This window comes from Bradyrhizobium sp. Ses1 (assembly GCF_059512365.1).
This window is the reverse complement of sequence record NZ_JCAMOQ010000013.1, coordinates 113023-169623: the sequence shown is the minus strand read 5'-3', so window position 1 is coordinate 169623 and position 56601 is coordinate 113023. Positions and strand designations below refer to the sequence as shown.

52 protein-coding genes (1 of these 52 only partly in view) are annotated in these 56601 nt (G+C 62.3%); 32 read left to right on the top strand and 20 right to left on the bottom strand.

Annotated elements, in window-relative coordinates:
* Window positions 1-131 precede the first annotated feature (131 nt).
* From AC5ZG5_RS17935 to AC5ZG5_RS17885, 11 genes are all read left to right on the top strand, one after another.
* On the top strand, window positions 132-269 hold the full coding sequence (locus tag AC5ZG5_RS17935) for a hypothetical protein (RefSeq protein ID WP_225708511.1): 138 nt from the start codon (window positions 132-134) through the stop codon (window positions 267-269).
* Window positions 270-754: 485 nt separating this feature from the next.
* Window positions 755-1762, top strand: coding sequence for a Bug family tripartite tricarboxylate transporter substrate binding protein (locus tag AC5ZG5_RS17930; protein WP_456645032.1), 1008 nt, complete (start codon window positions 755-757; stop codon window positions 1760-1762).
* 178 nt (window positions 1763-1940) lie between these two features.
* Window positions 1941-2438, top strand: coding sequence for a tripartite tricarboxylate transporter TctB family protein (locus AC5ZG5_RS17925; protein ID WP_130227140.1), 498 nt, complete (start codon window positions 1941-1943; stop codon window positions 2436-2438).
* A gap of 30 nt (window positions 2439-2468) precedes the next feature.
* A complete protein-coding gene (locus AC5ZG5_RS17920) occupies window positions 2469-3968 on the top strand; it encodes a tripartite tricarboxylate transporter permease (protein WP_456645033.1) in 1500 nt (499 codons plus the stop codon).
* A gap of 414 nt (window positions 3969-4382) precedes the next feature.
* Entirely contained in the window at window positions 4383-5672 is a 1290-nt protein-coding gene (gene oxlT, locus AC5ZG5_RS17915; RefSeq protein WP_130227138.1) for an oxalate/formate MFS antiporter, read from the top strand.
* A gap of 238 nt (window positions 5673-5910) precedes the next feature.
* Window positions 5911-7227 carry an oxalate/formate MFS antiporter gene (oxlT, locus tag AC5ZG5_RS17910; protein ID WP_456645034.1) on the top strand — a complete coding sequence of 439 codons (1317 nt, stop codon included), beginning with the start codon at window positions 5911-5913 and terminating at the stop codon, window positions 7225-7227.
* 239 nt (window positions 7228-7466) lie between these two features.
* A complete protein-coding gene (locus tag AC5ZG5_RS17905; protein WP_028167399.1) occupies window positions 7467-7898 on the top strand; it encodes a CBS domain-containing protein in 432 nt (143 codons plus the stop codon).
* 97 nt (window positions 7899-7995) lie between these two features.
* Window positions 7996-9018, top strand: a complete 1023-nt coding sequence (locus tag AC5ZG5_RS17900; RefSeq protein WP_028167398.1) for a 2-dehydropantoate 2-reductase — start codon at window positions 7996-7998, stop codon at window positions 9016-9018.
* On the top strand, window positions 9018-9806 hold the full coding sequence (locus AC5ZG5_RS17895; RefSeq protein WP_456645035.1) for a fumarylacetoacetate hydrolase family protein: 789 nt from the start codon (window positions 9018-9020) through the stop codon (window positions 9804-9806). Before AC5ZG5_RS17900 ends, AC5ZG5_RS17895 begins: the two co-directional genes overlap by 1 nt.
* A 336-nt stretch (window positions 9807-10142) precedes the next feature.
* Window positions 10143-11138: an NAD(P)H-dependent flavin oxidoreductase gene (locus tag AC5ZG5_RS17890; RefSeq protein ID WP_028167396.1), complete on the top strand. Its 996-nt coding sequence runs from the start codon at window positions 10143-10145 to the stop codon at window positions 11136-11138.
* Between the two features lie 122 nt (window positions 11139-11260).
* A complete protein-coding gene (locus AC5ZG5_RS17885) occupies window positions 11261-12229 on the top strand; it encodes a zinc-binding dehydrogenase (protein ID WP_456645036.1) in 969 nt (322 codons plus the stop codon).
* A 208-nt stretch (window positions 12230-12437) separates the two neighbouring features.
* On the opposite strand, the gene AC5ZG5_RS17880 is transcribed toward AC5ZG5_RS17885, so the two are convergent.
* Complete coding sequence (locus AC5ZG5_RS17880) at window positions 12438-12563, bottom strand: hypothetical protein (protein ID WP_283807056.1); 126 nt, start codon at window positions 12561-12563, stop codon at window positions 12438-12440.
* A 1011-nt stretch (window positions 12564-13574) separates the two neighbouring features.
* Here AC5ZG5_RS17880 and AC5ZG5_RS17875 point away from each other — a divergent pair.
* Window positions 13575-13769, top strand: coding sequence for a hypothetical protein (locus AC5ZG5_RS17875; protein ID WP_456645037.1), 195 nt, complete (start codon window positions 13575-13577; stop codon window positions 13767-13769).
* A 159-nt stretch (window positions 13770-13928) separates the two neighbouring features.
* Here AC5ZG5_RS17875 and AC5ZG5_RS17870 read toward each other — a convergent pair whose 3' ends face one another.
* The gene (locus tag AC5ZG5_RS17870) at window positions 13929-14924 is read right to left on the bottom strand and encodes an aldo/keto reductase (protein WP_456645038.1); all 996 of its coding nucleotides are present in this window, start codon (window positions 14922-14924) and stop codon (window positions 13929-13931) included.
* A gap of 331 nt (window positions 14925-15255) precedes the next feature.
* On the opposite strand from AC5ZG5_RS17870, the gene AC5ZG5_RS17865 reads away from it, so the two are divergent.
* On the top strand, window positions 15256-16293 hold the full coding sequence (locus tag AC5ZG5_RS17865; protein WP_456645039.1) for a helix-turn-helix transcriptional regulator: 1038 nt from the start codon (window positions 15256-15258) through the stop codon (window positions 16291-16293).
* 62 nt (window positions 16294-16355) lie between these two features.
* On the opposite strand, the gene AC5ZG5_RS17860 is transcribed toward AC5ZG5_RS17865, so the two are convergent.
* Window positions 16356-16673: a hypothetical protein gene (locus AC5ZG5_RS17860; RefSeq protein ID WP_456645040.1), complete on the bottom strand. Its 318-nt coding sequence runs from the start codon at window positions 16671-16673 to the stop codon at window positions 16356-16358.
* Between the two features lie 185 nt (window positions 16674-16858).
* The gene (locus tag AC5ZG5_RS17855) at window positions 16859-17641 is read right to left on the bottom strand and encodes an SGNH/GDSL hydrolase family protein (RefSeq protein WP_456645041.1); all 783 of its coding nucleotides are present in this window, start codon (window positions 17639-17641) and stop codon (window positions 16859-16861) included.
* A gap of 150 nt (window positions 17642-17791) precedes the next feature.
* Here AC5ZG5_RS17855 and AC5ZG5_RS17850 point away from each other — a divergent pair, with 150 nt between their 5' ends.
* From AC5ZG5_RS17850 to AC5ZG5_RS17830, 5 genes are all read left to right on the top strand, one after another.
* Entirely contained in the window at window positions 17792-19024 is a 1233-nt protein-coding gene (locus tag AC5ZG5_RS17850) for a hypothetical protein (protein WP_456645042.1), read from the top strand.
* A gap of 5 nt (window positions 19025-19029) precedes the next feature.
* On the top strand, window positions 19030-19626 hold the full coding sequence (locus tag AC5ZG5_RS17845; RefSeq protein WP_130227127.1) for a protein-S-isoprenylcysteine O-methyltransferase: 597 nt from the start codon (window positions 19030-19032) through the stop codon (window positions 19624-19626).
* 194 nt (window positions 19627-19820) lie between these two features.
* A complete protein-coding gene (locus AC5ZG5_RS17840; protein ID WP_027577737.1) occupies window positions 19821-20012 on the top strand; it encodes a hypothetical protein in 192 nt (63 codons plus the stop codon).
* Window positions 20013-20103: 91 nt separating this feature from the next.
* Entirely contained in the window at window positions 20104-20802 is a 699-nt protein-coding gene (locus AC5ZG5_RS17835) for a hypothetical protein (RefSeq protein WP_433994576.1), read from the top strand.
* A 376-nt stretch (window positions 20803-21178) separates the two neighbouring features.
* Window positions 21179-21601 (top strand): Rap1a/Tai family immunity protein, encoded by a 423-nt coding sequence (locus tag AC5ZG5_RS17830; RefSeq protein WP_456645043.1) that lies wholly within the window; start codon window positions 21179-21181, stop codon window positions 21599-21601.
* Window positions 21602-21628: 27 nt separating this feature from the next.
* Here the strand turns inward: AC5ZG5_RS17830 and AC5ZG5_RS17825 are convergent, their stop codons facing one another.
* Window positions 21629-22444, bottom strand: coding sequence for a hypothetical protein (locus AC5ZG5_RS17825; RefSeq protein WP_456645044.1), 816 nt, complete (start codon window positions 22442-22444; stop codon window positions 21629-21631).
* A gap of 363 nt (window positions 22445-22807) precedes the next feature.
* Here AC5ZG5_RS17825 and AC5ZG5_RS17820 point away from each other — a divergent pair, with 363 nt between their 5' ends.
* Window positions 22808-23146, top strand: a complete 339-nt coding sequence (locus AC5ZG5_RS17820) for a hypothetical protein (protein ID WP_456645045.1) — start codon at window positions 22808-22810, stop codon at window positions 23144-23146.
* A gap of 126 nt (window positions 23147-23272) precedes the next feature.
* Here the strand turns inward: AC5ZG5_RS17820 and AC5ZG5_RS17815 are convergent, their stop codons facing one another.
* Entirely contained in the window at window positions 23273-23473 is a 201-nt protein-coding gene (locus AC5ZG5_RS17815) for a hypothetical protein (RefSeq protein WP_456645046.1), read from the bottom strand.
* A 456-nt stretch (window positions 23474-23929) separates the two neighbouring features.
* On the opposite strand from AC5ZG5_RS17815, the gene AC5ZG5_RS17810 reads away from it, so the two are divergent.
* Window positions 23930-24079: a hypothetical protein gene (locus AC5ZG5_RS17810; RefSeq protein WP_456645047.1), complete on the top strand. Its 150-nt coding sequence runs from the start codon at window positions 23930-23932 to the stop codon at window positions 24077-24079.
* A gap of 60 nt (window positions 24080-24139) precedes the next feature.
* On the opposite strand, the gene AC5ZG5_RS17805 is transcribed toward AC5ZG5_RS17810, so the two are convergent.
* Entirely contained in the window at window positions 24140-24808 is a 669-nt protein-coding gene (locus AC5ZG5_RS17805; protein WP_456645048.1) for a CBS domain-containing protein, read from the bottom strand.
* Window positions 24809-25022: 214 nt separating this feature from the next.
* Here AC5ZG5_RS17805 and AC5ZG5_RS17800 point away from each other — a divergent pair, with 214 nt between their 5' ends.
* From AC5ZG5_RS17800 to AC5ZG5_RS17785, 4 genes are all read left to right on the top strand, one after another.
* Window positions 25023-25253 carry an MGMT family protein gene (locus tag AC5ZG5_RS17800; protein WP_456645049.1) on the top strand — a complete coding sequence of 77 codons (231 nt, stop codon included), beginning with the start codon at window positions 25023-25025 and terminating at the stop codon, window positions 25251-25253.
* 568 nt (window positions 25254-25821) lie between these two features.
* Window positions 25822-26091 carry a hypothetical protein gene (locus AC5ZG5_RS17795; RefSeq protein ID WP_130230395.1) on the top strand — a complete coding sequence of 90 codons (270 nt, stop codon included), beginning with the start codon at window positions 25822-25824 and terminating at the stop codon, window positions 26089-26091.
* A gap of 243 nt (window positions 26092-26334) precedes the next feature.
* On the top strand, window positions 26335-27012 hold the full coding sequence (locus AC5ZG5_RS17790; protein WP_456645050.1) for a YkgB family protein: 678 nt from the start codon (window positions 26335-26337) through the stop codon (window positions 27010-27012).
* Window positions 27013-27182: 170 nt separating this feature from the next.
* Complete coding sequence (locus AC5ZG5_RS17785) at window positions 27183-27671, top strand: GDCCVxC domain-containing (seleno)protein (RefSeq protein WP_456645072.1); 489 nt, start codon at window positions 27183-27185, stop codon at window positions 27669-27671.
* A 57-nt stretch (window positions 27672-27728) separates the two neighbouring features.
* Here AC5ZG5_RS17785 and AC5ZG5_RS17780 read toward each other — a convergent pair whose 3' ends face one another.
* The 6 genes from AC5ZG5_RS17780 to AC5ZG5_RS17755 all read right to left on the bottom strand — a co-directional run bounded on the left by AC5ZG5_RS17780 (window position 27729) and on the right by AC5ZG5_RS17755 (window position 33340).
* Window positions 27729-28313: a TetR/AcrR family transcriptional regulator gene (locus AC5ZG5_RS17780; protein ID WP_028169234.1), complete on the bottom strand. Its 585-nt coding sequence runs from the start codon at window positions 28311-28313 to the stop codon at window positions 27729-27731.
* A 16-nt stretch (window positions 28314-28329) separates the two neighbouring features.
* Window positions 28330-29784, bottom strand: coding sequence for an amidase family protein (locus AC5ZG5_RS17775; protein ID WP_456645051.1), 1455 nt, complete (start codon window positions 29782-29784; stop codon window positions 28330-28332).
* Between the two features lie 512 nt (window positions 29785-30296).
* Complete coding sequence (locus AC5ZG5_RS17770; RefSeq protein ID WP_456645052.1) at window positions 30297-31094, bottom strand: transglycosylase SLT domain-containing protein; 798 nt, start codon at window positions 31092-31094, stop codon at window positions 30297-30299.
* Between the two features lie 420 nt (window positions 31095-31514).
* Entirely contained in the window at window positions 31515-31796 is a 282-nt protein-coding gene (locus tag AC5ZG5_RS17765; RefSeq protein WP_496165457.1) for an amidase family protein, read from the bottom strand.
* Between the two features lie 100 nt (window positions 31797-31896).
* Window positions 31897-32589, bottom strand: coding sequence for a glutathione S-transferase C-terminal domain-containing protein (locus AC5ZG5_RS17760; protein WP_456645053.1), 693 nt, complete (start codon window positions 32587-32589; stop codon window positions 31897-31899).
* A gap of 163 nt (window positions 32590-32752) precedes the next feature.
* Window positions 32753-33340, bottom strand: a complete 588-nt coding sequence (locus AC5ZG5_RS17755) for a TetR/AcrR family transcriptional regulator (protein ID WP_456645054.1) — start codon at window positions 33338-33340, stop codon at window positions 32753-32755.
* Between the two features lie 101 nt (window positions 33341-33441).
* Here AC5ZG5_RS17755 and AC5ZG5_RS17750 point away from each other — a divergent pair, with 101 nt between their 5' ends.
* From AC5ZG5_RS17750 to AC5ZG5_RS17740, 3 genes are all read left to right on the top strand, one after another.
* Window positions 33442-34851, top strand: a complete 1410-nt coding sequence (locus tag AC5ZG5_RS17750) for an amidase (RefSeq protein WP_456645055.1) — start codon at window positions 33442-33444, stop codon at window positions 34849-34851.
* 758 nt (window positions 34852-35609) lie between these two features.
* Window positions 35610-36983: a cation-efflux pump gene (locus AC5ZG5_RS17745; protein ID WP_456645056.1), complete on the top strand. Its 1374-nt coding sequence runs from the start codon at window positions 35610-35612 to the stop codon at window positions 36981-36983.
* Window positions 36984-37180: 197 nt separating this feature from the next.
* Window positions 37181-39496, top strand: coding sequence for a sensor histidine kinase (locus AC5ZG5_RS17740; RefSeq protein ID WP_456645057.1), 2316 nt, complete (start codon window positions 37181-37183; stop codon window positions 39494-39496).
* A gap of 124 nt (window positions 39497-39620) precedes the next feature.
* On the opposite strand, the gene mdoH is transcribed toward AC5ZG5_RS17740, so the two are convergent.
* The 3 genes from mdoH to AC5ZG5_RS17725 form a co-directional block, all read right to left on the bottom strand.
* Window positions 39621-41750, bottom strand: coding sequence for a glucans biosynthesis glucosyltransferase MdoH (gene mdoH, locus AC5ZG5_RS17735; RefSeq protein WP_456645058.1), 2130 nt, complete (start codon window positions 41748-41750; stop codon window positions 39621-39623).
* Entirely contained in the window at window positions 41738-43192 is a 1455-nt protein-coding gene (locus tag AC5ZG5_RS17730) for a glucan biosynthesis protein G (RefSeq protein ID WP_130227484.1), read from the bottom strand. The genes mdoH and AC5ZG5_RS17730 overlap by 13 nt, the downstream gene beginning before the upstream one ends.
* Window positions 43193-43499: 307 nt before the next feature.
* Window positions 43500-44414, bottom strand: a complete 915-nt coding sequence (locus tag AC5ZG5_RS17725) for a LysR family transcriptional regulator (protein ID WP_028167966.1) — start codon at window positions 44412-44414, stop codon at window positions 43500-43502.
* A 237-nt stretch (window positions 44415-44651) separates the two neighbouring features.
* On the opposite strand from AC5ZG5_RS17725, the gene AC5ZG5_RS17720 reads away from it, so the two are divergent.
* From AC5ZG5_RS17720 to AC5ZG5_RS17700, 5 genes are read left to right on the top strand one after another with little or no spacing between them, the layout of a single operon-like run.
* Window positions 44652-45128 (top strand): formate dehydrogenase subunit gamma, encoded by a 477-nt coding sequence (locus AC5ZG5_RS17720; RefSeq protein ID WP_028167967.1) that lies wholly within the window; start codon window positions 44652-44654, stop codon window positions 45126-45128.
* The gene (locus AC5ZG5_RS17715) at window positions 45125-46681 is read left to right on the top strand and encodes a formate dehydrogenase beta subunit (RefSeq protein ID WP_456645059.1); all 1557 of its coding nucleotides are present in this window, start codon (window positions 45125-45127) and stop codon (window positions 46679-46681) included. Before AC5ZG5_RS17720 ends, AC5ZG5_RS17715 begins: the two co-directional genes overlap by 4 nt.
* A gap of 10 nt (window positions 46682-46691) precedes the next feature.
* Complete coding sequence (gene fdhF, locus AC5ZG5_RS17710; RefSeq protein WP_456645060.1) at window positions 46692-49568, top strand: formate dehydrogenase subunit alpha; 2877 nt, start codon at window positions 46692-46694, stop codon at window positions 49566-49568.
* Window positions 49569-49570: 2 nt separating this feature from the next.
* Complete coding sequence (fdhD, locus tag AC5ZG5_RS17705) at window positions 49571-50401, top strand: formate dehydrogenase accessory sulfurtransferase FdhD (RefSeq protein ID WP_028167970.1); 831 nt, start codon at window positions 49571-49573, stop codon at window positions 50399-50401.
* Window positions 50391-50603, top strand: a complete 213-nt coding sequence (locus AC5ZG5_RS17700; protein ID WP_028167971.1) for a formate dehydrogenase subunit delta — start codon at window positions 50391-50393, stop codon at window positions 50601-50603. The genes fdhD and AC5ZG5_RS17700 overlap by 11 nt, the downstream gene beginning before the upstream one ends.
* Window positions 50604-50803: 200 nt before the next feature.
* Here AC5ZG5_RS17700 and AC5ZG5_RS17695 read toward each other — a convergent pair whose 3' ends face one another.
* From AC5ZG5_RS17695 to AC5ZG5_RS17680, 4 genes are all read right to left on the bottom strand, one after another.
* Complete coding sequence (locus tag AC5ZG5_RS17695; RefSeq protein WP_456645061.1) at window positions 50804-53764, bottom strand: bifunctional [glutamine synthetase] adenylyltransferase/[glutamine synthetase]-adenylyl-L-tyrosine phosphorylase; 2961 nt, start codon at window positions 53762-53764, stop codon at window positions 50804-50806.
* Complete coding sequence (locus AC5ZG5_RS17690; protein ID WP_130227473.1) at window positions 53761-55221, bottom strand: ATP-binding protein; 1461 nt, start codon at window positions 55219-55221, stop codon at window positions 53761-53763. The genes AC5ZG5_RS17695 and AC5ZG5_RS17690 overlap by 4 nt, the downstream gene beginning before the upstream one ends.
* A gap of 84 nt (window positions 55222-55305) precedes the next feature.
* Entirely contained in the window at window positions 55306-55986 is a 681-nt protein-coding gene (locus AC5ZG5_RS17685) for a response regulator transcription factor (RefSeq protein ID WP_130227483.1), read from the bottom strand.
* A 324-nt stretch (window positions 55987-56310) separates the two neighbouring features.
* A protein-coding gene (locus AC5ZG5_RS17680; protein ID WP_456645062.1) for a Do family serine endopeptidase crosses the window boundary here: on the bottom strand, window positions 56311-56601 show its end. The gene runs 1293 nt beyond the window's last position; the window shows 291 of its 1584 coding nt (coding positions 1294-1584); the start codon falls outside the window, past its right edge; it ends in the stop codon at window positions 56311-56313.

Below are 56601 nucleotides of genomic sequence, written 5' to 3'. Positions count from 1 at the left end.
CTGATCTATGCTGCATTGCAAAAGACGGATGCTGCTATGCAAACAAATGCGTTGTTGCTGGCATCTGGTATACATAGATTGTCCCCAGATCACGAAGCGGTAGTTCCGCTGCAACTTCAGAAGGGGACATCATGTCCAAGACTGCTTCCATCGCGATTTCGGCCCCGACCTCGCTGTGGGGACGTTTGCTGGCCACGATCGATCGGCTGCTGATGAAGAGCGCCGAGATCTCGATCCGCAACGGCGACTTGCCGCGCTTCGGCCTCTAAGGCTTCGCAGCGATGCCAATTCCGGCGCCAACGCCGTCGAGGTAGCGCCGCCGAGAACCACATTTTCTTTGAACGAATGGCCCCTGCTCCGGGGCCATTTCTTTTTCTTCCGGAATGACCGGTGACGGCCCAACTGCGACAAAGTAGCTCGGAAAGTGGTCCACCGCGCCGATTGTTTGCAAGCTGGTATGTCGCATACCTTAGAGTAGTACGCTAGCCGACAACAACCAGCCTGAGGGCGTCAGTCCGGCGCAAGAGGCCAAGGGCGATCTAACCTTCCCGGCTCCTCCAGGGGATCGAGCATTATTCGAAAGAAGCGGATGCCGCGCCTGAACAGCCCTCATACAGTTCCAATCGGCAGCACGATCGTAACAGGTGATCGATCACCGGAAAGACGCCGTATGACCCGAAGCACGTGATCGAGACGGGTTGCTCGCAAGCCGACAAAGAGCGGCGCGTTCAAAGTTCGACAGGGAGGACACCAGATGAAGCATTCCATTCTGCATGTTGCATTGGCAGCCGTCGCAGCGTTGTGCGCGAGCGGTACCGCGGCCTCCGCCGCCTGGGAGCCGGTTCGTCCGGTCGAGTTCATCGTACCCGCCGGCACAGGCGGCGGTGCCGATCAGATGGCGCGCACGATCCAGGGCATCGTCACCAAGCACAACCTGATGAAGCAGCCGATGGTCGTCATCAACAAGGCGGGTGGCGCCGGCGGTGAAGGCTTTCTCGATGTGAAGAGCTCATCGGGCAATCCCCACAAGATCATCATTACATTGTCGAACCTTTTCACGACGCCACTGGCAACCGGGATTCCCTTCAACTGGAAGGATATGACCCCCGTCGCAATGCTGGCGCTCGACGAATTCGTGCTCTGGGTGAATGCCGAGAAATCCTACAACAAGGTCGGCGAATATGTTGACGCCGTAAAGAAAGCGCCGGCCGGCACGTTCAAAATGGGAGGCACCGGCTCGAAGCAGGAGGACCAGATCATCACGGTCGCCGTCGAGAAGGCGATCGACACCAAGTTCACCTACATCCCCTACAAGGGCGGCGGCGAAGTCGCCGTTCAGCTCGTCGGCAACCACGTCGATTCGACCGTCAACAATCCGATCGAAGCGGTCGCGCAATGGCGCGGCGGCAAGCTCCGTCCGCTCTGCGTCTTCGACGCCCAGCCGATGGCCTATGACGAGCCGATCGCCGACGGCAAGAGCTGGAAGGATATTCCGACCTGCAAATCGCAGGGTCTCGAGATGGAGTATCTGATGTTGCGCGGCATCTTCATGCCGCCGAAGGCGACCAAGGATCACATCGAATATTACGTCGAACTGTTCAAGAAGGTGCGCGCCACGCCTGAATGGCAGGATTTCATGAAGAGCGGCGCATTCAACACCACTTTCCTGACCGGGGCCGACTACGCCAAGTGGGTCGAGGCGGAGCAAAAGCGCCACGAGGTATTGATGAAAGAGGCTGGCTTCCTCGCCTCGGCGAATTGATCCGGCGATATCAACCACGCTCGCACGAGCGTGCCCCTCGATTTCTAGAGCGTTTTCGAGCGAAGTGGAGACCGGTTCGCGTGAAGAAAACGCGTCAAAACAAGAATCTAGAGCTTCGGTTCTGATTCCATCAGAACCGAAGCTCTGTCCCGAGATCACGGTTCAGCCTGGAGGCTCTATGACTGCGCGTAGATCAGACGCTGCCGGCCCGACACACAAGACGATGGAAACCGGTATGACGCTGCTGATTGCAGCCTTCGGCATCATCGTGATCATCGGCAGCGTGAAGGCGGGCATCAGTTGGGGCGCGGAAGGCCCGCGCGCGGGTTTCTTTCCCTTCTACATTGGAATCTCCATCGTCGCAGCGAGCGCCATCAATCTCTGGAGCGCGCTGCGCGACCATGACGACCGATTGTTCGCGGAGTGGGGACAACTTCGCCAGGTGATGAGCGTGGTCGTGCCCACCGCGATCTATGTCGGTTCGATGCCCTTTGTCGGGCTCTATGTCGCCTCGATCATTTTCATCGGCTGGTTCATGCGGTGGCTTGGCGGCTACCGATGGCTCCCGACGGCTGCGGTGGCGTTCGGCATGCCCATCATCACCTATCTTGTCTTCGAACGCTGGTTCCTCGTTCCCCTTCCCAAAGGCCCTATCGAGGAATGGCTCGGCCTATAGAAGCCGTTCGCTATTGCAGGACGTATCGAAATGGAAGAACTCGCCAATCTTTTTCACGGCTTCGCCGTAGCCCTGCAGCCCTACAACATGATGCTGATGGTCGTGGGCATCATGCTCGGGGTGATCATTGGCGTGCTTCCCGGGCTCGGCGGCGCAAACGGCGTTGCGATCCTCTTGCCGCTGACCTTCAGCATGCCGCCGACATCGGCGATCATCATGCTATCCTGCATCTACTGGGGCGCATTGTTCGGTGGGGCCATCACCTCGATCCTGTTCAACATACCCGGTGAACCCTGGTCGGTGGCAACGACGTTCGATGGCTATCCGATGGCACAGCAGGGCAAGCCTGGCGAAGCGTTGACGGCAGCCTTCACCTCCTCGTTCGTGGGCGCACTGTTCGCTGTCGCCATGATCACGCTGGTTGCGCCGCTGGTCGCAAGCTTCGCGCTGCGATTTGGTCCTGCGGAAAAATTCGCTGTGTACTTCCTCGCGTTTTGCAGCTTTGTCGGGCTGAGCAAGGAGCCGCCTTTCAAGACCATCGCCGCGATGATGATCGGTTTCGCGCTTGCGGCCGTCGGCCTCGATTCGATCACAGGGCAGTTGCGATTGACGTTCGGGATCACCGAATTGCTCAACGGGTTCGATTTTCTGATCGCCGTCATCGGCCTCTTCGGTATCGGCGAGATCCTTCTGACAATGGAGGAAGGATTGAGCTTCCGCGGCGGCAACGCGAAAATCAATCTGCGCGTGGTGCTGCAAACCTGGAAAGAGCTGCCCGCATATTGGGTGACGTCATTGCGCTCGTGCCTGATCGGGTGCTGGATGGGTGTCACGCCGGCCGGAGCAACGCCGGCATCCTTCATGAGCTACGGCATCGCCAAGCGGCTGGCGAGGAACGGCAAGAATTTCGGCAAGGGAGAAATCGAGGGCGTGATCGCGCCGGAGACGGCAGCTCACGCCGCCGGCACCTCGGCATTGCTGCCAATGCTATCGCTCGGAGTGCCGGGATCTCCGACGGCGGCTGTTCTTCTCGGCGGCCTGTTGATCTGGGGCCTGCAGCCCGGCCCCATGCTATTTGTCGAGCAGAAGGAATTCGTCTGGGGTCTGATCGCCTCGATGTATCTCGGCAATCTCGCAGGCCTGCTCGTCGTGCTCACCTGCGTGCCGATATTCGCCGCGATCCTTCGCGTGCCGTTCAGCATCATTGCGCCCCTTATTCTGGTGCTCTGCGCAATCGGCGCCTATTCGGTTCACAACAGCACATTCGACGTGATGCTGATGCTGGTCTTCGGCGTGCTCGGCTATCTGCTCAAGAAGTGCAACTATCCTCTCGCCCCCTTGGTGCTGGCCATTGTGCTCGGCGACAAGGCGGAGGAGGCATTCCGGCAATCGCTGCTCGGATCGCAAGGCTCGCTCGCGGTATTTTTCTCAAATGGGCTGGTCAGCACCATCATGATCCTCGGGCTCGTTGCCCTTTTCTGGTCCGCGATTCAGGAAGGCTACAGCCGGCTGCGAACAGCGGCAGCCTGAGACGCAGCTTCTTCGAATCTGGGATATAAAATACCAACGATCGGAACGGCTAGGCGAGCGGTGTTGTCGCACTCCTCGCGCGTCCCACCTACCCGCTCATACCTCCTGATCCGCCAGTCTAAAGCGGGCGCGCCGAACTCGCTTTCCAAAGCTGACCTTCAGATCACCCGCGATGATTGCTGCGTGAATCCAGTCGCTTCACAGCGTCGATAGAAATTGCGCTGTGGACCAGCGTCTTGCGTTTGACGTGAACCCGTTCGGTTGAGCCAAGTTGTTGAGTCCGAGTATACCAACGCACGCCTGCGACATTTGCGCGCGCCTCACACCGATGCTTGAATGTTGGCATATTAAATACCAAGATAGCCGCCGCGCGTTCGGGACATAAGATAACAGAGGCGCGCCTTGGGAGGACCTATGACAGAGATGGTGCAGGCCGCGGCTCCGCCAACCGCCCGTGTCAGCGATACCTTTCGCTGGACACAACTTGCGATCGGCGTCGCAGCGATGGTGATGATCGCCAACTATCAATACGGGTGGACATTCTTCGTCCCCGACATTCAGAAAAAATTCGGTTGGGATCGCGCCTCGATCCAGTGGGCATTCACCCTGTTCGTATTGTTCGAGACGTGGCTGGTGCCGGTCGAAGGCTGGTTCGTCGACAAATACGGCCCGCGCATCGTGGTTCTCGTCGGCGGCATCCTCTGCGCCATCGGTTGGGCCATCAATGCCCAGGCGACCTCGCTCAACGGCTACTATCTCGGCATGATCATCGCTGGCATCGGCGCCGGCGGCGTGTACGGCACCTGCGTCGGCAACGCGCTGAAATGGTTTCCCGACAAGCGCGGTCTGGCGGCCGGCATCACCGCAGCCGGCTTCGGTGCAGGCTCGGCGCTGACGGTCGCGCCGATCCAGGCGATGATCAAGGACTCCGGCTTCCAGACCACCTTCCTCTATTTCGGTCTCGGCCAGGGCATCATCATCGTGCTGCTCTCCTTTTTCCTGCTCGCGCCGAAGTCCGGACAGGTTCCGATGGTCGCGCAGAACGCCAATCTGGTTCAGAGCCGGCGCAACTATCAGCCGACGGAAGTGCTACGCCAGCCGATCTTCTGGCTGATGTACTTCATGTTCGTGATCGTCGGCGCCGGCGGCCTGATGGTGACGGCGAACCTGAAGCCGATCGCTGTGGACTGGAAGATCGACAGTGTCCCGGTGACCCTGATCGGCATGACGATGACCGCCGTGACCTTCGCCGCGACCATCGATCGCGTCCTCAACGGCCTGACACGTCCGTTCTTCGGCTGGATCTCCGACATGATCGGCCGCGAGAACACGATGTTCATCGCCTTCGGCATGGAGGGCATCGGCATCTGGGCGCTCTACATGTGGGGTCATGATCCGATCTGGTTCGTGATCCTGTCGGGCTTCGTGTTCTTCGCCTGGGGTGAGATCTACTCGCTGTTCCCCTCCACCTGCACCGACACCTTCGGCTCGAAATTCGCGACCACCAATGCCGGCCTGCTCTACACCGCCAAGGGCACGGCCGCGCTGCTGGTGCCGCTTGCGAACTACGTGCAGCAGTCCGCTGGCAATTGGGACAATGTCTTTCTCATCGCCGCCGGCGCCAACATCCTGGCATCGCTGCTCGCCATCCTCGTGCTGAAGCCATGGCGCAAGGTCGTGGTGGAAAAATCGGGCGCATCGTAGATCGCGCAACAGAGTTGGTATGAAGCGCCCGGCCCACAGCCGGGCGCTTTTTTGCTGCGCTTCCGATTTCGAATTCGCCGTGACCGCCGAGCTGCGGCATGCCCTATACCGCACTGCAGCACAAGTTCGGCTTGCATTGTGGGATATAGTATACCAACATCCGCCCAGTGCTTGCGACGATAAGTCACAAACTCGCGACAGAAGGCCGCAACCGCAGGCACGCGCTCGGGAGGACTTGATGGTTTTAAGCAACGCCGCCGCCGCACCCTCGACACCTTCGTCCAGCGGCTTCCGCTGGTTTCAGCTCGCCATGGGCATCGTCTGCATGGCGATGATCGCCAACCTGCAATACGGCTGGACGCTGTTCGTCGATCCGATCGACGCGAAGCATCATTGGGGCCGTGCGGGCATCCAGCTCGCCTTCACGATCTTCGTGGTGACCGAGACCTGGCTCGTCCCCGTCGAAGCCTGGTTCGTCGACAAATACGGGCCGAGCATGGTGATCATGTTCGGCGGCGTGATGATCGCGCTGTCCTGGGTCCTCAATTCCTACGCGGATTCGCTGGCGCTGCTTTATACCGCCGCCGTGATCGGCGGCATGGGCGCCGGTGCCGTCTACGGCACCTGCGTCGGCAATGCGCTGAAATGGTTTCCGGACCGTCGGGGCCTCGCTGCCGGTGCAACCGCCGCCGGCTTCGGCGCGGGCGCCGCGCTCACCGTGGTGCCGATCGCAAGCATGATCGCCGCCAGCGGCTACCAGACCGCCTTCTTCGACTTCGGCATCGGGCAAGGCCTGATCGTGTGCGTGCTCGCCTTCTTCATTCGGCCGCCATCTGTCGCGATCCCTCCGAAAAAGAAGCAGCTCAACCTGCCGCAGACCAAGATTGATTTTACCCCGCCGCAGGTGCTGCGCAGCCCGATCTTCTGGGTGATGTACCTGGTGTTCGTGATGGTCGCCTCTGGCGGCCTGATGACCGCCGCACAGATCGCGCCGATCGCCGACGACTTCCAGATTGCCAAGACGCCGGTCTCGCTCGCCGGCATCCAGATGGCGGCACTGACGTTTGCGATCTCGCTCGATCGCGTCTTCGACGGATTCGGCCGGCCGCTGTTCGGCTGGATCTCCGACAATATCGGCCGCGAGTACACGATGTTCATCGCGTTCGGCACCGGCGCGCTGATGCTGCTGACGCTCTCGACCTATGGCGCCCATCCGATCGTGTTCGTGCTCGCGACCGCGGTCTATTTCGGCGTGTTCGGCGAGATCTACAGCCTGTTTCCGGCCACCAGCGGCGACACCTTCGGTGTGAAGTACGCCGCCACCAACAACGGCATGCTGTACACGGCGAAAGGCACCGCCTCGCTGCTGGTGCCGCTCGCCAGCATCGTTGCCAAGAATTTTGGCTGGCACGCCGTGTTCGTGATGGGCGTAGCGCTCAACGCGACGGCGGCGCTGATGGCGCTGTTCGTGATCAGGCCGATGCGACGCGCCTTCATCCTGGGCAACGAGACAGCGGCGGCAGAGGCGACCGCGCGCAGTGTCACGACAGCATGATCGCAGCCGCTGCGACCAGCGAAGGCGCACTCCGGTGCGCCTTTTCTTTTGCCAAAATTCAAAGGAATACAAAATACAACGATATTGATCAGCGAGACGCCGTTGTCCATCGGATGGAAAGCGTCAGTGTTACTTACTGTTTTTGCTATATTTTTCTGAAGGCATCTACTCCAGGTGCGTTGACAATTGGCATTTTGTATACCAGACTTGCGAGCGTTAACGAACCCAAGGAGGTTGCCATGCAAGTCGGAGATATTCTGCGCAAGAAAGCCGCCCGTGTCGCAACGGTTCGCATGAACGAGACGGTGGCGATCGCCGCGCAACTGATGCGTTCGGGCAATATCAGCGCGCTGGTGGTCAAGGATGTCGTCCGCACCGAGGGCAACACGGCAGTGGGCATGTTCACCGAGCACGACGTGGTGCGCGCCATCGCCGAGCATGGCGCGGCCGGCGCCAACATGCGCGTGTCGCACTTCATCTCGGTGCAGCAGCTCGTGTCCTGCACCTCGCGCGACTCGCTCGAGCATATCCGTCACCTCATGAACAGGCACAACATCCGCCACGTGCCGGTGATCGACGATTACAGCCTGATCGGCGTCATCAGCATCCGCGACATCGCAGCCGCATTCGACGAGCAGGCGATCGCCGCGCGGGAAGCCATTCCGGCTTGAAAGCACCCCAGCGTCAGCGCGCCGGTCTGAGACGTCCTCGCCACCGGCGCACGACCAGCGCTGAAACATCAACCCCGCCTCTTTTGCGAAACATCCCATGAAGATTTGCATTTACGGCGCCGGCGCGATCGGCGGCTATCTCGGCGTGCAGCTTGCGCGCGCGGGCGTGGAGGTGAGCCTGGTCGCACGCGGCGCCCATCTCGCGGCCATGAAGGCGAACGGGCTGAAGCTCCTGATCGGCGATGAAGAGCGCATCGTGCATCCCCGCTGCACCGACGATCCGGCCGAACTCGGCACGCAGGATTTCGTCATCATCTGCCTGAAGGCGCATTCGATCACCGGCGTGCTCGAACGGATGCAGCCGCTGCTCGGGCCGCACACGCGCGTCGTTACCGCAGTCAACGGCATCCCCTATTGGTACTTCCACAAGCACGGCGGCGATCATCAGGGCTCGACGCTGGAGAGCATCGATCCCGGCGGCCGGCAGTGGCGCGAGCTTGGCCCCGAGCGCGCGATCGGCTGCATCGTCTATCCCGCCACCGAGATCGAGGCGCCCGGTGTCATCCGCCACGTCTATGGCGACCGCTTTCCGCTCGGCGAGCCCTCCGGCGAAATCACCGAGGACGTGCAGCGTCTGTCTGATGTCTTCACCAAGGCGGGCATGCAGGCGCCCGTGCTCGAGCGCATCCGCGACGAGATCTGGCTCAAGCTGTGGGGCAATGTCTGCTTCAACCCGATCAGCGCCCTCACCCACGCGACCCTGGACGTGATCTGCTCCGATCCGCCGACGCGCGCGCTGTCGAAAGCGATCATGCTGGAGACGCAGGCGATCGCCGAAACCTTCGGCGTCAAGTTCCGTGTCGACGTCGAACGCCGCATCGAAGGCGCGCGCAAGGTCGGCGCCCACAAGACCTCGATGCTGCAGGACCTCGAGCGCAGCCGCCCGATGGAGATCGATCCGCTGGTCACCGTGGTTCAGGAAATGGGACGCCTGACCGGGATCCCGACGCCGTCGCTGGATGCGATGCTGGCGCTCGCTGCCCAGCGCGCCCGGATCGCCGGGCTCTACGACGGAAGGGTGCTTCCGTCGCCGGAAGCAAAAGTTGCGGCGGTCACGTGATGTTGCAGCGTAACGTGACCCATTGGCTTCGCTTCCGCCGCCAGGGCGAGACCGGCTTCGGCGTGCTGACGCCATCCGGCATCGCTGTGCATGACGGCGAGATGTTCGGCACCTCCAAGCCGAACGGACGAATACTCGCGCTGGAGGACGTCGAGCTGCTCGCCCCCTCCGAGCCAAGCAAGATCGTCGCGCTCTGGAATAATTTCCACGCGCTCGCCGCCAAGCTGCAGCAACCTGAGCCGGCCGAGCCGCTCTATCTGCTGAAAGCAACCACCAGCGTCACCGCACCGGGTGCCGTGATCGAGCGCCCCCTTTCCTATGACGGCAAGACTACCTATGAGGGCGAGCTCGGCATCGTGATCGGAAAGCCCTGCACCAACGTCTCTCCTGATGAGGCCGACGACTTCATCTTCGGCTACACCTGCGTCAACGACGTCACCGCCAACGACATCCTCAACCGCGACAAAACGTTTGCGCAATGGGCCCGCGCCAAGGGCTTTGACGGCTACGGCCCGTTTGGCCCCGTCATCACCGCAGGGATCGATCCGGCAAGCCTCGTCGTGCGCACCATCCTCAACGGCGCCGAGCGCCAGAACTACCCGATATCAGACATGATCTTCAGCGCGCAGGAGCTCGTCAGCAAGATCTCGCACGACATGACGCTCTTGCCCGGCGATCTCATCGCCTGCGGCACATCGGTCGGCGTCGGCGTCATGAAGGAGCCGGTCAACACCGTAACGGTGGCAATCGACGGCATCGGCGAGCTCACGAACGAATTCAGGCAGTAGCCGACGCCAATGGAGTGCCCCCTTCATTCGGGGGCTTTGGGTCGATCCGGCTAGAGCGTTTTCGAGCGAAGCATGCCCTCGGACTTGATCCGAGGGTGGATACCGGTTCGCGTGAAGAAAACGCGTCAAACAAGAATCTAGAGCTTCGGTTCTGATTCAATCAGAACCGAAGCTCTTGTTCCGCCTTGCGGAAACAACGCGGCGCTTTTGCATGATGGCGTTGCCCTGACCATCACCCGCCCCCGTGGACTTTTGCAGGGGGCGACGGCATCCTGCTGTCCGAAATTCTCGATAAACAGCGCGCGGTGGTCCGCGCCGGGGAAACAGAGGGCAGTAATGATCAAGACACGCTTCACCGAGCTTTTCGGCGTCGAGCACCCGATCGTGCAGGGCGGCATGCAATGGGTCGGACGCGCGGAACTCGTCGCTGCCGTCGCCAATGCCGGCGCGCTCGGCATGATCACGGCGCTGACCCAGCCGACGCCCGATGATCTCCGCAAGGAAATCGCGCGCTGCCGCGAGATGACCGACAAGCCGTTTGGCGTGAACCTGACCATCCTGCCTGCGATCAAGCCGCCGCCTTACGCGGAATACCGCCAGGTCATCATCGAGAGCGGCATCAAGATCGTCGAGACCGCGGGCAACAAGCCGCAGGAACATGTCGACGAGTTCAGGAAGCACGGCGTCAAGGTCGTGCACAAATGCACCAGCGTCCGCCACGCGCTATCGGCGGAGCGCATGGGCGTGGACGCGATCTCGATCGACGGCTTCGAATGCGCCGGTCATCCCGGCGAGGACGACACCCCCGGCCTGATCCTGATCCCCTGCGCGGCCGACAAGGTGAAGATCCCGATGATCGCCTCCGGCGGCTTCGGCGACGGCCGCGGCTTGGCGGCTGCGCTGGCGCTCGGCGCCGACGGCATCAACATGGGCACACGCTTCATGTGCACCAAGGAGAGCCCGATCCATCAGCTCGTCAAGGAGCGCATCGTCGCCAATGACGAGCGCGAGACCGAGCTGATCTTCCGCACCATGCGCAACACCTCCCGCGTCGCCAGGAACGCGATCTCGACCAAGGTGGTCGCGATGGAGAAGGAAGGCGCGAAATTCGAGGACGTGCGCGAACTCGTCGCCGGCGCCCGCGGCAAGATGGTCTACGCTAGCGGCGATGCCGACGAAGGCATCTGGTCGGCCGGCCAGGTGCAGGGCCTGATCCACGACATCCCGAGCTGCGCCGAACTGGTATCGCGCATCGTACGCGATGCGGAGGCGATCATCCGCGGCCGTCTCGAGAGCATGATTTCGGGGGCGCAGCGCCAGGCCGCCGAATAGAGCATTTTCGAGCGAAGCATGCCCTCGGACTTGATCCGAGGGTGGAGACCGGTTCGCGTGAAGAAAACGCGTCAAAACAAGAATCTAGAGCGGTCTTGCTGCCCAACCAAAGAGAAGAGCCGATGAAAGCCTATGTCTATGGCGCCAATGGCGCTGAGATCACCGACGTCGCCAAGCCAACGCCGAAGGGTACGCAGGTGCTGGTCAAGGTTCACGCCTGCGGCCTCAACCGCGCCGATCTCGGTATGACCAAGGGCCATGCCCATGGCAGTGCGGGCGGCGTCGGCACCGTGCTCGGCATGGAGTGGGCCGGCGAGGTTGCCGAGCTCGGACCTGACGCCAAGGGGGTCAAGGTCGGGGACAAGATCATGGGTTCCGGCAGCGCCGCCTTTGCTGAATACACGCTTGCCGATCACGGCCGGCTGTTCCGCGCGCCCTCGAACATGAATTTCGAGGACGCCGCCACCCTCCCCGTCGCACTCGCGACCATGCACAACGCCGTCGTCACCAATGGCGCGCTCCAGGGGGGACAGATTGTGCTGATCCAGGGTGCCAGTTCCGGCGTCGGGTTGATGGCGATGCAGATCGCCAAGCTCAAGGGCGCGAAGCTCGTGATCGGCTCCTCGACCGACGCGATGCGGCGCGGCCGGCTGAAGGATTTCGGCGCCGATCTCGCGATCGATTCCAGCGACCCCACCTGGGTCGAGCAGGTGCTGAAGGCAACCGGCGGCGAAGGCGTCGACCTCATCGTCGACCAGGTCTCCGGCAAGGTCGCCAACCAGAACCTCGCTGCGACCAAGATCAAGGGCCGCATCGTCAATGTCGGCCGGCTCGGCGGCACCCATGCCGATTTCAACTTCGACCTGCACGCGGCGCGCCGCATCCACTATATCGGCGTCACCTTCCGCACCCGCACTATCGAGGAGATCCGCGAGATCTTCGACGAGGTCCGCAAGGACATCTGGGGCGCGGTGGAATCGCGCAAGCTGCAACTGCCGATCGACCGCGTCTACAAGTTCGACGAAATCGGCAAGGCGTTCGAGCACATGGAAGCCAACAAGCACCTCGGCAAGATCGTGGTGACGCTGTAAGCGTCGATCGTGGGGTGGGCAAGGCGCAGCGTGCCCACCGTCCACGTTCGGTGCAAGAGAGGTGGGCACGCTGCGCTTTGCCCACCCTACCCGCCACGAATCTCCGGCAACTCCGCCACCGCGCCGTGCAGCTCGACCGGGGCTACGATGGCAGGTAGCACTCCACGTGATTGCGGAGTCAGTATCAGTCGAGTCCCTACCATGCGGCTCAGATTGCCCGTCCCGCTATGGTGGCCTGATAGCTATGGATCTGCTTGGCAGTCGTAATCGCCGCAAAAATCGCTGCCAAAGCGAATGCTATGGAAAAGGCGAAGAAAACAAAACGTGGCGTCATTGAGTGGGCTCCCTTTCAGGACCCCCCGGGCCATATCTAACGTGAATTCCGAGGCCTTCAAGGCGCGCACGGGCGGTCCACTTAGAATCCCGCAGACTGAAGGGCCACGCCTGTCGCGAAAGGCACAGCATCGGCTTTTCTCAAACGGCGTGGGATGGTCCCGCCATGTGCTCGGCCGTTTGCCCTCAGGTGAGGGAGTTGTCAGTGCGATTTGTGACGACGCCTTACGAGACGATAGACGCCATACCCGACTGCAACAAGAGCAAGAGGAAGTCCAGCGCCAGCGACAGGTCCAGGAGCGCCATGGACGCTACCAGGAGCGCCATGGACGCCACCATCGGTCCAATTGCCAGGACTGCCATCTCCGTTGAGGACGTAACCGGTGGTCGCGATCCCTACCACAGCCAGTCCGCCAAGAACGCTTTTGAGAGACAACAAACGTGCGAATTTCGTCCAAGACATCCAAAGCATGATATTTAATCTCCTCGCCGCCCCTATTTAATTAAATATTAACATTCGCGATAATAATAGCAATATTAAATAAGCGGACGCAGTCGCGATGTTGCAAAGCAACACAGTCTCTGATTGAAGCGGCTGAGCCCTCGACCCCCTCAGCCCAACGGTTGGGGCGACGCCCAGGCGTAAATCTCCGATTTTGCGCCGGAGCTAGAGCGTTTTCGAGCGAAGCATGCCCTCGGACTTGCTCCGAGGGTGGACACCGGTTCGCGTGAAGAAAACGCGTCAAAACAAGAATCTAGAGCTTCGGTTCTGATTCAATCAGAACCGAAAATGCTCCAGCCGATATCACTTGATGCGCCGCTTCAGTGCGGTGTCTACGCTCGGGCGAAATGTTGCGAGGAAATCGGCTGCGCTCGCGAAATCGCGTTCGTCCGCTCTCCGACGGCGGGAAATCGCTTCTGACGTCTCGATTACTGGCAGCGTGCTTGACCGAGACAGTCGGTCTAGTTCCGCCCTGAGACGAACGACCTGCCCGTGACGAGTTGCCAAGTCATGGCTTATGCGGAGCAGCGCAATGAGAAGATCGCATTCTTCCATAGCGTCGAATTGAACCCTGGCTATCAGTCGTTAAGCGGCCGCTGCCGCAATCTCTGGTCCATTGTCAGCGTTCAAGAACAGGACGTCCTCGAGTCCCTCACGGTTGTTCAGCCGCACGGAGACGTCGACGATATGCTGCACGGCGATTGACATCGCACTCGCTCAAGAAATTCGATTGGACCTTGAAAATGACGGGAAATCCTGTCGGTCCTGTAATTAAATAGCGGTGGCGCCGAGCGCACTTGCCTCGACCCACTGCCCTGATAATCGGACTTCGGACGGTAGGCAAGGAGTGTGGCCCGGCAACGATCATCGTGGTTCGCCGGAAAATGCCTGTTGCAGTGCGGTCAGCCTGTCGAGCGCAGCTTGCGGCAGTGGCCCTTTCTCGACCGCTGCGAGTGCGTCCTCGAACTGCCGCGGCGTCGCCATGCCGACCAGGATCGTGCCCATCGCGGGGGATATTGCAAATCGCGTGGCGGCTTCGGTCAGGCTCGCCGCGAACCCCTCCGTGACCAGCGCGATGAGACGGCGTGCGCGATCGATATCGGCATCGTAGCTCATCGCCGAACCGATCGGCTCGGGCGCGGGACCCGCAATCGGATGACGCTCGGCTGAGCTCGACAGCGCACCGCCGGCCAGTACGCGGATGCCCACGACGCCAACGCCGGCGGCCTTGGTGTGATCGAACAATCGTCCGTAATCCTGCGCCGGATAGCTCGGCGGCAAATCCTCGGCGGCAGATGGATTGAGCATGTTGTAGACGATTTGAGCGCTGTCGAAGACACCGGCATCGATCACTTGCTGCAGCGCCGCCGTGTCGCCGACGGCCGTCATCCCGAGGAAACGGATCTTCCCCTGCTGACGCAGCCGCTCGAACGCCGGCACCACGTCGTCGAGCACCTGCCGGACGCTCAGCGCCGATCCGCCTCCGCTCCCGGTAATCGCATTGTGCAGATGAAAGACGTCGACCCGGTCAAGACGCAGTCGCGCCAGGCTGCCTTCGAGCGATATCCTGACGGCGTCCGCAATCCGGCCAAACTCGCTGGGCGGCAACCGGACCTTGGTGCCGACGGCCACATTGGCCGGTTTCAGCCTTTGCAGGAAGCGGCCAAGGTTCTTTTCCGATTCACCATCGCCGTACTGCACGGCTGTGTCGAAGTAGTTGACGCCGGCGGCGATCGCCCGCGCGACGGTGCGCTCCTGGTCGACGGGATCGCCGCGCACCATGAACCCGCCCACCGCGCCGCAGCCGAAACCCAGCACCGAGAGCTGCATTCCCGTGCGCCCAAAGACCCGCAATTGCATCGCTGTTCCTCCGGCCGGTTGAAGATTACGGCTACTCTACCGCAACATTTGCCGCGTGGTGATTGGCCCTCACTTTTCGATTGCCGGCTCTCTGACTGCGGCCAGCACGTAGCGCCATTAAAGGCTGGTTGTTCTCGCAAGCGAAGAAAGCTGCGGTCTCGTTGGCCGCCGCAATCTGCGCGGGGCGCGCGCCAACTCATCCCGTGCAGCGAGCAGCGCGTCGCGCTCGGTCATGTCGCGCAGCCTACCTCCCCTTTGTAATCCATTTCACACATGCAGCGAGCGCGGTCCGATATGATTTCTTGAGGGGGCCTCGAAACGAGAGGCCGAGATGCCAACCTCATCTCACCTTTTGCGATGGTCGACCGAGATGCTGCCGGAGCGCGCGCGGCTCTCCACGTTCCGTGAGGAGTTTGCGCGGCAGAACCTCGCCTTGGACGTGATAGATCACAGCGGCGGGCGCCCGCGTATCGACGTCACCTACTTGCCGCTCGGCGCGGTCGGCCTTTGTGGCGTCGCCGCGACGCCCGTGGAGTTTGTCCGTCACAAACACCACCTCAAGGATAGCCGTGACCAATTCGGACTGAACATCGTCGAGACCGGACCGGTCCAATTCGCAAATGCAGGCCAGGAGCATGTCTATGATGCCGGCTCAGCTTGCTTGATTGACCGGGGAAGGCCGCTGCGCGTATTTGGGCCGCGTGGCGCCAGCGTCAGATTCGTGGTCGTGCAGGCTGCCGCTCTTAGGTCTCTGGTTGCGCAGCCGGAAGATCTATCGGGTCGGCCGGTGCCTCCCGGACCTGCGCTTAGACTCCTCGACCGCTACCTGCGCTCGCTCGCATACCTCAAAGAATCTCCGTCGTCCGAGCTCGCCTCCACCATCGGCATACATCTGCTCGATCTCGTGGCCGCGACGCTCGGGCCGACCGCCGAAGCTGCAAACATCGTGACGGACCGTGGTGTGAAGGAAGCCAGGCTGCAGGCGATCCTGGCTGAGATCGCGCAACGCTTCAGCGATCCCAATTTCGATCTGGACAATGTCGCCGGGGCGCTCGGCATGTCGCGGCGATACGTGCAAAAATTGCTCGAGGGGACCGGAAAGTCGTTCACCGAGCATCTTGCGGGACGCCGGCTTGAGCGTGCCTTCGCGATGTTGACCGACCCGCACCATCTGCATTTGGCCATCATCGATATCGCGTTTGCAGTCGGCTTTGGTGACGTTTCTCATTTCAATCGCATGTTCCGCCGGAACTTCGGCGAGACGCCATCAGGAGTGCGGGCAGCATCGACCCATGCGGGAGCAGAAGTGATCCTGCGCCCCCACACAGTGCGCCGGCGAGGCCGCCGAGAACGCGGGCTTGGCGTGTAAGCCTGTCGGCATCGCCTTCTGGCCGATTCCAATTGCGGTGACGGTGCATTTTAAACGGGGCGTCATGACCCCAGCCGATCAGCACCATCTGTGCTGCAGGATCGGTGTCGGCTGGCGCCGTCGACACGTGGCCTTGTCTTGAATCGAGACCACAAATGACCGACCAGCGACAGGGCTAGCGCGCCCACAATAATAGGGAGCCAAATCGACGTGGTTATGATGAAGAAGGAAATAACGACCACACGTCCAAAGACCGATTCGCTCACCGGGTACTTAAGACGTGCGAAATATGCGTAGATAACAAAGGGGACGGCCAGCACCATCCACGCAGCGACAAGCACTAGTAATACGTCAATAAGTTCGCCGAGATAATGGTGCATGAGCGCACCTCCTGACAGCGTCAGCGCGAATTGCTGTCATCCACTGTGAGCGGCCGTCGCGGTGATCGTCGAGGAGAATTTGGTCTTTTTGGCGTTCTCGGGCATCTGCACGCTTGGCGCCGCGGTCCCCGCCAGCGCCCAGCTCATGCGGAGGCACAGCGTTCGATTCGGCCGAGCCAGGCCTGTCAACGCGCGCTCGTCGAGATGGCTCGGGCAAGGGCTCGTCCAATGCAGTCGTAACCGTCGGCGGTGTTGTGCAATCCGTCAAACGTCACCAGCTCGCTCTGCGCAACCCCGGCAGTGATCGAGTTTCGCATTAGCGCAAAACGAGAGAATAGCCCGACCTTTTCCTGTTTTGCGACATCGACGATGATGCCCTCCATCGTTGAGTAGCTGGCGGAAGCGAGCACCTGTGGCGCATATTGCATGTCCATCAACACGACGTCCGAGGACCCTGCCTTAAGTGCCCTAACCCCTTCAAGAACGCTTCTCTTGAGCCCTTCGCCCGGCCGGCCCCCCCAGGCGACATCATTAGTACCTAACTGCCAGATAACGAGATCGGGCGTGTACGCGAAAACGTCCCGCTGGAAGCGTGCGATGTTGTTTGGAATCGTATCGCCGACTCGACCGCTGTTGATAACCTCGATCGTGGCGTTGGATCTAAGTCTCGAGAGCTCTCGACGCATCACCTCCGGATATGTGGCGGCGGACCTAAGCACCCAGAGTCCCACTGTTGACGATGATCCAATCGCCACAATCTTCAGCGGCTCACCGGATTTCAAACGCGCCGCCGTGCGGGGCAATTGTGCACCCAGCGAGGCGTTGAAATTTGCCGAAAGGCATCTCTCCGCAGATGATAACTCGTCCTGTGCCTGAGAGGGCGCACTGCCGGACAATCCGATAAGCAAGGCCGCGACGATCGACGCTATTGTTCGAGCGGTTCCGGTACGGAGGGCAAAACAGGTCAACATCTTCCCCCAATAATTGGTCGATTCTCTCTTGACAACCCTTGGTATCAGACGCTTCGCTATGCGGCGCAATTACAATTGACGCGTGGACAGCGAGCAACACGATGAATCCGCGGATAGTCGAAACCGCGGATAGTCGCAGGCGAGACGATGATCGGAAAGCCTGTAGCGAAGCGGCTGGTATTTCATATTGGCGGCTATGATCCAATCACGTCGCATCTCAGCGCGCAACGACGCTTTGTGCGCGAAATTGCCAGGTTCCAACGTACCTGGTCAGTGAAAGCGACCGTCGACGGTTTGCGCGATACCGCCGATCAGATTGGATGGAATGTGACGACAACCGGCCCCGATTGGCTGGTCGAAACCGATTACCGTCTGGTCCGGTGGGACGACGTCATCGAGGCCTACGGGCGTCGAAGCATTGGCTCACGCATTTCCATCGGCATTCTCACGTTTCTGGATTTCGTTTTTTCCGGCACTCTTTGGCGTTACTCGGTGACCAACTGGCGATACGCAGGTTTCTTTCTCTATCCATTCGTCATGTTCGGACTGCTCGTCGCGGCCGCCTTCTTGATTGGCGCGTTTGCATTCAAAATCACCGGATCGATTGCCATTGCTGCTGGTGGCGGTCTTTTCGGGTTCGCTGCCGCCTTGGCGGGTCCGTGGCGCTGGCTGCACCTGGGCGACCTGTTCGATGATTGGATTTTTTCTCGCGAGTACATTCGATACGGCAATCTAGAAATCGAGCAAAGACTGGACAGGTTGGCCGGCGAGCTCGTGGCTGCGGCGAGCAACGTTGCCGCAGACGAAATTTTGGTCTTGGGGCACAGCCTTGGCGCCGTGCTTGCCGTTGGTCTGCTTGATCGCGCTTTGAAGCTGGAGCCGGCGCTCGGTGGGAACAAAACGCCGGTCACGTTCTTGAGCGTTGGATCCTCCATACTCAAGGTCGGCCTGCACCCGAAGGCAATACGCTTTCGCGCGGCCATGGAACGCGTCGCCAAGTCGCGCGCGATCTTCTGGGGCGACTATCAGGCCCTCATCGATCCCCTGAACTTCTACAAAAGCCGGCCTATGACCGAAATGGGCTTGTCGACGGAAAACGAAACGACCGTCAGGATCGTGAAACTCAGTCGAATGCTTAACCACGACATGTATCGACGCATCCGCTTCCATTTCTTCCGTTTGCACAACCAGTTCGTCAGTGGAAATGACAGGCGAACATCGTACGATTACTTTATGCTGACATGCGGGCCTGTTTCAGCTAAATCCCAGACGCTCGCCCCGGATGGCGCCCTGTCCATGATCGCTGGCGACGGAGGACTTATTGCGAGCGCGCCGCCGCCGGAAAGCGAACTGCTGGGAAGTCCGGGCGCGGCAGCCTGATTCAAATGACGCCCACCATCTCTAAAGCCATTTTCGTCGCCTTGGCGATCGGCTGGTACCTCATACGTTATAAGTACGCGCGGCGCTCTCGCCGCGAAAAGATTGTATGGAGCGCCCGCGGCCCGGTGGAAACTGCGCTGCTGCTCATATCTCTTACAGGACTTGGACTTGTGCCGCTCCTCTACGTAGCGACAGCGATACCTCGTTTTGCCGCCTACAGCTTTCATCCCTTGTTCGCCTGGCTCGGGCTTTTCTTTGCGATTGCGGCTTTGGGTATGTTTCACCTGACGCATCGTGCGCTGGGACGGAACTGGTCGATCAGTCTCGATGTGCGGGAGAAGCATAAACTGGTGACGGAAGGGATTTATCGGAGAGTTCGACACCCGATGTATTCGGCATTTTGGCTGTGGGCTATCGCCCAGGCGCTGCTGCTGCCTAATTGGATTGCCGGCTTTGCGGGCCTGGCCGGCTTCGGGATCTTGTACTTTGGCCGCGTCGCCCGAGAAGAACGAATGATGTTGGAGACCTTTGGCGACAGCTATCGCGCGTATATGGCGCGGACGGGTCGGGTGTTCCCGCCAGTACTCAGAAGCAGGTCCTGACAGCTATCGGATCTGGGGAACCACAAGCGACCGGGTTCCAAACACCTCAAATTCCGTGCCATTTCCGCAACATCTGACAACAAACGGCTGCTGCGACCGCTAATTGCCCAGTCTAATTGTTGCTGCCATGGCGAGCGTCGGGCTATCTGTTGACGGGTGAATTTCACGGTATCCTGATTCAGTGGGAGACTAAGATGTTGAAGTTCGTGATCCTCGGTGTCGCCTCTCTAGCTTTCGTGGGAACAGCAGCCGCTGCCGACCTCCCGCGGCCTCAGCCTCAGCCGGTAGCTGCGCCGGTCGGCAAATATCCCTTGGGCAAATATCCCGTCGGCAAGAGCCCGGTAGGCAAATATCCGGTTGCGGCCCCGGTCGTGACCAAAGGTTGATCTAGTACCTGGTCGTGCGCCGACGGCGCACGTTTGAGGTAAATCGACTAGCTGTGGCATCCGATCTTTGATTCGCGAGGATTCGAAGATGCTGGGAATGACTCGGAAATATCCAGGTCTTCAACGTCTTGCTGGGGTCGCGGTGCTCGCGGCCTCCGTGAGCTTGGGGGCCGGGAGCGGGAGTGCACAACAGCTCGCGGCGCGCTCCGACCAGCAGCAACGGGACGCTTCCCCTAAACCGGCAGCCAAGCATGCTGAGAGCATGGCTGCGGTTACGCCCAGTGCCCCGCCTGCCAGGTCAGACGCTAAGCCGATCCAAAGAGCTACGGCCAGAGGCCCCTACTACGTCGATTTTCGTGCCCGCACGGCAGCATCCTACGGTCATGCCTTCGTCTGGTACGGAAAGACGAGCGAAAAGGAGGTCGAGGTCGCGGGTTTGGCTCCGGCTGGCGACACGCTGCCCTACATGTTGGGACACCTCGTATTTGTTCCCTCTGAAACAGGGGCGAGCTATGGCGATCTTGACGAGCAATATTTGACGGCGAGCTATCGTGTCTATTTGAACGAGGCTGACGCCAAGAAGGTCTTTGCTTACATCAAGCATCTCCAGGAGACCTCGCCGCTATGGAATGCGGCAACCACCAACTGCACCTTCTTTATCGGCCGCATAGCGACCTTTATGGGCCTGAAGGCTCCGTTTCATCTGTTAAAGCCTGAGGAATACGTAAACGAGCTCAGAGAGCTGAACGGTGGACGGAAAACGGTGCAGCTTGAATCCGATCGGAGCTAGACTCCTCCGTATTGAGTTCATCCAGCTTTCCTGACCGTTTGGATAGCCGCGCGCCCTTCAACGAGTTCAAGCGAGTGGTTTCCTTGGAGGAAACGCGACACTCGTGTGCGCCTCGTTTGATCGGATGCGCCCATCGGTACACCTCGCGACAAACGCGAAGCGTTTGCGCGGAGATCATGCTCAAGCAAAAGACAGAGCGGGATGATGATTCGAAGAAAAATCATCACACTCTAGTTAGCGTCGCCCGCATTTGGAGGCGATGGATCAGACCCTTGTTTTGAGCTAAGCCGTTCGAGCCGCCTCGAACGGCGCGGGCGGCGGCTCCACTGCGGCAAATCAAGTGCGCGTAAGCTATTGCGCCGGTTCGGGGACGTTAATGCGGGTCTATATCATTGTTGCCGGCCTGGTCGTTTCGGTCATCGGAGGGGCAAGCGCCACGGTTGTGGATAAAGGAACCGACGCGCAGAGATCTTGCGAGCTGTTTGTTCAGAACTCGTTTCGCAATCAGGACGACGCTCGGTCCGCCGGCGCATGTGAGGGAATGATCGAGACTGCAGTGCTGTTTTCACCGAATCTGCCGGCTGACATACGTGCATGTCCGCCCGCGCAAGGCAGCATATTGCAGGGCGCCAAGGTCCTTCTGCGATATCTTGATAACAATCCGGATCGAGCGAAGGAACCGGGGATCACCGTCGCTATCGAAGCATTCAGAGATACTTGGCCCTGCCAGGGGGACGACGCCGAGTCGTCTCCCAAGGCTGGACCAAAAAAGCGCGCGCCGAAAAAACCCAAACAATAGAAAGCGCCCTTTTGGCTCGCTGACGTCCTAGCGCACTGACCATGGCCATACCGATGACGGTTGCGGATTTTTGGCTTGCGGCCGCGCCGGGGTGGCCGTCGGCTTGTGCGTTTGGGCGACATTGGTCGATGGCCGTGGACGCGGCACTGGTATTTCGGGCGTCGCCTTTGGCTCTTCGGGGCTGATCTTTGGCTCTGAAGTGTTGGCGATGACGCGGGCCAATTGTTCCTGGCTTGCGTTAAGCCGCTCGGTGACCGTCGCGCTTTCGCGCGCCATCTGTATCTGGGCCGCCTTGATCTGATCGATGATATTGTTGTTGCGTGCCATTTCTGCCTGGATCGCCTTGAGTTGGTTCGCGACATTTTCGTTGTCGCGGACCAATTGCCCTTGCGCCGCCTCGAGCTGTTCGACCGCTTGCCGCAAGGCAGCGAGATCGCGCGCCATCGGTTGGAGCTGCTGTGCCAAGTCGGACGACGGGACGACCGGAGTCGGCGCGACATTGGTCGGCGCAGCATCTTTCGGTGCGGTCTGTGTCAGAGGTGCTGGGTCTGAGGGAGCCGTCGTCTCCGTATGAACGGAGGACGACCGCCACCAGGTAGCGACACCAATGAATGCTGCCAACAGAGAACCGACGAAAACCACATGGCGCCAATCCGCCGCTCGATGAATCCTTGCCAGGGGGGCGCGAGGCGGCTTCATGCTGGTCGGCGAGGGCGAAGGACCAATGCTGGTCGGCGGATCCGAACGATTGACTCCCGCTTCGCGCGCCAACAGGTTCGAAATCTGCTCCTGCAGGTTCGCGACCTGCCCTTCCGCGAGTTTGCCGTCCAGCGTGGAATCCATTTGGTGCTCCGTATCAAACGCAACGTCACCCGCCTGAGAGCGATCCGCGCACTGCGCTAAAGCGAGCTAACATTCAACGAGAGACAGATGCTTTTCGCAGAAAGTTCACCCCCAAGCTGTCCCTGCGTTTTAACACTGCCGACGAGGCGGAACTATGTTTACGGCCGGCGAACAGCTTTGGGCCAGAAAAATGGGACGCCGATCCGTCCAACTGCCGAAAATGCATAGTCCGCCGCTGGGGAGCAGCGCTAACGTTTAGGTTCACTCAGGTTGTTGGTGCAGCATCGCTCGGGCCAGGTCGGTGCTCTAAATTTTCCAGACGCTTATTCGTCCGAGGCCCGAGCCAAATCAAAGGAGGACGCAATGAGTAAGCTCTTTTCGGCAGCACTGATCGCTGTGGCCATGTTCGCCAGTCCGGCCATGGCGGCATGGTACGACAGAAACGGCGCAGCCGTCGCTTCTTCCCGCATCGTTCACTGCATCCGGGCTCCAGACGTTGGCCAGTTTGCCGGTGGTGCCTGGAATAATCCTCCCTGCGAACCGGCAACCTGGCGCTCAGGCGGCAGGGCGGCGTGGTATGACAGAAACGGCGCAGTCATCGCCCCCTCCCGCGTCGTTCACTGCATCCGGGCTCCAGACGTTGGCCAGTTTGCCGGAGGTGCCTGGAACAATCCTCCCTGCGAACCGGCAACCTGGCGCTGAGGCGCCAGGTCATACTACGGTACGGCCAGTGACACCCCTGCCACTGGACCCGCGACTATGACCGGGCCGCAATCAAGCTTTCCCCGGCACGCTTGTCGTTTGTTGGGCATCTCGTGCCGGTGCGCCCTATTCGTGCTCGCCGTTAAGGATCAGAGCGCCGAGCCCGAAGAACGTGACGCCGCCGACCCAGAGTAGTTCAAGCGCGGCCTCGGTCGCCGAGGCCTCGATCGGCACGTCGCGCGTGAAGGACACGGCGACGAACACCAGGTTCAGAAGCAAGCCGATCCAGCCACACGCGAAGAACAGCCATTTGAACAGGGATTTCATGATCCTCGCTCTTGTCTTTCGCCTTGCCCAACCGGCGAAAATCGTCGAGGGCGCAGCGGAGGCCGTACAGCGGCACGCGCAGTTCACAGTGAATATAGGGGTGGAGCGAATTTAACGCACCGGCGGGCCGCGCCGCGCGACGGCGCGCCGTCATTTGTTGCTTGAGATAAATCAAACGGGAACCAATAGGCTTGCATCACCATTCTGCGTAGGCGTCCTGTTTCTGAGCCAGCCATCTCCCGTGAAAAGCGCACCCGTGCAGCAGCGCGCCCTGGATGTTGGAGAAGCAGAGCCGAGATGGGAATAAGAAGCTTTATCCGACTGATATTTGGGGCCGTTCCCGCTCCGCCCGATGCCACGAGGCTCGACGGAACAAGCGAGGGCGCGCTTGCTCGCTCCTTGTCGAAATTCTCACCGGGCAAGCGGGGCTGGATCACGTCTGCCGAGGCGAGCATCTTGTTCTCGAACAAGGGTGCACAATACGCGTTCGGAGAAACGGACCGGGACGGCAGAAGAAACATCGAGACGTTCGCGGCGCAGCACGGCTCTGTTGTCACCTTCATGCCGGTCGAAAACCGGGTCTATTTTCAGCGCGATCCGACCTGAGCGGCTTCGTCGTTACCAGAGACGGGCGCGCACTCGTCAGGAGTCGGGCCAGCATCTGCCTCAGGGCGCGATGCCCAAATGATCCGATACCGATTCTATTCCTGGCGTTGCCTCGGCCGCAACGCGAACGGCGGTCTTCTCATCCACGCTGTAGACAAATCCCCAGAGATCGGCGCAGCGGTCACTGACAATGATGTTGAAGGGTCTGCCCGCCCACGGCTGATCCTTGATGCTGTCGACGAAGCGTTGATGCAGCACGCGGTCGCTTTCAACCCAATCCGTATCGTCGTTGGCGCGTGCCAAGACTTGCAACAGGTTCGCACGACTGACGATACCGACCACGAGTTCGTCCTGAACGATCGGCACCCGCTTGATGCTGTGCTTCTCCATCAAGTTCGCGATTTCCCGCAACGGTGTTTCCGGCTGCGCCGTGATCACCTCACGCGTCATCACATCGCTAACCCGTTTGGCGTGCGACTTGACGAACTCCTTCGCCAGCGCGTCGCTGGACATGAGCGTTTCGCTCCCTCCGGAACGGCGCCGTTCGGTGCCGATCTCGACGCGCCGGATCAGATCGCCTTCCGAAACGATGCCGACCAGCTTCGCGCGGATGTCGATGACCGGGAGCGCGCTGACGCAGTTACTGACCATCGCATTGGCCGCGATTTGAACGGGGATATCGGGGCCAACCGAGATAACCCCACGAACCATCACGTCCCGCGCCTGCATGTCCGGCTCCCTTGTTCGGGGCAAAAAATCTACCACGCGCGCCGACTTATTGCAGCCCCGCAGGAAACATGTCCGGTCGGGGTTCAAGATACAAAGAACTCAGAGTGAGCAAACCTAGCCCACTCCGCCCCAGTAAGCGGACCTCAATGAGGCGCTCGGTCCAATCGAAAGTAAACAGGCGAAAACCTTCTGAGAAACGTGCTACACTCGGCCTATGAAAACGTTTTCAGATAAGGTCCGCGACATCGTACGTAAGATCCCAAAGGGGACGACCATGACGTACAAAGCTGTCGCTGCTAAAGCCGGCAATCCGAAAGCTGCACGCGCGGTTGGTACCATCATGCGCACAAATTACGACCCATCGATCCCGTGTCATCGCGTTATTGCGAGCGACGGCTCAATGCGCGGCTACGTTCGTCCGCGCCGTCGGCCGGCCCAACAATGATCCGCCTGACAGGGAGCTTCACCGCTGTATCGCGGAAGAACGTGACGTAGCGCGCTTTACCGCTGCTTTGGGTCAAACTGAGAAGAACTCAGAGTGAGCCCATCTTTTCCGCTTTGACCTCGAATGCGGACATTCATCATAGCGGTCCGCATGTCTCCGACGGGCCAAAATCTGAAGTGTCTGACTGGCGCGCCCTATCCGTTTCGTAGACTGGCAACCTCGGGCCTAGCCAGAAATGGGTGGCGCCCGAACGGGCCTTGATTGTGCCGAACGTGAACGTGTCGCGCCGCCTTGGCACGCCTTCGGCCGCGCTAGATGCTCGAGTGACTTCGATTGAGCGAGGCTCGCCACGTACTTGTTTGACGTGCTTAGAGAACAAAGATCGTTGTTTTTCGAAAGCCAAGGCGTTGAAGTCGTCGCATGCTACTCAATACCACGGACTATCGTCTCGATCAGACTTTTCGGATATCAAACTGCCGAGCAAGTCGGTTGACGTTCGGTATTGATTTCCCTTTCCCTGATGAGATGGGTTTTACGTTTGAGCTCGATAGCTGCTTGAGAGCGGACCATGTCAAGCAAGTTTGTATATGGAGTCACATTGGCTCTGGCGTCGTTGTTGCTGGCAAACATTGGATCTGCAGAGGACGCCTCGTCAGGCCGCAAGGGATCATGGCCGATCCGCAATGGGCACAACTACCAGCCAACCGAGCATGAACTGAGAGGCTTGCATCAGGAGGATGTCACGGCCGATCAGGCGCGCGAGATTGACCGATTGTATGATCAGCTCCTGGCAAACGGTGAAAAAGTCCGAAATCGGCATCCCGCACCCAAACGTTGAGGATACGCGCGTTGGGTAGGAGGTGAGCGGCTATCAGGTGAAGAACCTCTCGCAAACGCTGGATAAAGCCAAGGCGGCAGGCGTTGGGAGCAAGCAAGAGCAATTGCAGGCATCGCTCCTTTAGTTACTACAGGCTCTACTTTTCCACCTCTGGGCGACAGGAAATCGCAATGAAAACATATGACTTGATGGTGATTGGGTCAGGCACCGCCGCTCAGGTCACCGCGTCCTCCGGGCGAGACGATGGAGCATATAATTGAGCCTGTAAAGCCTCATCAATCTCAGTCGCGCGCTTATGGTGACATTCGTCGTCATCAGCCAGATGCGATCTTGGCTCCGGAGTGCGATCCCGAGGATTGCTTGGCCTTCTCGTTGAGGAAAAATCCAATGAACGCTATCGCTCAGCTTCTCGGCCGCACGGGCCTCCTGAAGGTCGATTATCACCTGCTCCGCGCCGCAATGGTGATCATCTTCGCATGGTTCGGGTACGACAAATGGTTCGAATCGGAGATCAGAGGACTGCTGCCCATAATTACCCACGGCCCGCTTATCTCCTGGACGATTCCGGTGTTGGGCATTCGCGGCACCGGCATTCTTCTCGGCACCTCAGAATGGACGTTTGGCACGTTGCTGCTTCTGGGTTTCTGGAACAACAAAGCGGGCATGCTCGGCGCCCTCGGTTCGACCTTCACCTTCATCGCTACCTTCACGGCATTTCCGTTCGTTCCGGACGCGTGGGATGCTGGCGCCGGAGGCTTTCCAGCGATGACGAATAGTTCGGCCTTCCTTTTGAAGGATCTCGTGCTGCTCGCCGTCTCAGTCTACCTCCTGAAGGAAGACGTTAAACGGATCGTCACCCCGGGTCGTGCGTTGCAATCTTCCGAACTGAAGGCTGGTACGCTCCGACTGGCAGACAATTGAAAAGATCAAAGAGTCTACCCGGGGCGCTGGTTGCGGTGTCCTACAAGGACAAGACGGCAACGGTCATTTATGACGACGCTGACGCCGACGTGAACCAACTAACCTCGGCCACCACGAAGGCTAGTTATCCGTCCACACCCAAGAGCTGATCCGATGCTTTTCAATCGACTATCACTTGTCCGTACTGCGCCGTCGCGAAAGTCGAGATTATGCCGACGGATGCCTGTCAGTTTTTCTATGAATGTACCGGCTACGGCACAAAGCTAAAGCCCAAGTCCGTGATCTGGATCATCGCCCTCATCTGGATGGGCACAGCGCGCATGCTGAATGCGCGAAGCTGTACTCGTACACACTGCCGATACATCGGACCTTACTACCTCGCCATGACCGTACCCGTGATGGTGCTTGGTGCGGAGGTCGTCACCATCGGCATACTTCGATGGGTTTGTTTGGGCGTGATCATCCTCGGTGGCAGCGGGCTGATATGGTGGGCCACAGAACGCGCTGGGGGAAGCTCTCTCAGTGTTGATAGCGGAACGCTGTTCACCGCACGAGGTCCGTTGTGGGTCATTTTCGACCCATTCCGCGGGCTCTGCCTACCACTTGATGTCCGCTTTGCTCCAAAACGGTTGCCGGCCCGAGCATCGTGTTTGACCTGACGGTTGTGATTCAAGCTCACGAGCTGGGGCCACGTTTCATGCGCTACGAACTCGCGACTATGGGGGAGACGGCGTTCGCGCCAGCTGCAGCGCAGCCTCGACGCCGCCTTCCAGGATCTGCTCCGCCTGGGCAGCGTCGGGCACGGCCCGCGCGAACTGGAGGGTGCCCACCATGAGGCCGAAGATGGCCGTCGCACGGCGGACGCTCTTTGCGGAGCCGGCATCTGGAAGCAGTGCAGCCAGCGTCGAAACGTAGCTTCGCAGCGCCTCCTCGTAGGCCCGCCGGGTGGGCAAGGGCTGGCGGGCGATTTCCGGGAGCAACGCCGCCGAAGGGCACCCCGCGGCTAGGTTTTCAAGGTGGGCGCGGTTCAGGTAGCTCCGGATCGCGCCTTCGAGATCGAGGCCCCTTCGCTGATCTTCATCGAGGCGATGTTGCTGGTCGGCGAGCGCACTCGCCAGCGCCTCGCGAACGAGCGCCTCCTTGGAGTCGAAGTGCGGAGAGAATGCCCCTTTGGTCAGGCCGGCCTCGCCCATGACCCCGCCGATCCCGGCGGCGGAGACGCCGTCTCGGCGAAAGCATTTCGACGCCACATCGACGATGTGCCGTCGCGTCGCCGCCTTATGACCCTTCTCGAAACGCATTGTTCCTTCTCGTTCCCTAGCCTGCCGACAAGACGCCTTCGATCCGGCGTGCAAGATCCAAGAGCGTCCCGTCACTCCCCAAGGGGGCGTCCAGCTCAAGGCCGATCGGGAGGCCGCCGCGCGATAGGCCAGCCGGAAGGCTAATACCCGGCAGGCCCACGCTACTCGCCAACACGGTGTGGTTCGCCAGGGTAAGGTGACTAACCTGCCGCCCCGCGATTTGGAAGTTCGTCTGCTGTTCGATCAAAGGCGCCGTGCAGGGCGTCGTCGGTTGCAGTATGGCCTGCACCCCTCGGGCGACGAACACCTCGTCGAGCCGGCGTTGGATTTCCGGGCGGCTCACAGCCAGTGCGGTCTGATAGGCCTCTGCGGAGATAGCGCCTGCACCTTCCGGCAAGACCACATGTCTCCACGTGTCACGAAGCTCGGGCTTGAGTCCCTCGATGATCTCCTCGAACGTGGTCGGGATATCGTGGCGGCGAAGGAACTCAGAAATCGCGCCCATCGTCTCATGGAAGAAGATGCTCCATGTCGCTGTCTGCGTAAGGGCGCCGAAGTCATCGCCAAGGTCGACCTCAACGACCTCGGCGCCGGCGTCCCGCAGCCGACGCACCACCTCGCGGAAGCGCCCTTCGATTTCCGGGTCGACCAGATCGAGAACTTGTCGCGGTGCGTAGGCCAGCCGGGTCCCCTTCGCGTCGTATCCGCGCCCGGATGGCTCCGCGGCCATTTCACCGGTCACCACCTGATCCATAAGAGCGCAATCCTCAACGCTGCGGGCGAACACGCCCGTCGTGTCGAGGGTATGGGAGATCGGCGCAACGCCATCGCGGGGCCATCGCCCGGTCGTAGGCTTGAATCCCACTACGCCACAGAGCGATGCGGGCACCCGGATCGACCCGACGGTATCACCCCCTAAGGATGCGGGAACGATGCCGGCGGCCACGGATGCGGCGGATCCGCTCGACGAGCCGCCCGACACGCGATCGCGGGCGAACGGGTTCTTCACCTGGCCATAGCGGGCATTGTGACCGGTCAAGCCGTAGGACATCTCGACGAGGTTGTTCTTGCCGAAGACCAGAGCGCCCGCCCCCTTGATGGCGCGGACAGCGTCCGCATCTTCCCGCGGCACGAAGTGAGCGAGACCGCCGAGACCAAGGCTCGTAGGCAGCCCTTTCGTCAAATAGCTGTCCTTCACCCCGAGCGGCACGCCCAGGAGCGGCGCCACCGACCCGGCCGCACGCGCCGTGTCCGCGTCCCGCGCGGCCACGAGCACGGCGGCCTCGTCGATAGTGATGAAGGCATTGAGCTCGGCAAGCGCTCCGGCGCGCTGCAGAAGCGCCGTGGTGTAGGTCTCCGACGTGATGTCGCCGTTACGAACTGCGGCTGCAGCGGCTGCGAGCCCAAGGGAGGCCAAGTCCGCGGTGTCTCGCGATGCGGCGCGGCGTGAAGTGGCGGTTGCGTCGTCCATGAAATCCTCGCAAGAGAGCTGAGACGCGGCATCTCACTGCCACGAACGGCGGTTTAGCTCGATGTAATTACAATCATCATATAAAATTACGATCGTAATTCAATAGGAATCTTCGCGGAGATGTGGCATCGCCAGACACATAAAGGTGAGACGCCGGCAGCAGCGGCCAAACGGTCGCCAGGGCAAGCATGCGGGTGTACGGCCGCCGAGCACGCTCTTACGCACTCATTCAGCATGGAAGATGCGGATTGATTGAGCCGGGGCAATCACTCGTTTCGACGAACCACAGACCTGGCTCATCGTCGTCATAGTGATCGCAGGGCTCCTCAGATTGCGGGAGCCACGCCATCTATTTGCTCAAGCATTCCGGGCGGCGGGACTGCTGGCCTACTTCACACCGGCGCCATGGTCACGGTCGGCAGGCTGAGCACATGACTTTTGCTTCGGGACCGGACCCCCAAGAGTGCCGACACACCTTCCCGACGAAACGACGTGTGGGCGGTCGCAAACTGTCATCTCAAGCGTTCGGCCGTCGCTAGCGTCGGCGCCGGATAGCGGGCATAGAGGGTGTCGACGCGGTCCCGCCACATCGCCACGAACGCGCCCGAGGTGAGGCGATCGACCGACTTCCATTCGCGTTTGACCGCTGGCAGCGTGTTGCCCCAGATGGCGCGCTTGCACCATCGCTCGCCCTTCGCCGAGCCCTCCTGGGTTGCGCACATCGATTTCCAGGCAATCCGCTGCGGATGGCTGACGTGTTCGGCGGCTCCTTCCCCGCCCTGCTGGTGGATCAGGTAGAGATCGGAAAACGTCGGCTGCTTGTGAGTTATTACTTCGAATAGAACAGCCTCGGTGACGAACTTGTAGGCGGCAGCCATGGCGTTGTCGCGAGGATTGAGGATGTCGCCCGATCCGTATTTGCCGAACTCAGCCTTGCTCAGCTGGAACAGACCGATATAGGAGCCAGTGCGTTGCCTGGGATCGAAATCGGATTCGATTTTGGCGACCGCCTTCATGAAATTGGCATCGACATCGAACGCCTTGGCCGCGCGTTCGATCTCCTGGACGGGCGTTCCGAGCGGGACGCCGCTCAACGCCGACAAGGCGATCTTCGCGGGTTTCTCCGGCGGCGGAATTTCCGAGTAGACATAATACTTCAGATACGACTGTTCGCCTTCGTCCGGATTGGGCGAAGCAGGCGGACGGCCCTGTCGTAGCGTCGCCTCGTTCTCGGGCGGCACAGCCTCGAGGCTGGCACTGGCGTGCAACATCCGTCCTTGCCGCAGCGAACTGGTCACATCGGACGGCATCGCCGCGTCCGACGCCGCGGCGCTGAATCCCTCCGCAACAATCGCATTAGCCGATGACCTTGTATCGAATTTCGCCTCGAAGACCGGGGCCGGCAACGCTGCCAGGGCGTTTGTCAGGACCCTCGTCACATTAAGCGGCATGGCGCTGAATGCATCAGCAACTCTCGCATTCGGCGTTGCGACGCTCGGGGGCGATGCCGCGATTTGACAAATCGCGGCAAGCGAAGTCGCGATCAGCGCGCCGGCAACACAGCTTGCTTGCCAAATCTTCAATGTCGCCAGCCGCGCTGCCGCGGTTCCCCCATACAATTCCGACTGCAGATCCCCGACTTGGTGCGCAGATTAAGGGGACAAAGGGAAGACAATAGGGCGCACCTGTGGCGCAGGTGCGGCCTGTCTCGGCCGCTTCGCCAAGATCGCCTAAATTGGAGTTGGGGTCTTGATGCACCTCCCGCCGAGGGACAGGACAGACGCCATGTCCGCGCCTTCCCGCGGTACGAAGTGAGCGAGACCGTCGAGACCCAGGCTCGTGGGCAGCCCTTTCGCCAAATAGCTGCCCCTCACCCCAAGCGGCACGCCTAGCAGCGGCGGCGCCGCCCCAACCGCACGCGCCTTGTCCACGTCCCTTGCGGCCGCGAGCACGGCAGCCTCGTCGATGGCGATGAAGGCATTGAGTTCGGCAAGCGCTCGGGCACGCTGCAGAAGCGCCGTGGTGTAGGTCTCCGACGTGGTGTCGCCGTTACGAATTGCGGCTGCAGCGGCTGCGAGCCGTGCGGCATCGGCGGCTAATCTTCTTCCGTTCTCACATACTGACTGCCGTATGGATGGAGCGGCAATGTTGTACCAAACCGTCGTGCGAGACCACGAAATACTTCAGCGGTGTGTCGATCTCGTAGAAATAGATGTTGGCGACGAAGCCATAGATGCCGGCGTCGATGGCCGTCGGTCTGTCGCCATGCACATAGCCTTGCCGCGGGATCAGGCTCGCGAGTGCGGCGAGATCGGCGAGCCCGCGGGCCATCACGGCGTCGGCCTCGAAGCGGCCGATGCCCTGGTAATAGTAGCGCTGGATGTTGAACTCCCTGGCCTTCATCAACCCGTCATCGGTAAGGCTCGGATGCTCTCGCTTGAGCGCATCGCGGAACTGGGGCCAGTAGCGCTCGTCCTTCCAGCGGGAATAGGACATCACCCAGTAGAGATCGTCGAGCGTGCGTGTGATGAGGAGATTGGTCGCGCGCTGAGCCGGCGTCAGCGCGACGTCCAGCGTCACGCCATATTTTTCGGTGGCATACGCAAGGATGGTCTCGCTGTCACCGACGCTGTCATGGCCATCTACGATATATGGCAATTGTCCGCGCGGCGCCTTCGACGCATCGAAAATATGCTCGTGCCGGAACGGCACGCCAGCGAGCTTGAGGAAGGCGAATACCTTCAGACCGTAGCCATTGTTGTCGGCGACGCCGAACAGCGGCGGATAGGAATAAAGCGTGAGCATGGTGGCCTGTCAGGTTCAAGCAGGCTATTTTCAAAGTTGACCAGTCGAAAAGACCGGCAAAGACCCCCAGTGCGCCGAGCATAGTCTAGGCCACCAATTAAATCGAGGATGCCAACGTCTGCTTTGGGCCCAAGAGCCGACATGAAGAACTGACGCCGAGGCTCTACGACCGACGAGATGCTTTCTTTCCGCCCGGCAGGAGACCAGCGGCTCGATAGCCATCGATGAGTGCATCGAACAGTGAGATGTCCGAGCGGCTGCGTGCCATGAGCTGGGCCCCCGCGACGGCGGCGAAGATCGAGCGGGCTCGGGCTTCGCTTTCCTCACGTCCGACCAAGCCCGCCGCGACAAGAGTTCTGCTCAGCCATGCGACGTTGACGTCGCCGAAAGCTTGCACCTCCTTCTGAACCTCCACCGGCAGGTCGTCGTATTCGGCGGACATGAAGCTGCAAAGGCACAGACGGTTGCCGCTCTCGAGCGATCTTCGGAAGATGTTGGGATATGCTTGCAGACAGCGCAGCGGGTCGGCGCATGCCGACGACATGGCGTCCAGTTCGGCGGCTGTATCTTCCCAATAACGCTTCGCTACCGCCGCGCCGAGATCGGCCTTGCTCGGGAAGTGGTGGTAGATGCTCGCGGCTCTGATACCCACCTCGGCCGCGAGATCGCGGAAGTTCATGCCGCTGTAGCCGTGAGCCTGCGCCGTCCGCCTGGCCGCCGCCAAGATCGCTTCTCGTGAATTTGCGCTCAACGAACCCCCCTATGCGCTACCTACCAAGCGTTAGATAGGGGTTGACGCCAGGTTTTGGAAGAGATAATTACATCCTACCAAGTGTTAGGTAGGCAACGTCCATGAAGACCGACATCATCTATTCCGACGCGACCAAGCTCGCCGAACTGATCCGCACAAAGGAGCTGTCGCCAGTGGAGGTCGTGCAGGCACACCTCGATCGCATCGGGGCCGTGGACCCGAAGATCAACGCGATTGTTACGCTCGCCGACGATGCGCTCGAAGCAGCCAAGGTGGCGGAGAAGGCGATCGTCGCCGGCGAGGAGCTCGGGCCGCTGCATGGCGTGCCTTTCACGGTGAAGGACTCGATCGACACTGCAGGCGTGGCGACCCAGCGCGGTTCGCCGATCTTCAAGGGACGCGTTCCCGAGATCGACGCGACCAGCGTCGCGCGCATGAAGAAGGCGGGCGGCATCTTGCTCGGGAAGACGAACCTTCCCGAGTTCTCCTACTGGATCGAAAGCGACAATCTGCTCTCCGGCAGGTCGAATAATCCTTGGGATCTGACCCGCACGCCGGGGGGCTCGAGCGGCGGTGAATCCGCGGCCATCGCGGCCGGCATGTCGCCGCTGGGACTGGGCACCGACCTTGCGATCTCGGTGCGCGGTCCGGCCGCGCAGACCGGGATCGTCTCCCTCAAGGCAACGCATGGGCGTGTGCCCATGACTGGGATCTGGCCGCGCGCGCCGCGCCGCTTCTGGCATGTTGGTCCCATGGCACGCAGTGTCCGCGACCTCGCGCTCGCCTTCTCGCAACTGGCCGGCCCTGACGGCCAAGACGCTTTCGCAACGAGCACCGCGCAGTTCGATGCGGGGGTCGGGCGCTCGCCCGATCGTCAGCTCCGGGTGGGCTGGCTGGTCGAGCCCGGCTTCGGGCCGGTGGCCCCCGAGGTCGCGGACACAGTGAAGACGGCCGCGGAGGCGCTCAAGGACCGGGGCTGTTTCGTGGAGCCGGTGCGCATCCCGGCGCTCGAGCGCGACTTCGCCCTCGACGTGTTCAACCGCCTTCACGTGATGGAGATGAAGCCTGCATTCGCGGAGGCGACCGCCGGCCGCAGTCAGGACGAGCTCTATAAAATGGCCAAGACCATGCTCTCGCTGCCCGATACGTCCATGAAGGACTACATCGACGCGGAACAGGCCGCCGAGCGGCTGCGCGACGGCTATGCCGACTATTTCAGGACATACGACGCGCTGATCACCCCGGTCCTGCCGATCCCGGCCCACAAGCATGGCGTCGCAAAGTTCGTCATCAACGGCAAGACCGTGGACGCCACCTACCTCCAGGGCGCCACCGTGCCGCTCAACGTCACCGGCTTGCCTGGGCTGTCGATGCGGTTCGGCACCAGTAAGGAAGGACTGCCGATCAACGTGCAGCTCGTCGGAAGCTGGCTCGCCGAGTCGACCATCTTGCATCTTGCCTCCCTACTCGAGAACGTGAGCACCGTGCGAGACCTGCATCCGAACCTCTGAGAAGAAGACCTCTAACCGAACGCGAGCGCCGGCATCGTGTGACTCCGTAGCGATGCCGGCGTTAGCTGAATCAACAATCGACTGGAAGTCGGAGTTTGCGCCGTCTCATCCGTTCTATCTTCGACGGGCAAATCACCTAAAACCTGTCCAGTCCGCGCGGAAAAAATATTTCTGTTTTTCCGAAATGCAAATCAGTCTATTAATCCGCCCGTCTCACCCGATTGAGGGGCGCTTCGCGATCGTCACGAGTGTTGCGGTGGGATGCGGTGGACGCGGATTGCGCGACAGACGAGTGCGCATGAGGCGGACGGCGAAGTCGTGTGGTCCTGACGCCCCGACGCTGGCGTCAAGTCCGTGAGAAGCCAACGCCTCTCATGGGCGACGGTGGCAAGAAGCCCGGCCTCACCGGGGAGAGCACGATATAAGCCGTAAAACCATTGCGCAGGGAATGCCGGAGTGTCTCCGCTGAACCTGTATGCTCGTGTGCGCTTCTTTGTGCACTTATGCACACGAGACCGCGGGTGCAGCGCGCACCCGGCGTTCCCTGCGCCCTCTTGGTTCTGGGCGAATGATTTTGCAAAGCTCGGGTGAAACACGCCGCGAGACTGTGGACCTGCATCTGAAATGTGTCTGGTGAACTCACGCGAAACATTTTCTGGATTCGGAATAATTCGCAACAACCTGCTGCTGCGAGTGAGTAGCGATTGCGACTGCGATCGGCGCTTGATGTTGGCGGGTGGGCTGCTACACCGCAGGCGATGAGCGCTCACAACGTCAAATCCTCGGTCGCAGCGATCTCGGTCTTTGCCAGCGGTGGCATGGCCGCGGCGAAACTCGTCGTCGGGATCGCGATCGGATCGCTGGCGCTGATCTCGGAGGCCCTGCACTCCTCGGTCGACCTGATCGCGACCATCATCACCTGGGCGGTGGTGCGGGTGTCCGACGTGCCCGCGGACGAAGAGCATCATTACGGCCACGGCAAGCTCGAAAGCATCTCCGCGCTCGGCGTGATCGCCCTGCTCTACGTGCTCGCGGGCGGCATCCTGGTCGAGGCCTATAGCCGGCTGAGCGAAGGCGCGCCGCCGCCGTCAATCTCCGCGATCCCCTTCGTGGTCCTCATCATCGACATCATCGTCAATCTCTGGCGGGCGCGGGCGCTGCATCGCGCCGCGCGGGAAACCAAGAGCCAGGCGCTCGCCGCCGACGCGCTGCATTTCGCCTCCGACGTGATGGGCTCGTTCGCCGTCATCATCGGCCTCGTGCTGGCCGGCCTCGGCTTCTGGTGGGGCGACGCCGCCGCGGCCATCGCCGTCGCCGTCATGATCGCCCTGCTCGGCCTGCGGATGGCGCGCTCGACCGTGGAGACGCTGACCGACCGGGCGCCGGAAGGCGCGCTTGAGAAGGCGACCGCGGCGATCCGGAACGTGCCTGGTGTGGTCGAGGTCGAGCGGCTGCGCGTGCGCATGGTCGGCCCGACCTATTTCATCGACGCCATCGCCAAGGTGCCGCGCACCATTCCGATCGACCGCGTCGAGGAGATCAAGCGCAGGGCGCAGGCCGCGGTCGCCGGCGTGCTCGGCGATGCCGACCTCACCTTCACCGCGGTGCCGGTCGCGCGCGACAATGAGAGCGTGCGCGAGCGCATCATGGTGATCGCGCGCAATTCCGGGCTTGCCATCCATCACGTCACCGTGCACGCGCTCGGCGAGAAGCTGATCGTCAGCATCGACCTCGAGGTCGACGGCGAGATGGAGCTCACCGCGGCCCATGCCATCGCCCACGATCTCGAACGCGCGATCCGCGAGGACTTCGGCGAGGACGTCGAAGTCGACACCCACATCGAGCCGCTCGAGCCGGAACTGCCGTGGGGCAGCAACGCCGCGCCCGATCGCGTCGAGACCATCAGACAGGCGCTGACGCGCTTTGCCGCCGACGGCCCGATCCATGACATCCACAATGTGCGCGTCCGCGACTCCGACGCCGGCGAGATCGTCAACTTCCACTGCCGCGCCGCGCCGTCGATGAGCGTCATCAAGGTGCATGAGGAAGTCGACGCGATCGAGCGCGCGCTGCGCCGCGCCTTCCCCACCATCAAGCGCGTCATCAGCCACGCCGAGCCGCCGCACAGGTAGGAACACACATCGACGTTCTCGTTTCGGACTCGGTTTGCGAGCCGCGATTCTGTCTTGGACAAGAATTATTTCGCATTAACGAATCGTTGACTCTCGACACGCCGGGAAAACTGGATTCAAATCATAATGATTCGGGAGCAACGTGGGGTTGGCTTCCGAACTGTGTGGCAAATCAGATTGCGGTGGGGGTCTAGGGCATGACGCGTGCGCATGCGGCGAACGCGTGCGTTCAATCCGATTCGATCAAGGGATTGGCGCAATCGATCGCGAAACCAGACTACCACAGGCTCTTGACCGCTGAGCCTGCGTTGCGCCGGGCCGTGCCCACGCTCATCATCGCCTTCCTGATCACGATCTGCCTCGGCGCCTTCGTCCAGGTGGTCGACCAGAGCCGGCAGAAGCGTGCCGCGCTGAAGCGCGACCTCTCCGCCCTCTCCGATATCCTCGCCGAGCGGCTCGATCGCCTGACCTCGAGCCGCCGCGAACACCTTGGCAATATCGAGCAGTTGCAGAACCTGTTGCCCGACCTCATTCCGTCCTGGGGCATCGCCAGGGGCCGCCATGTCATCGTCACCGGCGTCGATCATCGCGTGCTCGCCCGCACCCCGATCGACGGGCTCGGCGAGAACGACCGGGTGTTCGACATCGTCTCCACCGCGCAACTGCTCGTCGCGCCGAGCCAGCAGGGCATCCTCGCCGACATGATCCTACCGAACGGCGACAGCGCGCTCGCCATCTCGGTTCAGGTGAAATCGCTGCCCGGCCAGGTGGTCGTGATCCAGGAGATGAACGAGCCGATCTGGGGATCGGACGCCGCGCTCTCGGTCACGCTCTCGGCGACCACGGGCTTCGTCGTGCTCATCCTCGGCTTCGCCTTCCACTGGCAGTCGACCCGCGCCCGCGAGGGCGATCTCATCAATGACGCCGTCCGCGGCCGAATCGACACCGCGCTCAACCGCGGCCGCTGCGGCCTGTGGGACTGGGACCTCTCGCGCGGTCGCATCTTCTGGTCGCAGTCGATGTTCACCCTGCTCGGCCTCGAATCCCGCAACGACCTTTTGACCTTCGGCGAGGTCAACGCGCTGGTGAAATCGGACGACATCGATCTGTTCGACATCGCCGACCAGCTCATCTCCGGCAAGATCGACCATATCGACCAGTCGTTCCGCATGCAGCACACCGAGGGCCACTGGATCTGGCTGCGCGTGCGCTGCGAGCTCAGCCACGCATCGGCCGATGGCGGCCTGCACCTGATCGGCATCGCGGTCGACATCACCGAGCAGAAGAGCCTCGCCGAAAAAACTGTTGAAGCGGACCTGCGGCTGCGCGACGCCATCGAGACCATTCCGGAAGCCTTCGTGCTCTGGGATGCCGAGGACCGCCTCGTGCTCTGCAACTCGCACTTCCAGCGCCTGCACAAATTGCCGGATTCGGCCGTTGCCCCCGGCACCTCCTACGAGACCGTGATCGAGGTCGGCAGCATGCCGGAGGTCCGCACGCGGTTGCACGAGGCCGGCGTGCCGATGCCGGGCGCGCGCACCTTCGAGGCGCAGCTCGACGACGGGAAGTGGCTGCACATCTCCGAGCGCCGCACCAAGGACGGCGGCTACGTCTCGGTCGGCACTGACATCACCCGCATCAAGGCCCACGAGCAGAAGCTCGTCGACAACGATCTGCGCCTGCGCGCCACCGTCGTCGATCTGAAGCGTTCGCAGACCGAGCTCGAGCGGCAGGCGATCGAGCTCGCCGACCTCGCGGAAAAATATTCGCAGGAGAAGACCCGCGCCGAGGAAGCCAACGCCGCCAAGTCGAAATTCCTCGCCAATATGAGCCACGAGCTGCGCACGCCGCTGAACGCCATCATCGGCTTCTCCGAGATCATGGGCAGCGGCATGTTCGGCGCGCTCGGCTCGGACAAGTATCAGGAATATTGCCACGACATCCTCACCAGCGGCAAATATCTGCTCGACGTCATCAACGACATCCTCGACATGTCGAAGATCGAAGCCGGGCGCATGAAGCTCGATTTGGAGCCGCTCGATCTGTCGAGGACGCTCGCGGAATCGCTGCGCGTGGTGTCTGGACGCGCCCAGGCCAAGCAGCTCACGCTCGATGCCGACATCGAACGCACGATTCCCGTGGTGGCCGATCGCCGCGCGATCAAGCAGATCGTCGTCAACCTGCTCTCCAATGCGGTGAAGTTCACGCCCGACAGCGGCCGGGTGATCGTGCGCAGCCAGGTGCTGGACGATCAAATCGTGATGCTGATCGCCGACACCGGCATCGGCATCGCACAGGACTCGCTGCAGCGCCTCGGCAAGCCGTTCGAGCAAGTCGAGAGCCAGCTCACCAAGACCTATCAGGGCTCGGGTCTCGGCCTTGCGATCGCACGCTCGCTGACCAGCCTGCATGGCGGCTCGATGAAGCTGCGCTCCAAGCTCGGCGTCGGCACCGTCGTCCGCATCGCCCTGCCACGCAACGCCTTTGCGGCGAGGATGCGGGAGGCGGCGTAAGGATTTCGCACTGCCGTAGGGTGGGCAAAGCGCAGCGTGCCCACCATTTACGATCGGTGCAAGCGATGGTGGGCACGCTGCGCTTTGCCCACCCTACGGCACTGCCCTTGGCCAGGCGACGCCGTCATTCCGGGGCCAACTTCAGGATTGTTTCCAACAACGCCCGGTCGTTCAACACCGCCAACGTCTCGCGGGCGGTGAGAGAGGCGACGGCCTGCTCGAAGGTGTCGCTCGCCTCAACGCGGGCGCGGGCTGTTGCGAGCTGCGGGTCGATTTCCTGCGGTCGCCGGCGCGCCGGTGGTGGGAGCGAGCGGAGATGCTGCGTCAGGAATTGCGGGTCGCGTTGCAGTTCGACCAGCGCACGGCCACGATCAACCGAAGGCGATGCCGCCAGTTCGTTCGCACGGACCAGCACGGCCGGCGGCGCGACTTCCTCCGGTGTCGCAAACAGCGCCTTCATCCGCGGCTTCGCCGTATAGGCGCCGATCGGAATGGCAAACAACAGCCCGACGATGACCGGCGACATCCACAACAGCAGCGGCAGAGAGACGGCGTAGGCGCTCGCGGCCATCAGCACGCCGAAGGCCGTGGGCACGCCGTATTTGCGATAGAGCTCGCGCCGCTCGACCGAGCCGTCGTCACGGCGCTGCGTCTGCCATCCGGCATCACGGCCAATCAGGATCTCGATCACCGCGATCGACTGGAACACCATCATCGCGGGTGCGATCATGGCGGAGATCAGCACTTCGACGATGACACCGAGGAAAGCGCGAATGGCGCCGCCGAACCGCCGCCGCGTGTCCCGCTGCGTCAACAGCAACAGGAAGCCGAGCAGTTTCGGCACGATCAGAAGTGCCATGGTGGCGCCGAACACCCAGGCCGCGAGCACGGGGTCCTGCGCAGGCCAGTTGGGAAACAGCGCAAACCCCTTCGGAAAATATTCGGGGCGGACAAAGCGGGCCTGCAACGAGATCAGTATGCCGAGCAGCAGGAACGTAAACCACAGCGGCGCAGTGATATACGAACCGATCCCGGTCATGAAATGCAGGCGCGAAATCCAGTGCAGTCCGCGCGTCGGCAACACGGCGAGATGCTGCAGGTTTCCCTGGCACCACCTCCGGTCGCGCGCCGCGAAATCCAATAGCGAAGGCGGCACTTCCTCGAAACTGCCGCCGAGCGTCGGCGCCATATAGATGCCCCAGCCGGAGCGGCGCATCAGCGCGGCCTCGACGAAGTCGTGGCTCAGGATATGTCCGCCGAACGGCTTTCGTCCGTGCAACTCCGGCAGCCCGGCCGCCTCGGCGAACGCCGCCACCCTGATGATGGCATTGTGCCCCCAATAATTGCCTTCGGAGCCGTGCCACCAGGCTACGCCCGCGGCGATCATCGGCCCGTAAAGCCGGCCGGCAAATTGCTGCAGGCGGCTGAACAGGCTTCGCGCATTGACGATGATCGGCAGCGTCTGCAGCAATGCGGCCGCAGAATTCGCCTCCATCGCATGGACCATCCGCACCATCGTCTCGCCGGTCATCAGGCTGTCGGCATCGAGGACGATCATGAACTGATAGCCGCTGCCGAAGCGGGAAACCCACTCGGCGATGTTGCCGGACTTGCGCGCGACGTTGTTGGCGCGGTGACGATAATAGAGCCGATCGGAACCGCAGGCTTGCCGCAGTTTCAGGAAAGCGCGCTCCTCGGCGATCCAGATATCGGGATCGGTGCTGTCGCTCAGCACGAACCAGTCGAAATGCTCACCATGCCCGGTCGCCTCGACGGACTCGTAGATCGCACGCAGCCGGGCCATCAACTGGATTTCGTTTTCATTATAGGTCGGCAGCAGAACCGCCGTCCGGCTCGCGATATCAGGCAAGGAACCGCTGGCGGCGATTTGCAGCGCGTTCCCTCCTCTGCCGAGCAGGACGAAAAAGCCCGCAAGAGCGGAAGCAAACGAGAAGCCGATCCAGGCGAGCAAGGTCACGAACAGCGCGAGCACCATCCATTCCAGGACGGTCACGCCCCCGACTTCGAGCACCTTGTACATCTCGTACGCGCCGGCGCCGGTGAGCGCGATAGTGGCTGCAAAGACAAACGTCCGCCGCCGCCACATGCTTGACGCCACCGGTACAGGCTGCCGCGTCGCCTGCGGCGCGCGCGCGAAGTCCGATGTGATCATCTCGAGCGGATCTTCGCGTGGCAGAAACCCGCCCGCCAGCGCGTCCGGCGTCAGCGGCGACGACGTCGCTACGGAGCCCATCGATAGACCCACACTTCGGAAAGAGGTTTATCGTCTTGCACCAGCAATGCCCGAAGCTCGACGGGCGTATCCTTCTTCACCGCGCATTGGAAACTGAGCCGCCACCCACCCGTGTCGGGGTTCGGTTGGGTGACGATGTTGGTGATCTCGGACTTCTCGGCGCTCACGACGCCCTTGATGCTGCTGGGATCGATTGCCTTCAGGTTGTCGCCGACCAGATCCAGCACGAACAATTTGCTGTCCTCGCCACGCGCGCCGATACCGGTGCGTACGAAGCGGGCGAGCGAATGAGGCTTCGGCATATCCGGGCCCCAGTGCAGGCGATAGGTGAAATTGTTTTCGCTCTTCGCCTTCAGCGGCGCCTTGGGCCGCCAAAACGCTGCAATGTTATCGTGGATTTCCTCCTTGGTCGGAATCTCGATCAGCACGACGCCGCCCTCGCCCCAATCGCCGATCGGTTCGACCCAGAGGCTCGGGCGAGCCTCGAAACGCGACTCGATATCCTCATAGGCGGCGAATCTCTTCTCGCGCTGCATCAACCCAAATCCGCGCGGATTGAGGTCCTGGAAGGTGCTGACCTGAAGATCCCGCGGATTGCTCAGCGGACGCCACAGGCTTTCACCCTTGCCGTTGAAAATCGCGAGCCCGTCGGAATCGTGCACCGAGGGACGAAAATCGTCGACATCGTTGCGGTCGTTGGGGCCGAAGAAGAACATGCTGGTCATCGGCGCCAGCCCTGCATGCTCGAGATCGGCCCGCGGATAAAGCGACATCTCGACGTCGAACACCGTGGTCTCGCCGGGCCGCAAGGTGAAGCGGTAGCTCGCGGCGCAGCTCTTGCTGTCGAGCAGCGCGTGGATGACGAGTGAGGTCGCGTTGGCTGCGGGGCGCTCCAGCCAGAACGCCTTGAAATAAGGAAACTCCTCTCCCTTCGCCTCTCCAGTGTCGATCGACAATCCCCGCGCCGACAATCCGTAGGTTTCACCTTTGGCTACGGCACGGAAATAGCTGGCGCCGAGGAAGACGCAGACCTCATCGAAATAGTCGGGCCTGTTGATCGGCGCGTGGATGCGAAAGCCGGCAAAGCCGAGATTATCAGCGGCGAACGCCGGCACATTGTCGCCGAACGAGAAGTCGTCCTTGCGATAACGGATTTCGCTCGCCTGACCGTCGATGACTTCGAAGATGCTGACCTTGTTCTTGTAGAAGAAGCCCCGATGAAAGAACTGCGCCTGGAACGGCAGCTTTTCGGCGCGCCACAGCGCGCGCTCCGGCATGAAGCGGATCGAGCGATACTGATCGTAGTTCAGATCCTTCAGCTCGGACGGCAGCTTTTCATCGGGCGCCTCGAACGATTTGCTCGCGAGGCTTCGCGCAAGTTCCCGGACGGTGGATGGATCAAACGGAACGGCGGCGACGGCTTCGGTTCCGGGAAACAACATGAGTGTCGGCAGCACTGCCGAGCCTTGCAGTAGCTGGCGACGATTCACGGGAACTCCCAGATGTTTGAACCAAGCGTAGCATTGCAACAGTCGAGCCGTCGGCAAAGTTCCCTTCGATGCTGCAAGGCGAGAAGAGATTTCAGTTCAGACAATCATCGCTTGGGCTTTGGGGAAAATCAGCATTCTGCCGCTATTCGGCCGCCAGAACGGCCTGAATTGAGCGGCGATTGAAATGTGAATTGGAGGAGACGGTCAGGCGCCCTGACGGCCGCGCCGTGACGCGCGCGTCAACGTAGTGACACGTGGGTCACGCGCTATGATTGGGAGATACCGACTCCAGCGTGGGCGCGACTTCGCGGGCGACCTGGACCAGCGCGGCAATCAAGGGCGTCATCGGGTCGCGCTGCGGGATCACCAGGCCGATGCTGTAGTTCACGACAGGGTCGACGATCGGAATGCTGCGCACGGCATCGGCGAGGCCGAGTGTCTCCGCAAGCTTTGCCGGCATCACGCTTGCCCAGCGTCCGGTCTTCACGTGAGTGTAGAGTACGAGCAGCGAGTTCGACGTCAGCGTCGGCGTTGCTTCCGCGCCGACCGAACGAAGTGCGCGATCGATGATGCGGCGGTTCTGCATGTCGGGGGTCAGCAGGCAGAGCGGCACCTGGCCGACCTCTTTCCATGTGACGGTGTCGCGATCGCCGAACATGGCATCGGGCGATGTCAGCAAGCGGTAGCTCTCGCCATAGAGACGGATGGTGCGAACCTTGCCGATCGGCTCGTTCTCGATATAGGTCAGCCCGGCATCGACCTCGAGGTTCTCCAGGAGGCCCAGCACGTCGGACGAGGTGCAGGATTGGATGCGAAAGCGCACGTCCGGATGACGGGCGCGAAACGGCGTGGTCAGTGAAGCCACCATGCCGAGCGCGGTCGGGATCGCCGCGATCCGGATCTCGCCGGAAAGCTTGTGCTTCAGCCCATTGATCTCCTCCCGCATCGCGCGGGCATCGCCGACGATACGGCGCGCCCAATCGAGCGCGCGCTCACCCTCGGGCGTGAAGCCCTGAAAGCGCGAGCCGCGTTGCACCAGCATCACGCCAAGGAGATCCTCGAGCTGCTTGAGGCTCGTCGACATCGTCGGCTGCGTGACGCCGCACGCCTCCGCCGCGCGGCCGAAATGCCGCTCCTTTGCGAGCGCCAACAGGAGTTCAAGCTTGTCGATCAAGAAGGCCTCATCAGCTCTGGCATGCCACTTCGAATATAACGATCACAACCGCGACGAACACGAGAAAAAGCCGTATCGCACAAGGTGTTTTGCTACCAATTCTATTTGTATATCGATCGATTTCATATCCAAATCGATCGCTGTTCACGATCGCAGCATGAGACAGCTTTATTGATATCTAGATCGATTCCAACTCTCATAGGGGCGAGTAAAAACCCTCCGATTTGAGAGATGTGGATGACGTCGGCCTACGAACCCTGGAACGAAGCGCGCGGCGCCGAGATCATCGCCGAGCATGCCAAGCTCGAAGGCGCGACGCTGGTCATCCTGCACGCGCTGCAGGAGGCCTTCGGCTACGTGCCCGAGCCCGCGATCCCGATGGTCGCTTCCGCGCTTAATCTCTCGCGTGCCGAAGTCCACGGCGTGTTCACCTTCTACCATGATTTCCGCAAGGCGCCCGCAGGCCGCCATGTGCTGAAGCTCTGCCGCGCGGAGGCCTGTCAGGCCGCCGGCGGCGATGCGCTGGCCGCGCGCGCCGAAGCCAAGCTCGGCGTTGCGCTCGGCAATACCACGGCCGATGAGCGCGTAACGCTGGAGCCGATCTACTGCCTCGGCCTCTGCGCCACCGCGCCATCAGCGATGCTGGACGGCCGCATGGTCGGCCGGCTCGACGAAGCGCGCCTCGATGCGCTGGTGAAGGAGGCGCAGCGATGACGATGCGACTCTTTGTCCCCCGCGATGCCGGCGCAGTCGCCGTTGGCGCCGATGAGGTCGTGACGGCGCTGGAGCTCGCCGCCGAGCAGCGCGGCCTCGCGATCGAGATTGTCAGGACCGGCTCGCGCGGGCTCTATTGGCTGGAGCCGATGGTCGAAGTCGCAACGGCGGCGGGCCGGGTCGCGTTCGGACCGGTGAGCGCTGCGGACGCGACCTCCCTGCTCAATGCGATGGCCGCCGACGGGCCGCATCCGCTGCGCCTCGGCATCGCCGACGATATCCCGTGGCTGAAGCGCCAGACCCGCCTGACCTTCGCGCGCTGCGGCGTGATCGATCCGCGCTCGGTCGAGGACTATCGCGCCCATGGCGGCTACAGGGGCCTAGAGCGGGCGCTGACGCTCTCCCCCGACGAGATCCTAGCCGACGTCACCACCTCCGGCCTGCGCGGCCGCGGCGGTGCCGGCTTCCCGACCGGCATCAAGTGGAAGACGGTCGCGCAGGCCAGCGCCGACCGAAAGTACATCGTCTGCAATGCCGACGAAGGCGACAGCGGCACCTTCGCAGACCGCATGATCATGGAAGGCGACCCCTTCGTGCTGATCGAGGGCATGACGATCGCCGGCATCACGGTCGGCGCCACCAAGGGCTACATTTACACCCGCTCCGAATATCCACATGCGGTCGAGGCGATGAATGCCGCGATCGCAGCGGCCAAGCGCGCCGGCTATCTCGGCGCTCGCATCGGCGGTTCCGCGCACAGCTTTGATCTCGAGGTGCGCGTCGGCTCCGGCGCCTATGTCTGCGGCGAGGAAACCTCGCTGCTCGAAAGCCTCGAAGGCCGCCGTGGCATCGTGCGCGCCAAGCCGCCGCTGCCCGCACACAAGGGCCTGTTCGGGCGGCCGACGGTGATCAACAACGTGCTGTCGTTCGCCGCGATCCCGTTCATCCTCGATAACGGCGCCAAGGCTTACGCAGATTTTGGCATGGGCCGCTCACGCGGCACGATGCCGATCCAGCTTGCCGGCAATGTGAAGCATGGCGGCCTGTTCGAGACCGCATTCGGCATCACGCTCGGCGAACTTGTCGACGAGATCGGCGGCGGCTCCTTCACCGGCCGTCCGGTGCGCGCGGTGCAAGTGGGTGGCCCGCTCGGCGCCTACTTCCCGCGCGCTCTCTTTGATACGCCGTTCGACTATGAGGCTTTCGCTGCACGCGACGGATTGATCGGCCATGGCGGCATCGTCGTGTTCGACGACAGTGTCGATATGCGCAAGCAAGCGCGCTTTGCGATGGAATTCTGCGCGATCGAATCCTGTGGCAAGTGCACGCCTTGCCGGATCGGCTCGACCCGCGGCGTGGAGACCATCGAGAAGATCATCCGCGGCGAGCGCGTGGCCGAAAACCTCGCCCTCGTCGAGGACCTCTGCAACACCATGAAGTTCGGCTCGCTCTGCGCGCTCGGCGGCTTCACGCCCTACCCCGTGCTGAGTGCCCTCAGGCATTTCCGGGATGATTTCGGCCCGGCACCGGCCCGCTTAGAGGCCGCGGAATAGGAAAATCGCCATGTCATTGATCGAGGAAATCGACTTCGGCACGCCGCGCTCCAAATCGGAGACCATGGTCACGCTGACCATCGACGGCAAGCCCATTACGGTGCCCGAGGGCACCTCCATCATGCGCGCGGCGATGGAAGCAGGTCACCAGATCCCGAAGCTGTGCGCGACCGACATGGTCGACGCCTTCGGCTCCTGCCGCTTGTGCCTGGTCGAGATCGAGGGACGCACGGGCACGCCAGCGTCCTGCACCACGCCGGTGGCGCCAGGGCTGGTCGTGCATACCCAGAGCGAGCGGCTGAAGAAGCTGCGCAAGGGCGTGATGGAGCTCTACATCTCCGACCATCCGCTGGACTGCCTGACCTGCGCCGCCAATGGCGATTGCGAATTGCAGGACATGGCAGGCGCAGTCGGCTTGCGCGACGTGCGCTACGGCTATGAGGGCGACAACCATGTGTTCGCCAAGTCCGCTGGCGCGGTCAATCCGGCCTGGATGCCGAAGGACGAGTCCAATCCCTACTTCACCTACGATCCCTCAAAATGCATCGTCTGCTCGCGCTGCGTCCGCGCCTGCGAGGAGGTGCAAGGCACCTTCGCACTGACGATTGCCGGCCGCGGCTTCGACAGCCGCGTCTCGCCGGGCATGAGCGAAAGCTTCCTCGGCTCCGAATGCGTCTCCTGCGGCGCCTGCGTGCAGGCCTGCCCGACCGCGACGCTGACGGAAAAATCGGTGATCGAGATCGGCCAGCCCGAGCATTCCGTGGTGACCACCTGTGCCTATTGCGGCGTCGGCTGCGCCTTCAAGGCGGAAATGCGCGGCGAGGAAGTGGTGCGCATGGTGCCGTACAAGGACGGCAAGGCCAATCGCGGACACTCCTGCGTCAAGGGACGCTTTGCCTGGGGTTATACCAACCACAAGGAACGCATCCTGAAGCCGATGATCCGCGAGCGGATCAAGGATCCCTGGCGCGAAGTGTCGTGGGACGAAGCGTTCTCGTTTGCCGCCGCGAAGTTCAAGGCGATCCAGCAGAAATACGGCCGCGACGCGGTCGGCGGCATCACGTCGTCCCGCTGCACCAACGAAGAGACCTATCTGGTGCAGAAGCTGATCCGCGGCGGCTTCGGCAACAACAATGTCGATACCTGCGCCCGGGTCTGCCACTCGCCGACCGGCTATGGCCTGTCGCAAACCTTCGGCACCTCGGCCGGCACGCAGGACTTCGATTCGGTCGAAGAGACCGATGTCGTGATCGTGATCGGCGCCAACCCGGCCTCTGCCCACCCCGTGTTCGCCTCGCGCTTAAAGAAGCGGCTGCGGCAAGGGGCAAAACTGATCGTGATCGATCCGCGTCGCACCGAGATGGTGGAGTCCCCTCACCTCGAGGCGCTGCATCTGCCGTTGATGCCGGGCACCAACGTCGCTGTGATGACCGCGCTAGCGCATGTCATCGTCACCGAGGGCCTCGTCAACGAAGCCTTCGTGCGCGAGCGCTGCGACTGGAGCGAGTTCGAGGAATGGGCGGCGTTCGTCGCGCAGCCGAACAACAGCCCCGAAGCCACCGCGATCCTGACCGGCGTCGATCCGAAGGATCTGCGCGAGGCCGCGCGCATTTACGCTACCGGCGGCAACGGCGCGATCTATTACGGGCTCGGCGTCACCGAGCACAGCCAGGGCTCGACCACGGTGATCGCGATCGCCAACCTCGCGATGGTAACCGGCAATATCGGCCGCCCTGGCGTCGGCGTGAACCCGCTGCGCGGCCAGAACAACGTGCAGGGCTCCTGCGACATGGGCTCGTTCCCACACGAACTGCCGGGCTATCGCCACATCTCGACGGATGCGGTGCGTGACCAGTTCGAGGCGATGTGGAACGTCAAGCTCAACCCGGAGCCGGGCCTGCGCATCCCCAACATGTTCGACGCCGCGATCGAAGGCACCTTCATGGGCCTCTATGTGCAGGGCGAGGACATCCTGCAGTCCGATCCCAACACCTCCCACGTGGTGGCGGCGCTGTCGGCAATGGAATGCGTGATCGTGCACGACCTGTTCCTGAACGAGACCGCGAATTACGCGCATGTGTTCCTGCCGGGCTCGAGTTTCCTGGAGAAGGATGGAACCTTCACCAATGCCGAGCGTCGTATCCAGCGCGTGCGCAAGGTGATGACGCCGAAGAACGGCCTAGCCGACTGGGAAGTGACGATCGCACTCGCCAAGGCGATGGGCTTCGAGATGAACTACAACCACCCCTCCGAGATCATGGACGAGATCGCGGCGCTGACCCCGACCTTCGCCGGCGTCTCCTACGTCAAGCTCGACGAGCTCGGCTCGGTGCAGTGGCCCTGCAACGAGAAGGCGCCCGAGGGCACGCCGGTGATGCATATCGGCGGTTTCGTCCGCGGCAAGGGCAAGTTCATCGTCACCGAATATCTCGCCACCGACGAGCGTACCGGCCCGCGTTTCCCGCTGTTGCTCACGACGGGGCGCATCCTCAGCCAGTACAATGTCGGCGCGCAGACCCGCCGTACAGAGAATGTGGTCTGGCACAGCGAGGACCGGCTCGAGATCCATCCGCATGATGCCGAGCAGCGCGGCGTGCGCGATGGCGATTGGGTGCGCCTCAAGAGCCGCGCCGGCGAGACCACGCTGCGCGCGCTCATCACCGATCGTGTCGCGCCGGGCGTGGTTTACACCACGTTCCATCATCCGGACACGCAGGCCAATGTGATCACGACCGACTATTCGGACTGGGCCACGAATTGTCCGGAATACAAGGTCACCGCCGTGCAGGTCTCGCCGTCGAATGGTCCGTCCGACTGGCAGAAGGCCTATGAGGCGCAGGCGAAGCATTCACGCCGGATCGCGCCGGTCGTGGAAGCCGCGGAGTGAGGATGCACGATCCCGTCACCAGCGCGAAGCGGCAGGTCTGGCGCGACGGCAGCCTCAGCGAAGGCACGCGCCAGATCCCCGAGGAGACGGCGCTGGCGCTGACCTATAATGGCGGCACCTACGCCGTGATGATGGGCACGCCGCAGGACCTGCGCGATTTTGCCGTGGGCTTCAGCCTCAGCGAAGGCGTTGTTCAATCCGCCGAGGAGATCGAGACGCTCGACGTCATCGAGCTCGACGACGGCATCGAGCTGCGGATGTGGCTGGCGCCCGAAAAGGCCGCGCTGATCAATGAGCGGCGGCGGCATATCGCGGGCCCGACCGGCTGCGGCCTCTGCGGCATCGACTCGATCGCCGAAGCGGTTCGTCCGGCGGCAATCGTGCCGAAGGGCCGCAGTTTCTCGCCGCGCGAGATCATGGCCGCGATGGCCGCGATCGCCCCGCTGCAGGCGATCAACCTCAGGACACGCGCAGTGCATGCCGCGGCGTTCTGGACGCCGGCGCGCGGCATTGTCGCGCTGCGCGAGGATGTCGGCCGTCACAATGCGCTCGACAAGCTCGCCGGTGCGCTGGCGCAGGCCAAAGTGCCTACCAGCGACGGCATGGTGCTGTTGACGAGCCGCGTCTCGGTCGAGATGGTGCAGAAGACGGCGACCATCGGCGCGCCGCTTATGGTCGCGGTGTCGGCGCCGACAGCGCTTGCCGTGCGCATGGCCGACGCCGCCGGCATCACGCTCGCGGCGATCGCACGCGCCGACGGGTTCGAAGTGTTCACACATGCGGAGCGGATCGTTCCCCACGCCGATAGCAGGAAAGCCATCCATGTCGCCTGACCGACTGATTTACATGGCCAACCAGATCGGCAAGTTCTTCCAGAACCAGGGGCACGAGCGCGCGGTGCCGGGCATCGCCGAGCATATCAAGAAATTCTGGGACCCGCGGATGCGGAAGGCGATCTTCGCCCATCTCGACGCCGGCGGCGCTGGGCTTGATCCGTACGTCCACGAGGCGCTCAAGAAGTTGAAGAAGGCATAGGCCACAACACTGAATGGTGGGCACGCGTCGCTTTGCCCACCTACGGCGCTGTCGTCCCGGCGAACGCCGGGACCCATAACCACAGGATCGGGTTGTGGCGCGCGCAAGCGGTTGCGGCGGAGCACATTACAAGCGCCTGTGATTATGGGTCCCGGGTCAAGCCCGCGACGACACCGAATTTGTAGCGATCGGCGCCGCGCCTAACGTCCGCCGACGATCGCGTTGAACACGCGGCGGACTTCGCTCTGCGTCTCGCGCACGCCGGCTTCGAGGGCGGAGAAATCCGGCGTGTCGCCTGCGCGCGCCATCACGCGTAGCAGATCGTCACCGGCGGTTTCGGGATTGAATTTGCCAATCACGCAAAGGCGCAGGATCTGCGTGAGGTCGTGATAGAGCCGCGCGGCCGAGCGCAGCACTTCGGCTTCCGACTGGCCGAGCACGCCGAGCTTTGCGGCGTTGTCGAGCACCTGCAATGTGGAGACGCTGAGAATGTCCGGCTTCTCGGCGGCGTGCGCGAGTTGCAGATATTGCGCGATGAAATCGATGTCGATGAGGCCGCCGGCGGCGAGCTTCAGGTCCCAGATGTCGTCCTCGCCCTTCTCAAGCGCGATCGCGCGGCGCATCTCGACGACGTCGTTGGCGGTTTTGCCCGCATCGCGCTTGCGCGTCAGCACGCGGCGGATGATGTCTTCGATCTTCTCGCGGAACGCCGGCGATGACGAGATCACGCGCGCCCGCGTCAGCGCCATGTGCTCCCAGGTCCAGGCCTCGCGCTCCTGATATTCGGCGAAGGAATCGAGCCGTGATGCCAGCGGGCCGGCGCGGCCCGATGGGCGCAGCCGCATGTCGACCTCGTAGAGCACGCCGTAATTGGTCCGTGTCGTGAAGGCGGAGATCAGGCGCTGGGTGAAGCGGGCAAAATACTGCGCGCCATGCAGCGCGCGGTCGCCGTCGGAGTCCGGGCGCTCGTGGTCGTAGTCGTAGAGCAGGATCAGGTCGAGATCGGAGGACGCCGTCATCTCGCGGCTGCCGAGCCGGCCCATGGCGAGGATCGCGGTCTCCTGGTCGTTGATGCGGCCGTATTGCGTAGCGAACTGGTCGGTGACGAGACCATGCACGGTGTGCACGATGCCTTCCGCGACGTCGGCGAAGGCGACGCTCGCCTGCTGCGCCGACACCGTGCCGGAGAGGATCCGCGTGCCGATCAGGAACAGGCTTTCCTGGCCGAACAGCCGCAGGCGATCGAGGAAGTCCTCGTAGGAGCCGGCGTCCTTGAGCGTGATCGCGAGCCGCTCGGACAATTCGCGCTGGTCCGGCATCGCGCCGAAGAAGCGCGGATCGATCAGCCCGTCCATGATCTGCGGCTGCCGCGCCAGCATGTCGCCGAGCCGCGGCGCGGCGCCGAGGATCAGCGCCACCAGTGCGACCAGGTCGCGGTTCTGGCTCAGCAGCGTGATCAGCCGCCCGCCCCGCTGCAGCGCCCCGAGGAAACGGTCGAACGCCACAACCGCAGCGTCCGGCTCCTCGGCATGCGCGAGCCCGTCGATCAGGCCCGGAATGAACTCGAGGAAAGCGTTGCGCGTCGCCTCCACGCGCAGCGCGCGATAGTCGCCTTCGATCCATTGCTGCACGGTCTTTGCGACCGCGACCGGCTTCTCGAAGCCGAGACTGACGAGATGCTCGAGCAGCCGCTGGTCTTCGGGGCCGGCGCCGTAGTTCAGCTTCGGCAGCTTTGCCGTGCCGGTCGGCTCGTCGCCCTCGAAAAGCTTGGCGTAATGGCCCTGCACGATGTTGAGATGCGCGAGCAATTCCATCGCAAAGGTGGCCCTGCTCGTATAGCCGAGGAAATGAGCAAAGCGCTCGATCGCCGCGGGATCTTCCGGCAGCGTGTGCGTCTGCTCGTCGGCGATCATCTGCAGACGATGCTCGACGCGGCGCAGGAACTGATAGGCCGCGGTGAGCTCGTCACGCGCCTCAAAGGTGATCCAGTTGCTGGAGGCCAGCATCGCGAGCGCCTCGAGCGTCGGCCGCACCCGCAATTCCGGATGCCGCCCGCCCGCGATCAACTGCTGGGTCTGGGCGAAGAACTCGATCTCGCGGATGCCGCCGCGGCCGACCTTGACGTTGTGGCCCTCGACCGAGATCTCGCTCTGGCCGCGGTAGGTCTGCATCTGCCGCTTCATGTCGTGGACATCGGCAAGCGCGGCGAAGTCCAGATGCTTGCGCCAGACGAAGGGGGCGATTTCCGCAAGCAGCGCCTCGCCCGCCCTGCTGTCGCCGGCGCACGGGCGCGCCTTGATCATCGCGGCGCGTTCCCAGGTCCGCCCTTCCCGCGCGTAATAGTTCAGGGCCGAATCGGTCGATATCGCGACCTGCGTCGACGCCGGATCGGGCCGCAGCCGCAGGTCGACGCGGAACACATAGCCGTCGCCGGAGCGCTGCTGCAGCAGGCGCGCCATCGATTGGGTGACGCGGACGAAGAACGGCTGTGGTTCGATATCCTCGGCCAGCGAGGTCGCAGCCGGATCGTAGAAGACGATGAGATCGATATCGCTGGAATAGTTCAGCTCGCCCGCGCCCATCTTGCCCATCGCGAGCACGATCAACCCGCTGCCCTCTTCGGGACGGTCGGGGTCGGGCGCATGGAGGCGGCCGCGCGCCATCTCCTGGCGCAGCAGGTAGCGCAGCGCCGACTGCACGGACGCGACCGCAAGGTCGGTCAGCGCGGCGGTGACCCGTGTGACCGGCCACACGCCGCCAATGTCGCAAAGCGCGATCAGGAGCGCCGCCTCCGCCTTCATGCGGCGGAGCAGTTGCATCACTTCGGCCTCGCCTGAGGCGGCGAACACGTCGTGCGAGGTCTTGTCGATCAGGTCGGCCAGATGCGGCTCCGCGTCGCAGGAGAGCAGCCGGATCAGCCGCGCCGGATCGGCGCGCACGAGCTCGAACAGGAACGGCGAGCATTCCGCAATGCCGAGCAGGATGCGCTTGGCGAAGGGGTAGCCGAGCAGTTCATCGAGCGCGGCCGATTGCGCCGGCTCGAGTTCGGCGAGCCAGTCTGTCAGGCGCTGTTCGGCTTGGATGGGCGCGGACACATACGGTCCGTCCGCGAACCGCGCGGCCAGACGATGTCCCGCGGAGCCCGGCGCGGAAGCGTTCATGCCGCCTTCTGTGGCACATCCTGCGTTTGGGCCGCAAGCCTGTCAGCCGCGCCGGCACGCGCCGGCAGCACCAGCGTCGCAACCAGCCCGGGATGGGCGTCGCCGAGCCTGAGCTCGCCGCCGTGCAGTGTCGCGACCGCCGCGGCGAGGCTGAGCCCAAGCCCGGAACCCGGCAGCGTGCGGCTCGCCTCGAGCCGGACGAATCGTTCCACCGCGTGCTTGCGATCGGCCTCGGGAATGCCCGGACCATGATCGGTGACGCTGAGCAGCACGGAGTCGGCCTCGCGCCGCGCCTCGATCAGGATCTCCTTGGCTGCGGCGGCCGCCTCCGGGTCGATCGGCTGCACGACCGGCTTGCCATATTTGATCGCGTTCTCGACGAGGTTGGCGAGCGCCTGGCTGATCAATTCACGGTTGCCGTGCATCGCGCTGGGCGCGGTCTTCACATGCAGGCTCATGCCGTCGTCCTCGGCGAGCGGCTCATAGAGCTCATGGATGCCGGCGGCGACATCGGCCGCGTCGAAATCATCCATGTTGCCGCGCGCCTGACCTGACTCAGCCCGTGCGATCATCAAGAGTGCATTGAAGGTACGGATCAGGCCATCGGATTCCTCGATGGTGCGCTCCAGCGCCGCCCGGTAATCGGCCTCGCTCCTGGCGCGCGCCAACGCCTCCTCGGCGCGGTTGCGAAGGCGCGTCAGCGGGGTCTTGAGGTCGTGGGCTATGTTGTCGGAGACCTCCTTCAGCCCCGTCATCAGCGCCTCGATGCGCTCCAGCATGGCGTTGAGGTTCTCGGCGAGACGATCGAGCTCGTCGCCGCTGCGGCCGACCGGCAGGCGATCGGAGAGATCGCCGGCCATGATGCGCTGGGCGGTGCCGGTCATGGCATCGATCCGCTGCAGCACCCGCCGCGCGACGAAGATGCCGCCGCCGATGCCGAGCACGACCACGACCAGGATCGACCATTGCGCGGCTTTGGCAACGATGCCGAACAGCCGCCGCCGCTCCTCGAGGTCGCGCCCGATCAAGAGCCGGAAGCCATTGGTCATCTCGGTGACCCGCACCAGCGCGCGGTGATCGGTGTTGTCGTTGTCGTCGAGCCGCCGATAGGCCGTCTCGGTCCAACCCTGCATTCCCATCACCCCTGGCGCCAGCGAGCCGACATTGCCGGCGATCGCCTGCCCGTTCGGTGCGGTCACGAGATAGAGGTTGGCGCCCGGCCGCAGCGCCCGATTGCCGATGGTGAACACAAGGCCGCGCAGGCCACGCCGGTTGTAGATCTCGGTGACTTCGCCGACCTCGGCATTGACCGTGGAGGTGATCTGCTCGGTGATCAGCCGGCGCGTATTCCACGCGAAATAGCCGAGCAGCGAGGCGGCGAACAGCGCAAACAAGAACAGATAGACCAGCGTCAGCCGGAACGCCGTGGTGCGGATCAGTTTACCGAATGCCGTCACGGATGATGCTACCCAAGATGTTGCTGTTGCGCGTTGCGATCCGATGCTCCCAAGCACCGATGCAGCTACGTCTTTCGGACTCAGCTACCGTATCCCGTCGCGGATCATGTACCCTGCCCCGCGGATCGTGTGCAGCAAGGGCCGCTCGAAGCCCTTGTCGATCTTGGAGCGCAGGCGCGAGATGTGCACGTCGATGACGTTGGTCTGCGGATCGAAGTGATAGTCCCAGACATTCTCGAGCAGCATGGTGCGCGTCACCACCTGCCCTGCATGCTTCATCAGATATTCGAGCAGGCGGAATTCGCGCGGCTGCAGCGTCAGCTCGTCCTTGCCGCGGGCGACGCGGTGCGACAGGCGGTCGAGCTCGAGATCGCCGACCCGATAGACCGTCTCTTCCGCCGGGCCGACATTGCGGCGCGACAGGACTTCGACGCGCGCCAGCAGTTCGGCGAATGAATAGGGTTTCGGCAGGTAGTCGTCGCCGCCGGCGCGCAAGCCCTTGATGCGGTCGTCGACCTGGCCGAGCGCAGAGAGGATCAATACCGGCGTACGGTTCCCCTTGTCGCGCAGCGTTCCGATCAGGGACAGGCCGTCCCGCTTCGGCAGCATGCGGTCGACGACGAGGACGTCATAGTCGCCGCTTTCGGCCATCGACAGGCCCTCCTCGCCGTCGTCGGCGAGGTCGGCGATATAGCCGACTTCGCGGAACGCCTTGACGAGATAGTCGGCGGATTCGCGATCGTCTTCGATGATCAGGAGGCGCATCTGGGGTGCGGCTAAAGGTGCGGTGGCGGTCACGGGATTGGTTTCCTCTCAGCATGGCGCGGCCGCCCTGCACATGCAAGACGGCCGCGCGCGTTCGCGTTGATTTGCATGATCCTTCCGGAAAACCGGCTTCCGCTTTTCCGGATCACGCTGGAGGGGAAAGAGTGGGCGGTGAAGCTGGGGGACTCCACCGCCCTAGGCCTTCCGACGGAGGGGGGCGCATTCCACCGGAAGGTAGCAAGAGGGGGCGAGCGTTGAGGCTCGCTCCCCAGGAAGGGCCGTCGGCGGGGGCGACGATTGCCGGCGACGCCTTCCATCTCCTATTTAACCCTTCGCCAGCGGGACTGCCACAAAGCGCGACGAACCGCCGCTCTTTACACGCATCAAAACGCTGTTCTTGTTGTCGTTCCGTGCGGAGGTGATCGCATCGCGCACATCACCGGCGCTGGTGACGTTCTTGCCGGCGACTTCAAGAATGACGTCGCCTTCCTTGAAGCCGCGCTCGGCCGCGGCGCTCTTCGGGTCGACCTCGGTCACGACGACGCCGTCCTTGCCGGCGCCGGCCACGCTGTTGGCGGGGGCCACCGTCAGGCCGAGCTTCGGCACATCGGTGCC

Excerpts from the sequence above, each read along its gene's own strand:
- AC5ZG5_RS17745 (WP_456645056.1), top strand. The coding sequence starts at position 35,610 with ATGAGCGCTCACAACGTCAAATCCTCGGTCGCAGCGATCTCGGTCTTT.
- AC5ZG5_RS17850 (WP_456645042.1), top strand. The coding sequence starts at position 17,792 with ATGATCGGAAAGCCTGTAGCGAAGCGGCTGGTATTTCATATTGGCGGC.
- AC5ZG5_RS17830 (WP_456645043.1), top strand. The coding sequence starts at position 21,179 with ATGCGGGTCTATATCATTGTTGCCGGCCTGGTCGTTTCGGTCATCGGA.
- AC5ZG5_RS17820 (WP_456645045.1), top strand. The coding sequence starts at position 22,808 with ATGAGTAAGCTCTTTTCGGCAGCACTGATCGCTGTGGCCATGTTCGCC.
- AC5ZG5_RS17870 (WP_456645038.1), bottom strand. The coding sequence starts at position 14,924 with ATGCAATTGCGGGTCTTTGGGCGCACGGGAATGCAGCTCTCGGTGCTG.
- AC5ZG5_RS17840 (WP_027577737.1), top strand. The coding sequence starts at position 19,821 with ATGTTGAAGTTCGTGATCCTCGGTGTCGCCTCTCTAGCTTTCGTGGGA.
- AC5ZG5_RS17720 (WP_028167967.1), top strand. The coding sequence starts at position 44,652 with ATGACGTCGGCCTACGAACCCTGGAACGAAGCGCGCGGCGCCGAGATC.
- AC5ZG5_RS17800 (WP_456645049.1), top strand. The coding sequence starts at position 25,023 with ATGAAAACGTTTTCAGATAAGGTCCGCGACATCGTACGTAAGATCCCA.
- AC5ZG5_RS17695 (WP_456645061.1), bottom strand. The coding sequence starts at position 53,764 with ATGAACGCTTCCGCGCCGGGCTCCGCGGGACATCGTCTGGCCGCGCGG.
- AC5ZG5_RS17890 (WP_028167396.1), top strand. The coding sequence starts at position 10,143 with ATGATCAAGACACGCTTCACCGAGCTTTTCGGCGTCGAGCACCCGATC.
- mdoH (WP_456645058.1), bottom strand. The coding sequence starts at position 41,750 with ATGGGCTCCGTAGCGACGTCGTCGCCGCTGACGCCGGACGCGCTGGCG.
- AC5ZG5_RS17920 (WP_456645033.1), top strand. The coding sequence starts at position 2,469 with ATGGAAGAACTCGCCAATCTTTTTCACGGCTTCGCCGTAGCCCTGCAG.
- AC5ZG5_RS17715 (WP_456645059.1), top strand. The coding sequence starts at position 45,125 with ATGACGATGCGACTCTTTGTCCCCCGCGATGCCGGCGCAGTCGCCGTT.
- fdhF (WP_456645060.1), top strand. The coding sequence starts at position 46,692 with ATGTCATTGATCGAGGAAATCGACTTCGGCACGCCGCGCTCCAAATCG.
- AC5ZG5_RS17885 (WP_456645036.1), top strand. The coding sequence starts at position 11,261 with ATGAAAGCCTATGTCTATGGCGCCAATGGCGCTGAGATCACCGACGTC.
- AC5ZG5_RS17790 (WP_456645050.1), top strand. The coding sequence starts at position 26,335 with ATGGAGCATATAATTGAGCCTGTAAAGCCTCATCAATCTCAGTCGCGC.
- AC5ZG5_RS17750 (WP_456645055.1), top strand. The coding sequence starts at position 33,442 with ATGAAGACCGACATCATCTATTCCGACGCGACCAAGCTCGCCGAACTG.
- AC5ZG5_RS17805 (WP_456645048.1), bottom strand. The coding sequence starts at position 24,808 with ATGCAGGCGCGGGACGTGATGGTTCGTGGGGTTATCTCGGTTGGCCCC.
- fdhD (WP_028167970.1), top strand. The coding sequence starts at position 49,571 with ATGCACGATCCCGTCACCAGCGCGAAGCGGCAGGTCTGGCGCGACGGC.
- AC5ZG5_RS17770 (WP_456645052.1), bottom strand. The coding sequence starts at position 31,094 with ATGCCGTCCGATGTGACCAGTTCGCTGCGGCAAGGACGGATGTTGCAC.
- AC5ZG5_RS17865 (WP_456645039.1), top strand. The coding sequence starts at position 15,256 with ATGCCAACCTCATCTCACCTTTTGCGATGGTCGACCGAGATGCTGCCG.
- AC5ZG5_RS17795 (WP_130230395.1), top strand. The coding sequence starts at position 25,822 with ATGTCAAGCAAGTTTGTATATGGAGTCACATTGGCTCTGGCGTCGTTG.
- AC5ZG5_RS17685 (WP_130227483.1), bottom strand. The coding sequence starts at position 55,986 with ATGCGCCTCCTGATCATCGAAGACGATCGCGAATCCGCCGACTATCTC.
- AC5ZG5_RS17875 (WP_456645037.1), top strand. The coding sequence starts at position 13,575 with ATGGCTTATGCGGAGCAGCGCAATGAGAAGATCGCATTCTTCCATAGC.
- AC5ZG5_RS17730 (WP_130227484.1), bottom strand. The coding sequence starts at position 43,192 with ATGTTGTTTCCCGGAACCGAAGCCGTCGCCGCCGTTCCGTTTGATCCA.
- AC5ZG5_RS17700 (WP_028167971.1), top strand. The coding sequence starts at position 50,391 with ATGTCGCCTGACCGACTGATTTACATGGCCAACCAGATCGGCAAGTTC.
- AC5ZG5_RS17815 (WP_456645046.1), bottom strand. The coding sequence starts at position 23,473 with ATGAAATCCCTGTTCAAATGGCTGTTCTTCGCGTGTGGCTGGATCGGC.
- AC5ZG5_RS17860 (WP_456645040.1), bottom strand. The coding sequence starts at position 16,673 with ATGCACCATTATCTCGGCGAACTTATTGACGTATTACTAGTGCTTGTC.
- AC5ZG5_RS17900 (WP_028167398.1), top strand. The coding sequence starts at position 7,996 with ATGAAGATTTGCATTTACGGCGCCGGCGCGATCGGCGGCTATCTCGGC.
- AC5ZG5_RS17880 (WP_283807056.1), bottom strand. The coding sequence starts at position 12,563 with ATGACGCCACGTTTTGTTTTCTTCGCCTTTTCCATAGCATTCGCTTTG.
- AC5ZG5_RS17930 (WP_456645032.1), top strand. The coding sequence starts at position 755 with ATGAAGCATTCCATTCTGCATGTTGCATTGGCAGCCGTCGCAGCGTTG.
- AC5ZG5_RS17760 (WP_456645053.1), bottom strand. The coding sequence starts at position 32,589 with ATGCTCACGCTTTATTCCTATCCGCCGCTGTTCGGCGTCGCCGACAAC.
- oxlT (WP_130227138.1), top strand. The coding sequence starts at position 4,383 with ATGACAGAGATGGTGCAGGCCGCGGCTCCGCCAACCGCCCGTGTCAGC.
- oxlT (WP_456645034.1), top strand. The coding sequence starts at position 5,911 with ATGGTTTTAAGCAACGCCGCCGCCGCACCCTCGACACCTTCGTCCAGC.
- AC5ZG5_RS17780 (WP_028169234.1), bottom strand. The coding sequence starts at position 28,313 with ATGCGTTTCGAGAAGGGTCATAAGGCGGCGACGCGACGGCACATCGTC.
- AC5ZG5_RS17845 (WP_130227127.1), top strand. The coding sequence starts at position 19,030 with ATGACGCCCACCATCTCTAAAGCCATTTTCGTCGCCTTGGCGATCGGC.
- AC5ZG5_RS17905 (WP_028167399.1), top strand. The coding sequence starts at position 7,467 with ATGCAAGTCGGAGATATTCTGCGCAAGAAAGCCGCCCGTGTCGCAACG.
- AC5ZG5_RS17825 (WP_456645044.1), bottom strand. The coding sequence starts at position 22,444 with ATGGATTCCACGCTGGACGGCAAACTCGCGGAAGGGCAGGTCGCGAAC.
- AC5ZG5_RS17925 (WP_130227140.1), top strand. The coding sequence starts at position 1,941 with ATGACTGCGCGTAGATCAGACGCTGCCGGCCCGACACACAAGACGATG.
- AC5ZG5_RS17740 (WP_456645057.1), top strand. The coding sequence starts at position 37,181 with ATGACGCGTGCGCATGCGGCGAACGCGTGCGTTCAATCCGATTCGATC.
- AC5ZG5_RS17935 (WP_225708511.1), top strand. The coding sequence starts at position 132 with ATGTCCAAGACTGCTTCCATCGCGATTTCGGCCCCGACCTCGCTGTGG.
- AC5ZG5_RS17895 (WP_456645035.1), top strand. The coding sequence starts at position 9,018 with ATGTTGCAGCGTAACGTGACCCATTGGCTTCGCTTCCGCCGCCAGGGC.
- AC5ZG5_RS17775 (WP_456645051.1), bottom strand. The coding sequence starts at position 29,784 with ATGGACGACGCAACCGCCACTTCACGCCGCGCCGCATCGCGAGACACC.